General features: G+C 65.1%; 43 protein-coding genes and 14 pseudogenes (2 of these 57 cut by a window edge). 38 read left to right on the top strand and 19 right to left on the bottom strand.

Annotated elements, in window-relative coordinates:
- The 3 genes from sorA to MNOD_RS38090 form a co-directional block, all read left to right on the top strand.
- Positions 1-457, top strand: the final stretch of a protein-coding gene (sorA, locus tag MNOD_RS38100; RefSeq protein WP_015934264.1) for a SorA family sulfite dehydrogenase catalytic subunit. It extends 749 nt beyond the left edge of the window; 457 of the gene's 1,206 nt are visible here — the last part of the coding sequence; its start codon lies off the left edge, out of view; the stop codon is at positions 455-457.
- A gap of 10 nt (positions 458-467) precedes the next feature.
- The gene (gene sorB, locus MNOD_RS38095) at positions 468-800 is read left to right on the top strand and encodes a SorB family sulfite dehydrogenase c-type cytochrome subunit (protein WP_015934263.1); all 333 of its coding nucleotides are present in this window, start codon (positions 468-470) and stop codon (positions 798-800) included.
- Between the two features lie 183 nt (positions 801-983).
- Positions 984-1,727, top strand: coding sequence for a sulfite exporter TauE/SafE family protein (locus tag MNOD_RS38090; RefSeq protein WP_043753827.1), 744 nt, complete (start codon positions 984-986; stop codon positions 1,725-1,727).
- A 394-nt stretch (positions 1,728-2,121) separates the two neighbouring features.
- Here MNOD_RS38090 and MNOD_RS38085 read toward each other — a convergent pair whose 3' ends face one another.
- The 3 genes and pseudogenes from MNOD_RS38085 to MNOD_RS38075 all read right to left on the bottom strand — a co-directional run bounded on the left by MNOD_RS38085 (position 2,122) and on the right by MNOD_RS38075 (position 5,475).
- A complete protein-coding gene (locus MNOD_RS38085) occupies positions 2,122-3,282 on the bottom strand; it encodes an AI-2E family transporter (protein ID WP_015934261.1) in 1,161 nt (386 codons plus the stop codon).
- 142 nt (positions 3,283-3,424) lie between these two features.
- Positions 3,425-4,126: pseudogene (locus MNOD_RS38080) on the bottom strand (IS6 family transposase).
- A 386-nt stretch (positions 4,127-4,512) separates the two neighbouring features.
- A complete protein-coding gene (locus MNOD_RS38075) occupies positions 4,513-5,475 on the bottom strand; it encodes a LysR family transcriptional regulator (RefSeq protein ID WP_198157688.1) in 963 nt (320 codons plus the stop codon).
- 234 nt (positions 5,476-5,709) lie between these two features.
- On the opposite strand from MNOD_RS38075, the gene MNOD_RS38070 reads away from it, so the two are divergent.
- The 9 genes and pseudogenes from MNOD_RS38070 (at position 5,710) to MNOD_RS38035 (ending at position 13,096) form a co-directional block, all read left to right on the top strand.
- Positions 5,710-7,014: an MFS transporter gene (locus MNOD_RS38070; protein ID WP_015934259.1), complete on the top strand. Its 1,305-nt coding sequence runs from the start codon at positions 5,710-5,712 to the stop codon at positions 7,012-7,014.
- Positions 7,014-7,955 (top strand): amidohydrolase family protein, encoded by a 942-nt coding sequence (locus MNOD_RS38065; RefSeq protein ID WP_015934258.1) that lies wholly within the window; start codon positions 7,014-7,016, stop codon positions 7,953-7,955. Before MNOD_RS38070 ends, MNOD_RS38065 begins: the two co-directional genes overlap by 1 nt.
- Positions 7,956-8,028: 73 nt before the next feature.
- The gene (locus MNOD_RS38060) at positions 8,029-9,069 is read left to right on the top strand and encodes a 4-hydroxythreonine-4-phosphate dehydrogenase PdxA (protein ID WP_015934257.1); all 1,041 of its coding nucleotides are present in this window, start codon (positions 8,029-8,031) and stop codon (positions 9,067-9,069) included.
- Between the two features lie 33 nt (positions 9,070-9,102).
- Positions 9,103-9,396, top strand: a pseudogene (locus tag MNOD_RS38055) (hypothetical protein); the annotation flags it as partial.
- Entirely contained in the window at positions 9,393-10,280 is an 888-nt protein-coding gene (locus MNOD_RS38050) for an NAD(P)-dependent oxidoreductase (RefSeq protein ID WP_015934256.1), read from the top strand. The pseudogene MNOD_RS38055 and the gene MNOD_RS38050, both read left to right, overlap by 4 nt.
- A 19-nt stretch (positions 10,281-10,299) precedes the next feature.
- Positions 10,300-11,313 (top strand): annotated as a pseudogene (locus MNOD_RS38045) (dihydroxy-acid dehydratase); the annotation flags it as partial.
- A 277-nt stretch (positions 11,314-11,590) separates the two neighbouring features.
- Positions 11,591-12,247 (top strand): annotated as a pseudogene (locus MNOD_RS38040) (shikimate dehydrogenase); the annotation flags it as partial.
- Positions 12,130-12,384, top strand: a pseudogene (locus tag MNOD_RS49700) (aldehyde dehydrogenase (NADP(+))); the annotation flags it as partial. The pseudogenes MNOD_RS38040 and MNOD_RS49700, both read left to right, overlap by 118 nt.
- A 499-nt stretch (positions 12,385-12,883) precedes the next feature.
- Entirely contained in the window at positions 12,884-13,096 is a 213-nt protein-coding gene (locus MNOD_RS38035) for a hypothetical protein (RefSeq protein ID WP_015934254.1), read from the top strand.
- Positions 13,097-13,854: 758 nt separating this feature from the next.
- Here the strand turns inward: MNOD_RS38035 and MNOD_RS38025 are convergent.
- A pseudogene (locus MNOD_RS38025) lies at positions 13,855-14,797 on the bottom strand (transposase); the annotation flags it as partial.
- 512 nt (positions 14,798-15,309) lie between these two features.
- On the opposite strand from MNOD_RS38025, the gene MNOD_RS38020 reads away from it, so the two are divergent.
- Both MNOD_RS38020 and MNOD_RS38015 read left to right on the top strand, forming a co-directional pair.
- On the top strand, positions 15,310-16,227 hold the full coding sequence (locus tag MNOD_RS38020) for an antibiotic biosynthesis monooxygenase (RefSeq protein ID WP_157091808.1): 918 nt from the start codon (positions 15,310-15,312) through the stop codon (positions 16,225-16,227).
- Positions 16,228-16,245: 18 nt separating this feature from the next.
- The gene (locus MNOD_RS38015) at positions 16,246-16,728 is read left to right on the top strand and encodes a nucleoside deaminase (protein ID WP_015934251.1); all 483 of its coding nucleotides are present in this window, start codon (positions 16,246-16,248) and stop codon (positions 16,726-16,728) included.
- Positions 16,729-16,897: 169 nt separating this feature from the next.
- Here MNOD_RS38015 and aroQ read toward each other — a convergent pair.
- The 5 genes and pseudogenes from aroQ to MNOD_RS37990 form a co-directional block, all read right to left on the bottom strand.
- Positions 16,898-17,342: pseudogene (gene aroQ, locus MNOD_RS44965) on the bottom strand (type II 3-dehydroquinate dehydratase).
- A gap of 20 nt (positions 17,343-17,362) precedes the next feature.
- On the bottom strand, positions 17,363-18,196 hold the full coding sequence (locus MNOD_RS38005) for a shikimate dehydrogenase family protein (RefSeq protein WP_015934250.1): 834 nt from the start codon (positions 18,194-18,196) through the stop codon (positions 17,363-17,365).
- Positions 18,197-18,256: 60 nt separating this feature from the next.
- Complete coding sequence (locus MNOD_RS38000) at positions 18,257-19,618, bottom strand: MFS transporter (protein WP_015934249.1); 1,362 nt, start codon at positions 19,616-19,618, stop codon at positions 18,257-18,259.
- A 151-nt stretch (positions 19,619-19,769) separates the two neighbouring features.
- On the bottom strand, positions 19,770-20,579 hold the full coding sequence (locus tag MNOD_RS37995; protein ID WP_015934248.1) for a sugar phosphate isomerase/epimerase family protein: 810 nt from the start codon (positions 20,577-20,579) through the stop codon (positions 19,770-19,772).
- Positions 20,580-20,596: 17 nt separating this feature from the next.
- Positions 20,597-21,289 (bottom strand): GntR family transcriptional regulator, encoded by a 693-nt coding sequence (locus tag MNOD_RS37990; protein WP_015934247.1) that lies wholly within the window; start codon positions 21,287-21,289, stop codon positions 20,597-20,599.
- Between the two features lie 474 nt (positions 21,290-21,763).
- Here MNOD_RS37990 and MNOD_RS37985 point away from each other — a divergent pair, with 474 nt between their 5' ends.
- From MNOD_RS37985 to MNOD_RS44955, 7 genes and pseudogenes are all read left to right on the top strand, one after another.
- The gene (locus MNOD_RS37985) at positions 21,764-22,657 is read left to right on the top strand and encodes a dioxygenase family protein (protein WP_015934246.1); all 894 of its coding nucleotides are present in this window, start codon (positions 21,764-21,766) and stop codon (positions 22,655-22,657) included.
- Between the two features lie 28 nt (positions 22,658-22,685).
- Complete coding sequence (hpaH, locus tag MNOD_RS37980) at positions 22,686-23,465, top strand: 2-oxo-hept-4-ene-1,7-dioate hydratase (RefSeq protein WP_015934245.1); 780 nt, start codon at positions 22,686-22,688, stop codon at positions 23,463-23,465.
- A 337-nt stretch (positions 23,466-23,802) separates the two neighbouring features.
- Positions 23,803-24,570, top strand: a complete 768-nt coding sequence (hpaI, locus tag MNOD_RS37975) for a 4-hydroxy-2-oxoheptanedioate aldolase (protein ID WP_015934244.1) — start codon at positions 23,803-23,805, stop codon at positions 24,568-24,570.
- A 38-nt stretch (positions 24,571-24,608) separates the two neighbouring features.
- A pseudogene (locus tag MNOD_RS37970) lies at positions 24,609-26,018 on the top strand (CoA-acylating methylmalonate-semialdehyde dehydrogenase).
- Positions 26,019-26,055: 37 nt separating this feature from the next.
- Entirely contained in the window at positions 26,056-27,432 is a 1,377-nt protein-coding gene (locus MNOD_RS37965) for an aromatic acid/H+ symport family MFS transporter (protein WP_015934243.1), read from the top strand.
- A 47-nt stretch (positions 27,433-27,479) separates the two neighbouring features.
- A complete protein-coding gene (locus MNOD_RS44960; RefSeq protein WP_015934242.1) occupies positions 27,480-28,193 on the top strand; it encodes an ABC transporter substrate-binding protein in 714 nt (237 codons plus the stop codon).
- 190 nt (positions 28,194-28,383) lie between these two features.
- Positions 28,384-28,518: pseudogene (locus MNOD_RS44955) on the top strand (recombinase family protein); the annotation flags it as partial.
- A gap of 59 nt (positions 28,519-28,577) precedes the next feature.
- Here the strand turns inward: MNOD_RS44955 and MNOD_RS37955 are convergent.
- The gene (locus tag MNOD_RS37955) at positions 28,578-29,138 is read right to left on the bottom strand and encodes a recombinase family protein (protein WP_043753596.1); all 561 of its coding nucleotides are present in this window, start codon (positions 29,136-29,138) and stop codon (positions 28,578-28,580) included.
- 271 nt (positions 29,139-29,409) lie between these two features.
- Here MNOD_RS37955 and MNOD_RS37950 point away from each other — a divergent pair, with 271 nt between their 5' ends.
- Positions 29,410-29,649 (top strand): AbrB/MazE/SpoVT family DNA-binding domain-containing protein, encoded by a 240-nt coding sequence (locus tag MNOD_RS37950; protein ID WP_157091806.1) that lies wholly within the window; start codon positions 29,410-29,412, stop codon positions 29,647-29,649.
- Positions 29,650-29,718: 69 nt separating this feature from the next.
- Here MNOD_RS37950 and MNOD_RS37945 read toward each other — a convergent pair.
- The 3 genes and pseudogenes from MNOD_RS37945 to MNOD_RS47585 all read right to left on the bottom strand — a co-directional run bounded on the left by MNOD_RS37945 (position 29,719) and on the right by MNOD_RS47585 (position 32,156).
- A pseudogene (locus MNOD_RS37945) lies at positions 29,719-30,470 on the bottom strand (IS6-like element ISMno28 family transposase).
- Positions 30,471-30,983: 513 nt separating this feature from the next.
- The gene (locus MNOD_RS44950; RefSeq protein WP_015934238.1) at positions 30,984-31,655 is read right to left on the bottom strand and encodes a GntR family transcriptional regulator; all 672 of its coding nucleotides are present in this window, start codon (positions 31,653-31,655) and stop codon (positions 30,984-30,986) included.
- 234 nt (positions 31,656-31,889) lie between these two features.
- Entirely contained in the window at positions 31,890-32,156 is a 267-nt protein-coding gene (locus MNOD_RS47585; RefSeq protein WP_157091805.1) for a hypothetical protein, read from the bottom strand.
- Positions 32,157-32,214: 58 nt separating this feature from the next.
- Between MNOD_RS47585 and MNOD_RS37935 the strand changes: the two genes are divergently transcribed.
- The 11 genes and pseudogenes from MNOD_RS37935 to MNOD_RS37880 all read left to right on the top strand — a co-directional run bounded on the left by MNOD_RS37935 (position 32,215) and on the right by MNOD_RS37880 (position 46,125).
- On the top strand, positions 32,215-33,201 hold the full coding sequence (locus tag MNOD_RS37935; RefSeq protein ID WP_015934237.1) for a TRAP transporter substrate-binding protein: 987 nt from the start codon (positions 32,215-32,217) through the stop codon (positions 33,199-33,201).
- 17 nt (positions 33,202-33,218) lie between these two features.
- Positions 33,219-35,150, top strand: coding sequence for a TRAP transporter large permease (locus MNOD_RS37930; RefSeq protein ID WP_015934236.1), 1,932 nt, complete (start codon positions 33,219-33,221; stop codon positions 35,148-35,150).
- Between the two features lie 32 nt (positions 35,151-35,182).
- Entirely contained in the window at positions 35,183-36,025 is an 843-nt protein-coding gene (locus tag MNOD_RS37925; RefSeq protein WP_015934235.1) for an amidohydrolase family protein, read from the top strand.
- 69 nt (positions 36,026-36,094) lie between these two features.
- Entirely contained in the window at positions 36,095-36,805 is a 711-nt protein-coding gene (locus tag MNOD_RS37920; RefSeq protein WP_015934234.1) for an RraA family protein, read from the top strand.
- Positions 36,806-36,912: 107 nt separating this feature from the next.
- A complete protein-coding gene (locus tag MNOD_RS37915; protein WP_015934233.1) occupies positions 36,913-38,298 on the top strand; it encodes an MFS transporter in 1,386 nt (461 codons plus the stop codon).
- Positions 38,299-38,407: 109 nt separating this feature from the next.
- Entirely contained in the window at positions 38,408-41,587 is a 3,180-nt protein-coding gene (locus tag MNOD_RS44945; protein WP_043753808.1) for an FAD-binding and (Fe-S)-binding domain-containing protein, read from the top strand.
- A gap of 30 nt (positions 41,588-41,617) precedes the next feature.
- A complete protein-coding gene (locus tag MNOD_RS37905; protein WP_341874502.1) occupies positions 41,618-42,550 on the top strand; it encodes an NAD(P)-dependent oxidoreductase in 933 nt (310 codons plus the stop codon).
- A gap of 275 nt (positions 42,551-42,825) precedes the next feature.
- A pseudogene (locus MNOD_RS42185) lies at positions 42,826-43,089 on the top strand (helix-turn-helix domain-containing protein); the annotation flags it as partial.
- Between the two features lie 74 nt (positions 43,090-43,163).
- Positions 43,164-44,216 (top strand): annotated as a pseudogene (locus tag MNOD_RS44940) (IS630 family transposase).
- A 15-nt stretch (positions 44,217-44,231) separates the two neighbouring features.
- Positions 44,232-44,365, top strand: a pseudogene (locus MNOD_RS47580) (IS3-like element ISMtsp5 family transposase); the annotation flags it as partial.
- A 122-nt stretch (positions 44,366-44,487) separates the two neighbouring features.
- Positions 44,488-46,125: an ISL3-like element ISMno5 family transposase gene (locus MNOD_RS37880; protein ID WP_012631076.1), complete on the top strand. Its 1,638-nt coding sequence runs from the start codon at positions 44,488-44,490 to the stop codon at positions 46,123-46,125.
- On the opposite strand, the gene MNOD_RS50415 is transcribed toward MNOD_RS37880, so the two are convergent.
- Both MNOD_RS50415 and MNOD_RS37875 read right to left on the bottom strand, forming a co-directional pair.
- Positions 46,112-46,270: a DUF2958 domain-containing protein gene (locus MNOD_RS50415; RefSeq protein WP_083786730.1), complete on the bottom strand. Its 159-nt coding sequence runs from the start codon at positions 46,268-46,270 to the stop codon at positions 46,112-46,114. The genes MNOD_RS37880 and MNOD_RS50415 overlap by 14 nt on opposite strands.
- Before the next feature lie 772 nt (positions 46,271-47,042).
- A complete protein-coding gene (locus MNOD_RS37875) occupies positions 47,043-47,744 on the bottom strand; it encodes an IS6 family transposase (protein WP_015934228.1) in 702 nt (233 codons plus the stop codon).
- A gap of 197 nt (positions 47,745-47,941) precedes the next feature.
- Here MNOD_RS37875 and MNOD_RS37870 point away from each other — a divergent pair, with 197 nt between their 5' ends.
- Both MNOD_RS37870 and MNOD_RS37865 read left to right on the top strand, forming a co-directional pair.
- Positions 47,942-48,706, top strand: a complete 765-nt coding sequence (locus MNOD_RS37870) for a hypothetical protein (protein ID WP_015934227.1) — start codon at positions 47,942-47,944, stop codon at positions 48,704-48,706.
- 1 nt (position 48,707) lies between these two features.
- Positions 48,708-49,385, top strand: coding sequence for an RES family NAD+ phosphorylase (locus tag MNOD_RS37865; RefSeq protein WP_015934226.1), 678 nt, complete (start codon positions 48,708-48,710; stop codon positions 49,383-49,385).
- Positions 49,386-49,397: 12 nt separating this feature from the next.
- Here MNOD_RS37865 and MNOD_RS37860 read toward each other — a convergent pair whose 3' ends face one another.
- Together MNOD_RS37860 and MNOD_RS37855 are read right to left on the bottom strand one after the other, a co-directional pair.
- The gene (locus MNOD_RS37860; protein ID WP_244424846.1) at positions 49,398-50,090 is read right to left on the bottom strand and encodes a site-specific integrase; all 693 of its coding nucleotides are present in this window, start codon (positions 50,088-50,090) and stop codon (positions 49,398-49,400) included.
- A gap of 966 nt (positions 50,091-51,056) precedes the next feature.
- Entirely contained in the window at positions 51,057-51,320 is a 264-nt protein-coding gene (locus MNOD_RS37855; RefSeq protein ID WP_015934224.1) for a hypothetical protein, read from the bottom strand.
- A 381-nt stretch (positions 51,321-51,701) separates the two neighbouring features.
- Here MNOD_RS37855 and MNOD_RS37850 point away from each other — a divergent pair, with 381 nt between their 5' ends.
- The 3 genes from MNOD_RS37850 to MNOD_RS37840 all read left to right on the top strand — a co-directional run bounded on the left by MNOD_RS37850 (position 51,702) and on the right by MNOD_RS37840 (position 55,313).
- Positions 51,702-53,141, top strand: a complete 1,440-nt coding sequence (locus MNOD_RS37850) for an IS1182-like element ISMno15 family transposase (protein WP_015934223.1) — start codon at positions 51,702-51,704, stop codon at positions 53,139-53,141.
- 207 nt (positions 53,142-53,348) lie between these two features.
- Entirely contained in the window at positions 53,349-54,371 is a 1,023-nt protein-coding gene (locus MNOD_RS37845; RefSeq protein ID WP_015926997.1) for an IS110-like element ISMno14 family transposase, read from the top strand.
- Between the two features lie 594 nt (positions 54,372-54,965).
- Positions 54,966-55,313: a phage holin family protein gene (locus MNOD_RS37840; RefSeq protein WP_043753584.1), complete on the top strand. Its 348-nt coding sequence runs from the start codon at positions 54,966-54,968 to the stop codon at positions 55,311-55,313.
- 865 nt (positions 55,314-56,178) lie between these two features.
- Here MNOD_RS37840 and MNOD_RS44920 read toward each other — a convergent pair.
- A pseudogene (locus tag MNOD_RS44920) lies at positions 56,179-57,241 on the bottom strand (IS630 family transposase).
- A 309-nt stretch (positions 57,242-57,550) separates the two neighbouring features.
- Positions 57,551-57,671, bottom strand: the 3' portion of a protein-coding gene (locus tag MNOD_RS37825) for a hypothetical protein (protein ID WP_015934220.1). It continues 95 nt past the right edge of the window; the window shows 121 of its 216 coding nt (coding positions 96-216); its start codon lies off the right edge, out of view; its stop codon occupies positions 57,551-57,553.

Raw genomic sequence — 57,671 nt, 5'->3', positions numbered from 1 at the left:
CGATACAAGGCTACAGAATTTCTGGATGAAGGCGGCTTACCGGATCCCCGACAATACCTGCGCCTGCACCAAGCCAGGGGAAAGTCCAGCCGGGACAGTACCGATCAACCGCTTCACCGTGCGCTCCTTTATCACAAATCTACTTGACGGCGATCGCGTGAGGGCGGATGCTGAGACTACGCTGCGCGGCATTGCCTTCGACGGCGGCTACGGTATCTCCGACGTGCTGGTTTCAGGCGACGACGGGCGGAGTTGGACTGCGGCGAAGCTCGGCGAGGATCACGGCCGCTACGCGTTTCGTGGCTGGCAGGCGAGCCTGAGGCTGCCGACCGGCGAGCACAAGCTTCGCGTGCGGGCGATGAACCGGATCGGTCAGTCGCAGCCGCTCGATCCGCTCTGGAATCCGGCCGGTTACATGCGCAATGTCGTCGAGACGACGCGTGTCACGGCGCGCTGAGGGTGCACCGATGACATCACTAATTTCGCGTTTGGCACTTGTGAGCCTCGCTATTCTTGGGCTCTCGTGCGCTGCGGCCTGGATCGAATCGGCCCGCGCCAAGCCCATGACCTATGACCTTCCGGAGGAAACTTCGAAGCTCCGGCCCGGTGCCGGAGTGGAGGTCGCCGAGGCGCATTGCCTCACCTGCCACTCGCCAGACTACATCGCGATGCAGCCGGGTGGGAAAGGTCGTGCCTTCTGGGCAGCCGAAATCAGCAAGATGCTTAAGGCTTACGGCGCACCTATCTCGGATGACGATGCAAAGACAATCACAGATTATCTCGCCACTACGTACCCATGAACGATGCCGACCTTGCTCGCCGGATGCGTAGAAGGATCGGCGGTCCTGTGTCCAGCGGGTTCACGCCGAGCACAGCGTTGCGTGTAGGGCTGCAGCGATGATGCCGGTCGGTATCAGCGAATGCTCAAAGACGAGCGTGCCGAAATCCTGATGTGAATGGTAGCAATCAATAAAGGTCCGGCGGTGAGCGACATCGTTATTTTTCCTCTGTGCATCTGCTTCGCAGGGTTCGTCTCGGGCCTCACAGGCTTCGCATTCGCGCTCATTGCCTCAGGAACTCTTCTATCGATCAAGCCCCCGCTCGAGACGGCAGCGCTCGTTCTGATCTGCAGCATCATCTCGCAGTCCATCTCCCTCGTGCGCCTGAGGACCATACCACCCTGGTCGACGACGGCCTCGATGATCGTCCCGGGTCTGTTTGGGGCGCCTATTGGGATTTATCTCCTGCACGATCTCAGCCCGAATGTCATTAAATGTTTCATCGGTATCTTTTTAATCGGTTACGCATGTGTTGTGATGTGTTTGAGTGCCAACTACAAGATCCGCTTTGGAAACAGCTGGACAGATGGCGTGGTGGGATTCATGGGCGGCATTCTCGGGGGTATTGCCGGCTTGTCCGGCGCACTTCCAACTGCCTGGAGTCTCGTGCGGGGCTGGGAACCCCGGACCCAGCGGGCGATCTACCAGAGCTTCTCGGTCGTTATGCAAGTGTGGGCGCTCGGTATTTTGGCAACTTACGATACACTTCCATCCGCCCTCGCCGCGGATCTCACGATTGCCGTACCAATCCTGCTGGTGAGCGTTTTCAGCGGGCTGATGATGTTCGCGAGAATCGATCAGCGAATGTTTCGGTCGATCGTTCTCCTCTTGCTGGCTGCCATTGGAGCGACAACGTCAGCTGGAGCTCTGCTGGCCTTGTTTCGTTAGGGTCTGCCAGGCGCTGATCAATTGGATGCTGCCATGTTTTTCGCCTCAATATAGGCTTTTTGCGTCAATCACTATGAAATGACCCTTTCCCAACGGACTCTAAGGCCGGCTCTTCTGAAGGTCCGCTATGCCGTCGTGAGCGGCACTTCGCCGAAGACATGTTAAATGACCGCTCAGGGTCAGACTCACCCGTTCAGCGCGGGTGCTGATCGGAATGAAGGGGCAGAGGCAAGCTGAGCCTCAGGGGCGGCAGGGGAGGGACTCTGGTAGTCAGCAGGTGCTGCCGGCGAAGAGGATCGTCCTGCTTGTTAGCATTGACCTAACCGATCAGCTTTTGGGCTGGGCTGATCGAGAAGGGCAGCCAAGACCAAACCAGACGGTTAGGTCATAGATGTTAGGAGCCAATGATGTGACCGACAGGCTTGAGCGGCTCGACGCGGTCGGCCACGATCTTCAGCATAGCCAAAAGCGGCACAGCAAGCAGAGCGCCGGGCACGCCCCAGAGCATGTGCCAGAAGAAAAGTGAGACGATCACCAAAACAGGGTTGAGTGTGAAGCGCTTGGCCAGGAGCATGGGGGTGATCGTCTCACCCTCGGCGATATGGATCAACAAATATAGACCCACCGGCATGAGCGCGTACCAGGGCCAATCGAGGCTGAGCACTCCTGCGACGAAGAAGATGACGAGACCTGCCAGAGGCCCAAGGATCGGGATGTAGTTCAGGAGGAAGGCAGTTGCTCCCCATAGAAGCGGTGTGCCGAGGCCGCAGGCCCACATGGCAAGCCCCGTAGCCACGCCCACCAGGGTATTCATCATCGTGATGGTGAGCAGGTAGCCCGAGATGTTGGTCCCAATTTCATGGGCAATCTCGACGGCCTGACGCTTGTTGGAGAAGCTCGGGAGGACCTCAATAAAGCCGCGCAACAGGCGATCGCCTGAGGCAAGAAGGAAGAAGAGCAAGATCATGGTTGTGAAGAAGCGCACCAGGATCGTAGCAGTGCCTGTCGCCAGATAGCCAGCCAGACCGGAAGCCGGCCGTGTAGTGATGGTTTGGTTCTGCCCCTCCTGCCCTATGGTCCCGGTAAGATTCTCAATGGCATGCAGGCCCTGCTGCAGCAGATCGAGAGGATGGTGCAGGACGGCCAGCTTCTCCTTCAGAAGCGACAGGCTTTCAGGGGCTCGTTGGATCCACACCGATGCCGGGATAGAGATGGTGAAGCCGACACCTGCAATCGCGCCGAACACCACTAGGATCAGCAACGCCGCAGCGAGTGAGTTGGGCAGACGAAGCCGTTCATGCAGGATCCGCATGACGGGCCCGAGTAAAAGCTTCAGGACGAGCGCGAGGACAGTGGGGAGGATAAGCTCTCGACCAAGGTAGAGCGTGTAGACGACCGCCAGCAGACTGAGCACCAGGATTCCAACCGAGCGGACCCCGTGAGGGACTGCCTCGCCGGCTGCGACGGCTTCACGGGCTTCGCGCTCGTCGCGCTCATCGGCACACGCGTTGGCCGGCGAGGGCGAAACCGCACCTTGTTCTCGCGTGACCGCCACTGCCTCCTCCCGGACACCTTGCGCAGACATCAACCGGCTGTACTGACGGAACGATCCACGGCTGACCTGAGCTGCATTCCTTCTCGCCTGGGGCTTGTCACGTTGTTGGACGCGGTCGCGAGGAAACCTGCGCTGGCGCCTTTCAGGCCGCCACGCCAGCCGCGGTGCGCCAGGTCGCGAATGCCTCGGCTCGGAAGAGCCGGTGCGTGGGAGCTGAGACGAGATGGCGAGGAACTGTGAAGACGTTGTAGGTGGCCGCGTGCATCGACAAGAACCGTTGGGCTGAGCAGGGTGACTTGAAGCCCTGCCGCTTTCGCTCTCGTCGTCGCACCGGCACGTGCGAGCTCTCCGCCCGGTTGTTAGCTCGTTTTCGCTGGACGTGCTCCACTCGGCTCAGCTTCATCTCACGAAGCGCGGCTCCGTAGGACGGGCACTTGTCCGTGACCCACGCGTCGGGCGCCATGCCTTGCTTCTTCAGCAGCTTACGCATCAGCTTCTGAGCCGCGCGCCTGTCCCGTTTGGGCTGGACCAGCACGTCCAGCACCTCGCCTTCCGCGTCCACGGCTCGCCACAGGTACATCTGTCGGCCGGCGATCCGCACGAACATTTCATCCAGGTGCCAGCGGCCGTGTGGCTTCGGGCGAGAGGCGCGCAGCCGCCGCGCGATAGCGGGACCGAAGCTGAGCACCCAACGCCGGATACTCTCGTAGGCGACGGTGATGCCGCGCTCGGCGAGGAGTTCCTCGACATCGCGCTAGCTGAGCGTGAATCGGAGATACAGCCAGACCGCACGCTGAATGATATCGGGTGGGAAGCGGTAGCCAGCGTAGGAGGATGTGCTCATTCCCACCGACTACGGCGTAGGATCGGCTGCCGCAAGCCAGGGCACCGCCCAACGTGACAAGCCCGGAGGTGGCGCTCTATCCAGCTGAGCTACGGGTGCATCGACGTTCAGATAGTGTCCGAGATCGAGCAGGATCAATCCCGAAACCAGACAATCGAATCCGCTAACTCGGAGTGGGCCAAAGCCTTGCCGACTGCCGCCGTTCGTTCTCTAGAACCTCTTTTCGCTTTGCTTCCGTGATGCTTACGCGATCTCGAAAGCGATTTTCGTGTTTCTGTCGAGTTTCGCCAAAAACTTGGTTTCACTCGCTTTTTCCAAAACCCTCACTCAGCAAAAAGAGCTTGCCTTTGCCTTCGGAGTGCCGCGCGGGTCGGATTCATTTCGGATCAATCAAATCTCTGCATCGTTGCTTTGAGGTGCTGCAGAAATGTCGTTGTGCTGGGAGAGAGCGGGCGGTCGCGTCGAGTAACTATTCCGTAAGAGCCCATGATGGGCGGCAAGCTGATAGGCAATCTACACAGAAGACCGTGCCGGGTATTGAAGTTTGTGACGTCGGCCGGCATCACCGCGAGCATCTCGCTCTCCTGCAGGAGAGCTATCATTGTCATGATAGATGACGTCTCAACTACGTTGCGCGGTTCGCCTGGTCCAATTTGTGCGAAGATGGGCTCAAGCACCTTCCGCATCGGCGTGCCCGGCGGCAGCAGTGTCCAGGCGGATCCGGCGAGATCGCCCAACCTCAATCGTTCAGAGGCTGCGAGGGCATGGCCGGCACGCGCGACGATCTGAATCGGTTCCTCAGTCAGCTCCTCGTAGTTGAATTCCGGCCGGTCGGCGAGCACCAGCGGACGCGCGAGCAGAACGTCGAGTTCGCCTTTCGCGAGCGCCGGCACCAGCGCATCGCTGGTGCCGACGTCAATGGTGACCGAGAGTCCGGAATGTTGTTGCTTGAGCCGGGCCACCGCCCGCGCCAGCAGCACCGGGATCGCGCTGATGACGGCGCCTATCCGGATCCGACCGGTCCCGCCCGAGGACAGCGACTGCAATTCGAGCCGCGTTCGATTTAGATCCGCCAGCACCAGACGGGCGTGGCGGATGATGACCTCGCCATAGATGGTCGGCTGCATGCCGCGCCGGCCGCGCTCGAACAGCGCCAACCCGACATTGTTCTCCAGATTCTGCAGCAGCTTGGTCGCGGTCGGCTGCGTCATGTTCAGCGCCGCCGCAGCCTTGCGCAGGCTTCTCGCTTCGCTCAGCGCGATCAGCAGCAGCAATTGACGGCTCTTCAGGCGTCGGAGCATGGCAACGCCCTCGCCGAAGTCGCGATCGATGTCATCGAGAGCAGCCAACGTCATCGCCCCACGCATGTGATGCCAAAAACGAGATCACCATATCATATATTGCGATTATTCAGGAATACAACACTTCCTTATGGTGCTCCCCAAACACCGGTTGGCGGCATGCATCGCCAGCCGCGGGGACGACACGTCTCTCCGTCGTCGGATCCGGCGACCTGAACGGCGGCGCTCCCGATGCCGGAATCCGGTCCGCTCGGACCGCGACAGGACAAAAGGGGAAACGCCATGACGGGATTGGACCAAACCCATTCCGACCTCGCCAGCGACGGCATCGCGACACCCGTGGCCAGCACGGTGCGCTGGCGTATCTTCGGCATCATCTTCGTGCTCGTCGTGATTAACTTGATTGACCGGGTGACGCTCTCGATCGCTATGCCGACCATCGCCAAGGAATTCGCGATCGAGCCGGCGATGCAAGGGCTTGTGCTCAGCGCCTTCTTCTGGAGCTATGCGCTGCTACAGATTCCGGGCGGCTGGCTGATCGACCGCTTCGGTCCGCGCGCTCTGATCGCCGGTGCCACCGTCGGCTGGGGCTTTTTCCAGGCCGTTGCCGGCCTCGCCACCGGCGGAGTTTCGCTGCTCGCCAGCCGCATCGGGCTTGGCGCCGCCGAAGCACCGCTGTTCCCGGCGGGCGCCAAGCTCAACTCGATCTGGCTATCGCCAAAGGAGCGCGCCCGCGGCGCGGTGCTCGTCGACAGTGGCGCGCCGCTCGGCGCGGCCTTCGGTGGCGTGATCATCGCCTGGCTCATTCTTTCGCTCGGCTCCTGGCGCACGGCTTTCGTCGTCGCCGGCCTCGTCACCATGCTGCTTGGCGTACTGGCCTGGTGGTATCTGCGCGACGACCCGACCGATCATCCCGGCGTAAATGCTGGCGAACTTGCGGCGATCCAGGCAACCGCCGGGCCGGCGACGGGTGTGGTCACGGCAGGGCCGCGCGGCATCGCCGCGGGTTCCTTCGCTGCGATCCTCGTCGGCCGGATGAGCTGGGCCATGATTAATTTCGGCCTCTTGACCTGGGGGCCGAGCTATCTCGCCCAGGCTCGCGGCTTCGACCTGAAGCAGATGGGCGGAGCGACCTTCGTGATCTTCCTCGCCGGCATGGTCGGCTCGCTGACCAGCGGCTTCCTGGTGGACCGGCTGCTGGCGCGCGGCTTATCCCGCGGCGTGGTGTACAAATGGGCGCTGGGGCTGACCGGCCTTGGTGTGATGCTGGCCTTCCTCGTCCTGCCGCAGGTCGCAGATCCAGTCGCCGCGGTGGCGCTGTTGTCGGCGACGCTGTTCCTACTCTACTTCGGCAGCCTGTATTGGAGCCTGCCGGCGATCCTGGCGCCGAAGGACAGGGTCGGCGTCGTCGGCGGCGCAATGAATTTCGCCGGCAGCGCCAGCGGCATCGCCATTCCCATCATCACGGGGCTGATCCTGCAGGCGACCGGCGCCTACCTGATGGTGCTGTATTTCTTCGCCGCCTGCGCCGCGCTCTATGTGGCGGGCTCGCTGCTGATCGACTTCAAGCCGGCCGAGGCGCGCTGATGGAACGGGACACGCTCTGGACCGGTCCGGTCGTCGACGCCCACCAGCATTTCTGGGATCCGCTGATCAATCCGCATCCCTGGCTGCGGCCCGAGGCGAGGATCCCGTTCCGCTACGGCGACTATTCCGCGATCAAGCGGCGCTATCTGCCGAACGACTATCTCGCCGACGCCGCGGGGCACGACATCCGCGAGACGGTCTATGTCGAGACCGAGTGGGATCCGTCGGGGCCGATCGACGAGACGCGCTATGCGAGCTCGCTTGCCGAGCGCTACGGTCTGCCCAATGCCATCGTCGCCCAGGCTTGGCTCGACCGCTCCGACGTGCAGCCGGTGCTCGCGGCGCAGGCGGCGTTCCCGCTGGTACGCAGCGTGCGCCACAAGCCGGGCGGTCCGGCGAGTCCCGATCGGGTTGGCCAACAGCGCACGCTGATGTCCGATGACGCCTGGCGGCGTGGCTATGCTCTGCTGGAAGGTCACAGCCTGCATTTTGATCTGCAGACGCCATGGTGGAATCTGCACGAAGCAGTGCGACTTGCGCGCGATTTTCCGCGCACGACGATCGTTCTCAACCATGCAGGCCTGCCATCGGACCGTAGCGCCGACGGACTGAAGGGCTGGCATCGGGCGATGGCGGCCTTCGCCGAAGAACCCAATGTGCGGGTTAAGATCTCCGGCATCGGCCAGCCCGGCCGCCCGTGGACCGTGGCGGACAACGGCTGGATCGTCGAGGAGATCATCGCCCTGTTCGGGCCGGCGCGCACGATGTTCGCCAGCAATTTCCCGGTCGACAGCCTCTGCGGCACGTTCGACACCATCTGGTCCGGTTTCAAGCAGATCGTGTCGCGCTATTCGATCGAGCACCAGCGACGTCTGTTCTGCGATACCGCCCGCGAAATTTATCGGACCGGCGCCCAACCTCGCGCCGTGGCGGCCCAATGATGCGCCACGGTTCGCCTCGAAGCGATCGGGCCAAGAGCTGAAACAAGAGTTGAAAGAAAGGAAGTATCTCGCCATGACCACGACTGACACAGCCGCATCGCATAGGCCACTGATCGCGTTTGCGGTCGGCTGTCCGGCGGGAATCGCGCCGGAGCTGACGGCGCGTATGTTGGTGGATTCCACGGTGACGTCGGCGGCGCAGATCGTGACGATTGGGGACCGCTGCGTGATCGAGCGCGGCGCCGCCGTCGCGGGCGTCGAACTCGATCTGCGCTATGTCGCGCCGGGCGAGCCGATTCCGCAGAACTCGGCGCGCCCGATCTTCGTCGACCTGTGCAATCTCGATCCGGCGGACATCTCAGTCGGCACCCTGTCCGAGCCGGCTGGGCGCAGTGTGCTGGCGAATTTCAAGCATGCCATCGCGCTCGGCGCGCGCGGCGAGGCCGATGCCGTCGCCTTCAGTCCGTTCAACAAGGCGTCCATGCGCCTCGCCCACCCGGCCTACGAGGACGAGATCGTGTTCGTGTCCAAAATGCTCGGCTTTCAGGGGACCGCCAGCGAGTTCAACATCCTCCCGGAACTGTGGAACGCTCGGGTGACCTCGCATGTGCCGATCTCCGCGGTGGCGTCGCTGATCACGTTCGACAACGTGCTGCGCGCGCTGCGGCTGACCGACCAGGCGATGCGCGAGGGCGGCTATAAGGCGCCGCGCATCGCCGTGGCCGGCCTCAATCCCCATGCGGGAGACAGCGGCAACTTTGGCCGCGAGGAGATCGACGTGATCGGCCCTGCCATCGCGGCGGGACAGGCGGGAGGCATCCTCTGCCATGGACCGCTGCCGCCGGACACCGTCTTCGTGCGTGCGCGCAAGGGCGAATTCGACGCAGTGCTGACGATGTATCACGACCAGGGACAGGTCGCGATGAAGCTGATCGGCTTCGATCGGGGCATAACCTTACTCGCTGGTTTTCCGTTTCCCCTGCTCACTGCGGCGCACGGCTCCGCCTACGACATCGCCGGCAAGGGGATTGCCGATCCCGGCGCGCTGCGCGCTGCGCTGCTTCTGGCCGCAAGGATGGGCGCCCGGCGCCAGGCTGCTGCGGCGGTCGCCTGACACCGGGCGTGGAGGTATGACGAGGGAAATACGGTGGCCGATGCAACGTTCGGCTATCTGCTCAAGAAGCTCGACTACCCGATCGCGCCACTGGTGCTCGCCATGGTGCTGGGCGACAAGGCCGAGGATGCGCTCCGGCAGTCGCTGATCATGTGGCACGGTTCGGTCTCGATCTTCTGGTCGAACGGTCTCGTGGCGACGCTGATGGCGCTGGCCGTACTGATGGCGCTCTGGCCCGCGCTGGCGGCGCTGCGCCGTAAATTCGCCGCACCGGCGAAGATCCGCCGGTGCTGCGTCCATGATCCAAATTTGCGAGATCCATCATGACAACGACGAGCCCGTCCGTCGCTTTCCTCGGCATCGGCCTGATGGGAGGGCCCCAGGCCCGCAACCTGCTGAAGGCCGGCTTTGCCGTCACCGCCTGGAACAGGTCGCCGGCCAAGGCCGAGGCGCTCGCGCCGCTCGGCGCGCAAGTGGCTTCGACTCCGGCGGAGGCAGTGCGCGGCGCTGAAGTCACCGTCATCATGCTGGAGAACGGTCCAATCGTCGCCGACGTGCTGTTTGCGAAGGGAGCCGCCGAGGCATTGGCGCCGGGGTCCGTCGTCGTCGATATGAGTTCGATCAAACCAGCCGAGGCGATCGACCATGCGCACCGGCTGGCCGCACGCGGCGTCGCGTATGTCGACGCCCCGGTCTCCGGCGGCACGGTTGGCGCCGAGCAGGGCACGCTCGCAATCATGGCCGGCGGCGATGCCGCGGTCTTTGCGCTCGTCGAGCCGGTGCTGCGCGCTATGGGCCGACCGGTGCATGTTGGGCCGGCGGGCGCCGGCCAGTTTGCCAAGCTCGCCAACCAGATCATCGTCGGCGTCACCATTGGGGCGGTGGCCGAGGCGTTGCTGCTGGCACGGCAGGGCGGCGCCGATCCGATCAAGGTGCGCGAGGCTCTGCGCGGGGGCTTTGCCGAGAGCCGGATCCTCGACTTGCACGCCCAGCGCATGATCGAGCGGGATTTCGCCACCCGCGGACGCTCGGTGACTCATCTGAAGGACCTCGACAACGCTCTCGACGCGGCGGGCGCGCTGGACGTCGCCGCGGTGCCATACACGGCGCTGACCGCCGATCTGTTTCGCGGCCTGCTTACCAACGCGGGGGATCTCGATCACAGCGGCCTGATCCTCGAACTCGAACGCCGCAACGGCATCGCCACTTGAAGCTCATGGAAATCTCAAGATGACATCGAAGCGCACTCTTCGCAGCCAGGCCTGGTTCGGCCGGCAGGACAAGATGGGTTTCTATTATCGCTCGTTCCTGAAGAACAGCGGGGCGCCACAGGATCAGTTCGACGGCCGACCGGTGATCGGCATCTGCAATACCTGGTCCGAGCTCAGTCCCTGCAACGCACATTTCCGCACCATCGCCGAGCACGTCCGGCTCGGCGTGCTCGATGCCGGCGGCTTTCCTCTCGAGTTTCCCGTCTCCTCACTGGGGGAAGTCACGATGCGGCCGACCGCGATGCTGTTCCGCAACCTCGCGTCTATGGACGTCGAGGAGGGCATCCGAGCCCATCCGCTCGACGGGGTCGTGCTGTTGATGGGCTGCGACAAGACCACGCCGTCTTTGTTGATGGGGGCTGCCAGCGCCGATCTTCCGACCATCGGCGTCTCGGGCGGTCCGCAATTGCGCGGCGTGTACCAAGGCCGCGCCATCGGCTCGGGCACCAACATCATCTCCATGAGCGAGCAATTGCGCGCCGGCGAGATCACGCTCGAGGAATTCCACGAAGCCGAAAGCGCCATGAACCGCTCCAGCGGCCGCTGCATGACCATGGGCACCGCGTCCAGCATGGCGTCGATGGTCGAGGCGCTCGGTGTCGGGCTGCCGGGCAATGCCGCGATCCCCGCGGTCGATGCGCGACGCAACAACCTCGCCCGCATGGCCGGACGGCGCATCGTCGCCATGGTCGAGGAGGATCTGGTGTTGTCGAAAATCCTGACGCGGTCTGCGTTCGAGAACGCCATCCGCACGTTGGCTGCGATCGGCGGATCGACCAACGCGGTGGTGCATCTGCTCGCCATTGCGGGCCGTGTGGGTGTCGAACTCACCCTGGACGATTTCGACTGCCTTGGACGAGATGTGCACTGCCTCGTCGACCTGATGCCGTCCGGACGCTTTCTGATGGAAGACTTCTACTATGCCGGCGGCTTGCCGGCGGTGCTGCGCACGCTCGGCGAGAAGGGGCTGCTTGCACAGCCAGTCTGTGGTGGACGCTCGACAAGTCGCCCCACAGCGGCCTTCTCCGGCACGACGGTCCTGCACGATCCGGACGTGACGAGAGGGCGGGCGGCTCCGGCGTTCCGGGACGGGATTGACGTGAACGTACCAGTTCGTTAATTTCGAGGACAAGCAACGAGAACAAGCAAGGGGCGAGCCGCCCGATTCGAGGAAACGCCGAGGTCACCATGACGCATCAAGGGTCGAGAACCGTCCGGCCGTGCCGGGCCACGCTGACGGGAGGGCGGCCGTGAGCGCTCCGTCCCGCATCCTCCTCGGCCTCATTGGCACCGGCATCCAGGCCTCCCGCACTCCCCCGATGCACGAGCACGAGGGCGACGCCCAGGGCCTGCGCGTCCTCTATCAGACGATCGATCTGGAGCGGCTCGGCCTCGGCCCGGAGGCGCTGTCGGAGCTGCTCACCGCCGCCGAGCGCATGGGCTTTGCCGGCCTCAACATCACGCATCCCTGCAAGCAGGCGGTGATCCCCCATCTCGACGCGCTCTCGCCCGACGCGGCGGCCCTCGGGGCTGTCAACACGGTGGTGCTGCGGGAGGGCAGGCGGGTCGGCCACAACACCGACTGGTGGGGCTTCGCCGAGAGCTTCCGGCGCAACCTGCCGGGCGCCGCGCTCGGCCGCGTCGTCCAGCTCGGAGCGGGCGGGGCCGGGGCCGCGGTCGCGCACGCGCTGCTGACGCTCGGCGTTCAGGATCTCGCCATCGCGGACGTGGATCCCACCCGGGCGGAGCAGGTCGCCGAGGGGCTGTGCGGACGCTTCGGCGCGGGACGCGCCCGGGCCTCGACCGACCTCGCCGCCGACATGGCGCAGGCCGACGGCCTCGCCCATTGCACGCCGACCGGCATGGCGGCCCATTCCCGGCGACCTCGGACGGGCGTTCGACTTCGGTCGGCAGTCTCGCCATCACGCGCTTCCTGCGGCCGGTGAGCTATCAGGATCTGCCCGACGCACTCCTGCCGGACACCCTCAAGGCCACTGACCCGCTCAAGGTACCCCGCCGGATCGACGGGAAACTGGAGACATGACAGTTGGAAGGTTATTCCGGCATAAGCTCGCCCTACCGTCCAGCCAGGGGCAGTCTGCGCGCGGAAACCCTGTCAGGAATTCAAATGTCCGGAAAACGCTCGCAACCGGACGTTCGCGACACACGCTGCGAATGTCTGGAACGGGTCAGCCCCGGTCATTGCAGGCGAAGGCGTAGAGGGGCTTCTCACCCCTAGTGGCCCCTTCATAGCCAAGCTGATTGGGTTCTGACGCTATTGCGCCCCGCGCACGCCGCCAGCGCCCAAGCCCTTCGATTAGGCCCTCTGCTTCCAGGTCCTCGTCGCAGTTGCGATGCGCTCGATCTCGGAGTGGGTGTGGCCCGCGCAGAGGTCGGCGGAGGCGAGACGGTGCGCGGCTTCGGCCTCGACGTGTCCGGCGACCTCGACCTATCGGGGGCAGCCGGAGCTCTTCCCTGACGGCGACCTACCTCAGATGTGGGCGTGTATCAAGCCAAGAAGAAGGCAAAATGGGGAGAATGTCATGTGCATTCGCCGATTCACCGTGCGCAAGGCGCGTAAAGGCTGGGGCGTCTATTGCGCACACACGGGCGAGCCGGCCCGCGTCAACGGGCGGGAGCAGACAGGGCTGTCGCGCGAGGCCGCCACTGAGCTTGCCTCGTCGCTGAAGATACTCGCCTACATTCAGGCTGAGCTCGATGAGCGACGGGCGGGCAATCCTCACACGCTTCATTGAGGCGACAGGAGAGCGAGCGACAGGAGCACCATCCCGCGGCTCCATACGAGAGCGGTGGGGGAGGGGGTATTGAGGGTGCCTGAGTCGGACATGGCGGGACGCTACCCGCGGTCCGGGCGGTCGGCTATCCCTTGCTCTACGGGGCGAGAGTTGACCATCTCATTGGTCCTTCTTCTCGGCTCATAGAGACTCTGGCGGCGTTGGGCTTTCATTCGGTGCCTGAGTGTAATCCGCAGGGCGAAAGCCGCGGGCAGTGAGCTGCTGTGCCAGCGCGCTCGCGGCTTTGTTGAGGGACCTCTGTCGTCCCGGATGGTTGCCATTGTACCAGTAGGCGTGATGGTAGACGAATTGGTGCTGCCTATCAGTTCTTCGTCCGTCATACTCTCATCCGTGGTCAGGTCGTTGAACTCGGCGAGGGTGCGCCGGCTGCGGGCGAGCAGCCGGTCGATGTCGGCAAAGGCCGGATCGCTGGCCTCGTCCGCTGTCCAGAGCTCGTCCTCGTCATGCGATCTAACGGTCTCGTCGTCCTCGTCGGCCTCGACCGGATCAGGCCCAAAGCGCGGCCTAGCCCAGGGTTGCGCATCGGTGGCGTCACCGCGGCGCGGCGTCTCCGTCGATGGGCTCCCGAGCGGTGCTCCCGTTTCATCGGGATCGCCGCCTGAGGCTCCGAACAGGGCCGACCAGCCCTCGCGCGCGAAGGGCCAGTCCGGGCGGGCCGCGGCGATCCGGCGGCGGGTCGCGAGGACGTGCATGGCCCGGCCGAACGACCAGCCGGGGCAGGTCGGGATCGCAGGTCTCGGTCAGGTGGACCGTGGAGCCGGTCCAGTCCGTTCCGGACTTGGCCCGGAACCGGGCGTCGCTGTCGTAGGGCGTCTCGACCCGATCACCGGGGCCCGGCCCCTGTACGGGGACCAGCCGCACGCCGGCGCCGATGTCCGGGTCGTCCCCCGCGCGCATGAAGTGCCGCGCCCACACCCGGCGCAGCACGGCGACGGCGGGCAAGGTGGCGGCGAGCGGCGGCGCGCTCGCGCCATCCGGCGCGTCGAGCAGATGGTAGCCGTCCGCCCCGACCTGGAGCACGTACGCCTCGCGCTTGGGGCCGGTCTCTGGCAGGCGCGCATCCTCGATCCGGTGATCGTAGCGCTCGTGCCAATCGGGCGGAGCGACACCTCGCAGCCAGTCGGGGGCGACGGTCGCGATGGCATTGAGGGCCGCCCGCAGCGTCTCGGCCAGCAATTCGATCCGGTTGAGGTCGCGCACCGCCGCGAGCACATGAGTGCTGTCGGTGCGCTGGCGCCCGTGCGCCTTGAGCACGCCTTGGTCGCGCGCGGCGTCGAGGATGCGGGCCAGCAGCCGGCCGCGGAACTCGCACAGGACGCTGGAGTCGAAGCCGGGATCGGTCAGATCGAGGCCCAGCAGGTACTTCCTGTACCAGTCGATCCGGGCCCAGACCGCCTCGGCGGCCTGGCGGTCGCTCAGTCCTTCCCGGAACTGCAGGAGGGTGACGAGCGCGAGGCGCCAGGGTGCGTAGGCGGGCTGACCGCGCGTGGGATAGAGGTCGGCGAACGCGGCATCGGCGAAGATGGGGCCGAGGCAGGTGCGCAGCAGCAGGTAGGGGTTGCCGCGCCGGAATGCGGTTTGAGCGACGCGGGCGGTGTCCTCGGGCACTGGTGGGAGGGGCGGTTGCGGCCGGAGCGACATGGGCGGCCTCTGAGCGGAATGGCCAGCCTACACCCAGCACCCCCCGGAATTCGCCAACAGATGGGCCGCGCGCGGGCGCGCACCATCATGGGGAGGAAATGGGACGGCTGAGTCTGGCCCGGGACCGAGCGGCCAACCCTATTTCCGCAGCAGTATCCGACGATTTCTAAGACACTTAAACCTGTCAGGATTGCGTGTCAGGAAATCAAACGCGGATGCCAGCGGTGTCCTGCCCGCCTATGAGACCGGCCGCGGCAGAGCTGGGCGGGCCAGTGGAGTTCCATTGACAGGGGTCCCCAACCACGGCCCGCGGGACAGCGCATTCACCCGCCTATCGGCCAGCCACGTTCCATCCTTCCCGCCTTGATTGCCTGAAGGCGTCCTCGGGACGTGCGGCGGTGCGGCGGTAATTTTGCCAGACGCCCTTAAGGCGTCGGTAGTCTCCGTCGCATAGCCTGGCGGCCGCCTCCTCGCACCCGCCACCCCTCATGAATGTGCCCAGCACTACCCGCGTGACCGCGATCGTGACCCGGGTCAGCCTGCGGGCGGGTGCGGAGGACGACTTCGCGCGCTGGCAGGCCGCACTGACCCGAGTGGCCGGCGAGGCGCCGGGCTTCGTCAGCATCGAGGTCGTCCCGGTCGCCCCGCAGGCGCTGGACTGGCACGTCGTCCAGCGCTTCCGCACGGCGGCGGAGCTCGACGCGTGGCGCGGCGGCGAGGCCCGGGCGGCGTGCCTCGCGACGCTCAGGCCTCTGCTCCACCCCGAACAACCCGTCGCGCCGGACGAAGCCGCGCCCGACTTCCACGCGCTGGCCTGTGTGACCGAGGTGATCACGACCCGGGTGGAGCCCGGCCGGGAGCACGCCTTCCGCGCCTGGGCCGAGGCCGCGCAGGCCGCGCAGGCGCGCTTCCCCGGCTACGCGGGCACGCTCGTCCAGGCGCCTCTGCCGCCGCAAATCCCGTACTGGACGGCGCTCGTGCGCTTCGCGACGCCGGGCCAGCTCGACGCCTGGCTCGGCTCGCCCGAGCGGCAGGCGCTGCTCCGGCAAGCCGACCCGGCGGTCGCGACCTGGACCAGCCGGCGGCTCGACGGCCCGTTCGCGGGCTGGTTCTCGGAGGAGCCGGGCGCCGCACCGCCGGCCTGGAAGCAGACCACCCTGGTCCTGCTGGTGCTGTTTCCGGTGGTGATGCTGGAGATCCGCTTCCTCAGCCCGCTCACTGCCGGGCTGCCGCCGGCGGTGGCCACGTTTGTCGGCAACGCGATCAGCGTGGCGCTGGTGTCCTGGCCCCTGATGCGGGTCGCGGCCACCGGCCTCGGCTGGTGGCTGCGCCCGGCCCCGGGCCGCCGCCGGCGGAATGAGATCCTTGGCGCCTTCGTCCTGCTGGGGCTCTACGCGGCCGAGCTCGCCACCTTCACCCTCCTGCCCTGAGACGAAAGGATCCCTTCGATGACAGATGATGACAAGAAGTTCATGGCGCGCGCCATTGAGCTGTCGGAGAAGACCTCGCTCGTCGAGAGCGCCGGCGGGGTGTTCGGCTGCGTGATCGTCCAGGACGGCGAGATCCTGGCGGAGGGCGCCAATCGCGTGGTGGCCGAGAACGACCCGACCTGGCACGGCGAGATAGAGGCGATCCGCAAGGCCTGCAAGGCGCAGGGCAGCTTCAAGCTGCGCGACGCCACCCTCTACACCAGCGCCGAGCCCTGCCCGATGTGCATGGCGGCGGCCTACTGGGCCGGCATCAAGGCCATCTACTACGCCGCCACCAACGAGGACGCTCTCCGTTACGGCGACTTCGACGACAGCATGATCTACGGGGAGCTGAAGAAGCCGGTGAGCGCGCGCGCGATCCCGACCCGCCAGATCATGCGGGCTGAGGCGGTCGAGGTCTGGAAGAAGTACCACGAGAAGACCGACCGGGTGCCGTACTAGAGCGTCTCACTGCGAGGCGGACACCGCTTCGTCGCGGATAATGCGGCGAAGCGGTGCTGTTCTACTCAGAAGCAAGCAGCACGGGATGCCTAAGCCATTCGCGTAAGCGCGGCGTATGGAACCTGCGTAGCGTCACGAATATGTGGCGATTTAAGCCAGAACGAGATCTTTATTCTTGTGTGTTGATCAAAGAAGCAAGGCGGCGAAGCGCCAGGGTATAGCCTTGTGTGCCGAGACCTGCGACGACCCCATCGGCTCGGAGCGAAACGTAAGAGTGGTGGCGGAACGCCTCGCGCTTGTGGACATTGGAGATGTGCACCTCGATCACCGGCGCGTCGAAGGTGTTGAGCGCGTCGAAGATCGCCACCGAGGTATGGGTGAAAGCCGCCGGGTTGATGACGATGCCGCTGGCTGTATCCCGTGCCTCGGATCCAGTCGATGATCTCGTACTCACGGTTCGACTGGTGGAAGCGCAGGTCCAGGCCGAGTTCGCCGGCGAGCGCGCGGCACGCCGCCTCCACGTCGGCGAGGGTCTCGCTGCCGTAGATGTGCGGCTGGCGCTTGCCGAGCAGGTTCAGGTTCGGGCCGTTCAGGATGTAGATCAGACGACTCACGGCAGGGCCTCCGGAAACGCTCAGTAGGATACTCGGGCAACCGCCCGCAGCTCCTCGGCGGTGGTGGTGCCGAAGCCGAAGAACTCCAGATAGGCCGGGATCTGCTCGAACAGCATGTCGGTGCCGACCTGGATCGGGCAACCCTTCTCCTGGGCTGCCTCCAGGAACGGCGTGTGCTCCTGCTTCATCACCACCTCGCCGACGAAGGTGCCTGGGTCGAGGCGCGCCACGTCGACAGGCAGCGGATCGCCCTCCTTCATGCCGAGCGGGGTGGCGTTGACGACGACGTCGAAGCCCGTCGGGTCGTCGCTGCCGGTGCGTATCCCGAGGGCGGGATAGTGCTCGCGCAGCCGCCCGGCTAGGGCCTCAGCGGCAGTCGGGTTGTAGTCGTAGACCCCGATTTCCCCGATGCCGGCTGCCGCCAGCGACGCTGCAATGGCCGAGCCGACGCCGCCGCTGCCGACGACCAGCACCCGGGCGCCAGTCAGGTCGCGGCCTTTGCGCTGGATGCCGCGCACGAAGCCGGCCCCGTCGAACATGTCGCCGAGAAGGCTCCCGTCCGGGCGCAGCAGCACCGCGTTGCACGAGCCGGCGATCTTCGCCGTGGTGCTCACCTCGTCGAGGAGCGACACGGTCGTGATCTTGTGCGGCATGGTGACGAGCGCGCCGCGGATGTTGGTGAGGCGGAAGATCGACCGGAAGACGTCGGGATAATTCTCCGCCCTGACGCCCATCGGCATCACCACGGCGTCGATCCCGGTCTTCTCGAACCAGGGATTGTAGATCATTGGCGCCTTGAACGACTCGGTCGGGAAGCCGAGATGCGCGATCAGGGTCGTGGTACCTCGGATCATGGGCGTTAGCCTCATCATGGGTCTGTGCAGGGGCGGCTGCGACGCCGCCCCCTGTTGGCCCTAGGCGGTCTGGACGCGGGCGGGAGCGGAAGGGACCCGCTTACCGAGCGCGTGCATCGGCGTCCGATAAGTCTCGCGCGCGGTCATGATCGAGGCTGCCGCGATGGCACAGGTGATCATCACGAAGATTGCCACAGGCACCCAACCATCCTGCCCCTGACCCTGCACCACCGCCGCAATGCCGGGCGCGAAGCCGCCGATCGCAAAACCGATCTGGGTGCTGATCGCCATTCCGGACAGCCGGATACGAGTCTCGAACATCTCGGCGTAGAGGCACGGCCAGATGCCGTTCGCCGCGCTGTAGACGACGCCGGAGAGAAGCAGGCCGAGCACGTAGATCCACGTCACGTCCGCCCGGCTGATCGCCCACAGGTAGGGGTAGATCAGCACGGCGCAGCCGATCGCCCCGAAGATGAAGACCGGCCGGCGTCCGATGCGGTCGGCCAGCATGGCCCAGAGAGGGATCGCCGCCAGCGCGACCACATTGGCGAGGATCAACAGCGTCAGCATCGTCGGCCGCGGGATCTTCACCACGTTGACGGCATAGGAGAGCGTGTAGACCGCGAAGATCGTGCTGACCACCGAGATGATCGCGGCGAAAATCACACGCAACACGTCCGGCCACTGATCACGAAAGAGTGCCAGCACCGGGACGCGGGCATCGTGATGCTGTTCCTTCTCCTCCTCGAAGGCGGGAGTCTCCGGCAGGGTACGGCGAACCCAGAAACCTACCGCGACCACGATCAGGCTGAGGAAAAAGGGGATGCGCCAGCCCCAGGACAGCATCTGCTCCTCGGGCATGGCGGAGATTGGCAGGAAGGCGAGCGTCGCCAGGATCAGGCCGGCCTGAGTCCCGCTCAGGGTGAAGCTGGTGAAGAAGGCACGGCGGTCGGGCGGTGCATGCTCCAAAGTCATGGAACTGGCGCCAGCCTGCTCGCCGGCTGCGGAGACGCCCTGCAGCAAGCGTGCGATCACCAGGAGGATCGGTGCGAGAATGCCGGCTTGGCCGTAAGTCGGCAGGCACCCGATCATGAAGGTCGAGAAACCCATTAACAGCAGCGTGAAGGTCAGCACCTTCTTGCGGCCGAACTTGTCGCCGATATGCCCGAGGGCTACGGCGCCGAGAGGGCGGGTAATGTAAGCGACGCCGAAGGTGGCGAATGAGGCGATCGCTGCTGCCTGCGGGTTGTCAGGCGCGAAGAACAGTTTTGGAAAGATCAGCGCTGCAGCAGTGCCGTAGATGAAGAAGTCGTAATATTCTACTGCGCTGCCGATCCAGCTCGCCAGAGCCGCCTTCTTCGGCGCGTGAAGGCCTGGTGGCTCAAGCCCTGCGGAAGCAGAGTGATGATCGTATGGTGCCATGGTCGTGCGTCTCCTCCATCGAGGCGCCCGGTTCATGCCAGAATTGGCAGAAGACGAGGCGCGTAGTTCTGCGCAGACAGCCTGCCCGGGAGTCTGGCGCTCCCTCGACGGGTATGGATCAGGACGTCCTCGCGCTACTCGGGCGCAGCGGTTAGCCCACGAGCAGCCGTCGGGCCGCTGCCAAATTTGCCCGCACGTGCTCCTCGGGCGAGGACGTGCCGGCCATCGGCACCTCGACCGAGAGGGAAGCGGTCAGGGGCAGCGCTGCCAGCAGCGCTCCCAGGGGCAGCGCCCCTTCTCCCGGGATCAGGCGCCCGGCCCGGGCCTCCCGGATGATCCCGTCCGTCGACTGCGGCGCCTCCGCGGGCGCGTCGCAGAGCTGCGCGCTGCGGATCAGGTCGGCCGGTACTGCGCTTACGTCCTCGGGCGATCCTCCGGTCCGGGAGAGGTGGAGCGCATCGACCAGAACGCCGCCGTTCGGCCGCCCGGCGTTTTCGACCACCCTGACTGCATCGGGCAGGCTCGCGACCTGCCGCCACGCCATGCATTCCAGGTCCACGCCCATGCCGAACTCGGCCGCGAGGTCGCAGAGTTCAGCGAAGCGCGCGACCAAGCGGTCACGATCCGGATCGTCCCCGCACACGCTCAGCCGCTGCGCACCGAGCCCCGCGGCCGCCTCAAGGATGCCGGTGAGCGAGGCCGACGCGAAGTCCTCCCCGATGGTGACGAACTCGATGTCGTGAAGGTGCACCCCTTCGTCGGACAGAGCCTGTCGCACCTCGCGGAACGCGGCGCTCCGGGGCGGCAGCTCGTAGACCGGGGCACCCGGGAAGGCCGGATGGAGCCGCAGGCCGACCGATGCGTAGCCGGTCCGGGCCGCGAGCCGGACGAGGTCGAGCGGCGGCACCGCGATGCAGGTGAAGTGGGCCAGACCCAGCGGCTGGTCGAGAGAGGCATGCATGGCAGAGGCTTGAAGGGTCAGGGGGCGAGTTTGTCGGCGAGGTGCCGCTGCAGGTTGGTGCCCGTGCGGTGGATGTGCTCGCGCAGGCGAGCGCAGGCGAACTCGGCATCACGCGCGACCGCGCCCTGTGCGATCTCGCTGTGCTCCTGGGCGACGTTCCGGTCGCCGCCGGGCGTCCGGCGCAGGAAGGAGCGGCGGTAGCGATCGTTGAGGCTCAGGAGCACGCTGCAGAAGTTCAGCAGCAGCGGCATGCGGCAGCCGGCGATCAATGTGAGGTGGAACTCCCGGTGATAGGCTTCCCACTGCTTCAGCGTGTCCGGCTTGTCAGGGTCGCGCTCGATCCGGTTCATGCGATGGAGCGCGCGCATCACGTCGCCCTCCCAATCCACGGTGCCGACCGCGATCGCCTGCCGGAGCGCCAGGATCTCGAACTCCTCGCGCAACCGCGTGATCTCCTCCAGGTTCGACAGCGAGACCGGCGCGACGCGGTAGCCGCGATTGTCCTCGAACACGACGAGCCCGTCGGAGATCAGTCGGGCCAGCGCCTCCCGCAATGGGCTCAAGGAAACCCCAAAACTCTCTCGCGCGCGCTCCAGGTTGATCTTGCTGCCGGCTTCGAGCTGGCCGGAGACGATCGCCTCGCGCAGCCGGTCGACGAGCTGGCTCGCCATCGTGTTCTTGCCGTCGTCGACCAGGGCGAGGCCCGGCATGGTCGGCCCGAGGCCGGACCGCCTCTCGTCCTGATCACGCGTGGTGCGGCGGCTCCTCGCCTCGGTCAATGCGTCTCTCCCCCTGGGAAGCGCGGTCTCGTTGTTTCATCGACGTTCGTTACTAAAAACGATTTTTTCAGTCAAGTGCGATGTCGCTGCGGGTGTGGCCGCGGCATAGGGATAAGCCCCCGAGCCGATCAGGCGATCCCGATCCTCATGGTTGGCATCACGCCTCGCGAGCAGGCACCATCTGTAAAAACTTATATAACTCAGTATTTTATAGTTTCAATCTCCGGTCCGTTAGCGATCCTGTGCAGCGCGGGTGAGCCCAGGCGCATGAGATCCGTGAGGTAATCGCAGCGATATGGCGCACACCCGGTGCCGCACTGCCGGCCTGCACCGTCACCAAAAAATCGCTTCTTGACGAATAATCGATAATATGGGAGCAGGAGTCAGCGATAGGGAGGCCAAGTCATGCGCATCGAGCGCCAGCAGGACGTGACACCCGCCGTATTGGAGGTGATGGCGCGGACACGCGATCCGCGTCTGCGCGAGATCATGATCTCGCTCGTCACCCACCTGCACGGGTTCATTCGTGACGTTCGGCTCACCGAAGCGGAGTTCCGCGAGGCGACCGCGATCCTCAACGAGATCGGTGCCCTGGCCTCCGACACGCACAACGAGTTCGTGCTGATGGCCGGCTCGCTCGGCGTGTCCTCGCTCGTCTGCCTGCTGAACAATGGTGACCACGGCAACACCGAGACCTCGCAGTCGCTGCTCGGGCCGTTCTGGCGCCTCAACGCGCCGCGGGTCGAGAACGGTGGCACGATCGTCCGATCCGACACGCCCGGCGATCCGCTGTTCGTGAATGCGCGGGTGATCGACGGCCAGGGCCGGCCGATCGCGGGGGCGGAGGTCGATGTCTGGCATGCCTCGCCCGTCGGTCTCTACGAGAACCAGGATCCCGAGCAGGCCGAGATGAACCTGCGCGGCAAGTTCACGACCGATGCCGAGGGCCGCTTCTGGTTCCGCTCGGTGATGATGGTCGGCTACCCGATCCCGACCGACGGGGTCGTCGGGCGTCTCCTCAAGGCGCAGGACCGTCACCCGATGCGGCCGGCGCATCTGCACGCCCTGATCTTCAAGCCCGGCTTCAAGGTCCTGATCTCGCAGGTCTACGATCCGAACGATCCACACATCGACTCCGACGTGCAGTTCGGCGTGACCAAGGCCTTGCTCGGCGACTTCGTCCGTCACGACGCGCCGCATCCGAGCGTCACGGACGTGCCGGCGCCCTGGTACTCCCTCGACTACGCTTACGTCATGGAGGCGGGCGAGGCCGTGCTGCCGCGCCCCCCGATCAAGTGAATTCCAAAGGTTAGCGGAGCGAAGCACCGTGCTTGAACACGACCACCGGAAGGCCGCCGAAGCCATCCTCAAGGCCGAGCGCGAGCGGATCCCCTGCCCGCAACTGTCGAAGACCTTTCCGGCTATGGAACTCGCGGACGCCTACCGCGTCCAGGATCTCTGGGCCGAGGCGCGGATCGCCAACGGCGCGCGGCTCATCGGTCACAAGATCGGTCTGACCTCGCGCGCCATGCAGATGGCCTCGAAGATGACCGAGCCGGATTACGGCCGCATCCTCGACGATGCGCTCTACAATGACGGGGCGCGGATCCAGACCGAGCTGTTCATCAAGCCGCGCCTGGAGGTCGAGCTCGCCTTCATCATGGGCGAGGACCTGGAGGGGCCCGGCTGCCGCATCTACGACGTGATGCGGGCCACCGAGTTCGTCGTCCCGGCCCTGGAGATCATCGATTACAGGACCGAAGTCCCGCGGGCGATCGTCGACACCATCGCCGACAATGCGGCCTTCGGTGCCATCGTGGTCGGCGGCCGTCCGATCCGGCCCTTCGACGTCGACGTGCGGTGGATCGGGGCCACGCTGTCGCAGAATGGCATCATCGAGGAGTCCGGCGTCTCGGCTGCCATCATGGGCCACCCGGCCGCGGGCATCGCCTGGCTCGTCAACAAGCTTGCCGCTGTCGAGGCGAAGCTGAAGAAGGGACAGATCGTGCTCGGCGGTTCCTTCACGCGCCCCGTCGACATCAGGAAGGGCGACGTGATCCAGGCGGATTACGGTCCGCTCGGCGCCATCGGCGTCTCGTTCATGTAGGCAGTTCCGCTTGGGCTGGCTCTCGGGATCCGCCTGTCTGGATTTGCGTTGTGACACAAGTTCGAGCCCTAAAGCCGCTCGGCGATGACTCGCTGTTCGTCCAATAGTAGTTCCTGCGGACGTGCATCGGCCCGCCCGCAAAGTAAAACTATAAATATCTCAGGTCTGACTAGTGATTTTGTGCCAAAGGCACTGATCAATCTCAGGCCATTATCTTGATAAGATTTTGAGGCGACAGCTGTCCTGCCGCAACGCCGGCTGCACGCGACGCGATCAAGCGCGCGGCCGACCTGCAGGCGCGTCTCGTCTTCGCGCGCCAACTGGAACTGAGGTGACCATGAACCTGCCGGAGAACCGCTTCAAGCGCGCCCTGCGCGAAGGCCGCCAGCAGATCGGCCTGTGGTGCAGCCTGCCCGGTTCGTACGCCGCCGAGTGCGTGGCTGGCTCGGGCTACGACTGGCTGCTGTTCGACACCGAGCATTCGCCGGGCGACCCGCTGACCGTCCTCGCCCAGCTTCAGGCCGTGGCTCCCTACGACGTCGCCCCGGTGGTGCGGCCGGCAAGCAACGACACAGTGCTGATCAAGCGCTTCCTCGATCTCGGCGCACAGACCTTGCTGATCCCCTACGTGCAGGACGCGCACGAGGCACAGGCCGCCGTCGCGGCAACGCGCTACCCGCCCGAGGGCGTACGCGGCGTGTCCGGCCTGACTCGAGCCACCCGCTTCGGCCGGGTCGCGGCTTACGCCAAGCGGGCCTCCGAGGAGATCTGCGTGCTCGTGCAGGTCGAGACGCGCGAAGCGCTCGACCGTCTCGAGGAGATCGCCGCCGTCGAGGGCGTCGACGGCATCTTCGTCGGACCAGCGGATCTGGCAGCGAGCCTCGGCCATGTCGGCGAGCCCGGACACCCGGAGGTGGTGTCCGCCGTCGAGGACGCCGTGCGCCGTATCCGCGCGTCCGGCAAGCCGGCCGGCATCCTAACGCCGGATCCCGACTTTGCCCGGCGCTGCATCGCGCTCGGGACCACCTTCACCGCGGTCGCCATCGATGTCGGCGTGCTCGCACGGGGTACGGAGGCGGTGATGCGTCAGTTCACGGCGGGCTGAGCCCATCAATCCCTCCCCCTGTACAGCAAGGACGATCCATGCCGACCGATATCGCTCACTTCATCGACGGTGCACGAGCGCCCGGCCGCTCGGGCCGCACCGTGCCGTCGTACAACCCGGCTACCGGTGAGGAGACGGGCCGTGTCCATCTCGCGAGCACGGCCGAGGTCGATGCGACTGCGGCCTGTGCCAAGCACGCTTTCCCGAAGTGGGCCGCGACTCCCCCTTTGCGGCGCGCCCGCATCCTCAATCGCTTCCTGCGTATCGTCGAGGAGCGCATCGACGAGCTCGCGGCGGTGATCACGGCCGAGCACGGCAAGGTGCTCTCCGACGCCAAGGGCGAGATCCAGCGCGGCATGGAGGTGGTCGAGTTCGCCACCGGTGCGTCGCAGCTCCTGAAGGGCGAGATCACCGAGAACGTCGGCACCCGGGTCGACAGCCACGCGCTGCGCCAGCCGCTCGGGGTGGTCGCCGGCATCACGCCGTTCAACTTCCCCGTCATGGTGCCGATGTAGATGTTCCCGGTCGCGCTCGCCTGCGGCAACTGCTTCGTGCTCAAGCCATCCGAGCGTGATCCCTCCGCTTCCCTGTTGATGGCGGAGTGGCTGAAGGAGGCAGGGCTGCCGGACGGCGTGTTCTCGGTGGTCCAGGGCGACAAGGAAGCGGTCGATGCCCTCCTGCACAACCCGGACATCGCCGCCGTGAGCTTCGTCGGCTCGACGCCGATCGCCCGCTACATCTATCGGACCGCCGCTCTCAACGACAAGTGCGCCCAGGCGTTGGGCGGGGCCAAGAACCACATGATCATCATGCCGGATGCCGACCTCGATCAGGCGGTCGACGCCCTGATGGGCACGGCCTACGGCTCGGCCGGCGAGCGCTGCATGGCGATCTCGGTGGCGGTGCCGATCGGCGAGGACACCGCCGACCGGCTGATCGAGAAGCTGGTGCCGAAGGTGCGTGCCCTGAAGGTCGGGCCCGGCACCGACCCCGAATCCGAGATGGGGCCGCTGGTCACCGCGCAGCACCGCGACAAGGTGAAGGGCTACATCGACCGCGGCGTCGCCGAGGGCGCCGAGCTGGTGGTCGACGGTCGCGGCCTGACGCTGCAGGGCTACGAGAACGGCTACTTCGTCGGCGGCACGCTGTTCGACCGCGTCATGCCCGAGATGATGATCTACCGGGAGGAGATCTTCGGGCCGGTGCTGGCCGTCGCCTGGGCGCCGGACTACGCGACGGCCGCGCGGATGATCAACGAGCACGAGTTCGGCAACGGCACCGCGATCTTCACCCGGGACGGCGACGCGGCGCGGGAATTCGCCCACCCGCCGATTGCGGCAGGCGGTGTCATGGCACGACGCCGTCCTCTGTCGATGACCTGCCCGCGCTGTCCCACGGCCGGGCGCAAGGCACAGCCGTTCCGAGGAAGGGACGGAGTGTGCGGTTGAGAGCGGGCGTGCAGAGAACACGCCTCGCCGAGGGGAGATGAACGTGACCACAGAGCGCATCGACGTGCAGAACGTCATCGACGGCAATCCGATCTCGCGCCTGCAGATGCGCGTCATCCTGCTGTGTTTCCTAGTCGTCTTCCTCGACGGCTACGATACGGCCGTGATCGGCTTCGTGGCCCCCGCCCTGGCCAAGGCCTGGAGCGTCCCGCCCCCGGCCCTCAAGCCTCTGCTCAGTGCGGCCCTGTTCGGCCTCGCTGCTGGCGCGCTCGCGGCCGGCCCTCTCGCGGATCGCATCGGCCGGAAAGTCGTGCTCGTGATCTCGGTCGCGCTGTTCGGCGGGCTGACGCTTCTGTCCGCCTTCGCCACCGACCTGACCCAGCTGACGATACTGCGCTTCCTCACGGGCCTGGGTCTCGGTGCCGCCATGCCGAACGCGACGACGCTCACCGCGGAGTACTGCCCCGCGCGGCATCGCTCCTTCCTCGTCACGGTGATGTTCTGCGGGTTCACGCTGGGGTCGGCCGGCGGCGGGTTCCTCGGGGGCTTTCTGATCCCGGCTTATGGTTGGCAGAGCGCCTTCTGGGTCGGGGGCCTCGCTCCTCTCGCACTTGCCGCAGCGCTGATCACCCTGCTTCCGGAGTCCGTGCAGTTCCTGGTCGTCCGGCGCGGCGGAGGCATGCGTGTCGCGGGCATCCTGCGCCGGCTCGCACCCGGACGCGCCGTCACCGGCGACGCGGTGTTCGTGACGCCGGATCTCGGAGCAGCCCAGGCGAGATCCTCTCTGGGCTCCCTCTTCCAGAATGGACTCGCCGCCGGCACTGCCTGCCTCTGGTTGACCTACTTCATGGGGCTCCTGGTCATCTTCCTGCTCCGCAGCTGGCTCCCGACGCTCGTGACCGGCGCCGGGCTCAGCCTGGAACGCGCCGCCATGCTCGGTGGCGCGTTCGAACTCGGCGGGACGGTGGGCGCACTCCTGGTCGCCTGGTGCATGGACCGCTTCGGTGCGCATCGTGCCATCGCGCTCTCGTACCTTCTGGGTGCCGTGACGGTCTGCGTGGTCGCGTACCTCGTCGCCGCTCCTCTTCTGCTCGCTCCGGCGATCTTCATGGCGGGCTTCTTTCTCAGCGGCTCGCAAACGTCGCTCTCTCCGCTCGCAGCCGCCTTCTATCCGACCCACGCTCGCGCGACGGGCGTGGCCTGGATGCTCGGCATGGGCCGCTTCGGCGGCATCCTCGGCGCTCTGTCGGGTGGCGTGCTCCTGGGTCTCGGCTGGGATTTCCAGGCGATCCTGACTGCCCTCGCAGTACCAGCCCTCGGGGCTGCGGCAGCCATCTGGTTCAAGGGACGATGGCGGGGGCGCGAGATCGGAGGCGGCCAGCAAACGGCAGGCCTGCAACTCGGTCACGGCTGAGCAGCAGGCCTGGACGGGCATCTTTCGTGGGCATGGAGACAGGAACGATGGGCGGGCACGACGTGAAAACTCTCGGTTGGCCAACAGACAACCCCTTACGCGTCGCCATCAATCTCGGAAACTCGGCGCTCGCGCGTGAGGATTGTGACGGACAATTGCGAGGAATTGCAGTCGATCTTGCTTTCGCCCTCGGGGATTGGCTTGGCTCATCGATCCGTCTCGTAATCTTTCCATCAGCTGGCGCCGTCATGAAGGCCGTTGACGAGGATGAATCGGATGTTGCGTTCCTCGCCATTGATCCGGCGCGTGCCGACCGCGTCGCGTACACGCGCCCCTACCTGCTCATCGAAGGGGTCTTTGCGGTGCGCGAGGCGAGCCCAATGCGAGATGTGGGCGATGTCGACCGACCTCGTGTACGGATCGCGTCGGCTGCCGGTGCTGCCTACCATAGCCATCTGACCCTGGCTCTGCAGCACGCCGAGTTGGTGACAGTGCCCACGCCAGGCGATGCTCTCCGGCGTCTTGGCGAGGGCGCCTGTGATGTGGCGGCGGGAGTGAGACAGGCGGTCGAGGACTTTGCAAATCAATGTGAAGGCATACGTGTTTTGCCTAGTCGCTTCATGGCTATTGAACAGGCAGTGGCGACGCCTCTAAGAATGAAATTTGATGTGAATTTGTTCGATAAATTCATAAGAGAAATAATAAATATAGGAAAACTTGATGATTTTTTGATAAAAAATGAACACGACACATCTATTTGAACTGGTCAGATATATATGCTCCAGTGGACCGGTCCAAACGGTATGTAAGAAAAACGACCGTTTTCCTGACAGCGCTGAGAACCGCCTCCACTGACGCATTTGACGCGAGAGCGCCACGCGCCGGCGGATGTCAGGAAACCGTGTAGGGAAAACAACTGTCAGGAATACGCTCATGTGGCATTGTCCTGACATGCTCGTCGGATACGCCCGCGTCTCCACCCAGGACCGGAACCTCGACCTCCAGCGCGACGCGCTGACCAAGGCTGGCTGCGAACGCATCTTTGAGGAGAAGAAGTCCGGCAAGACGGGCACCAAGCGCCCGGCATGCCGCCCGTCCCAACGGGAAACAGCCAGCGCGAGCCTCAATCACAGCCCAACCCGAGATCATGCGGGAACCCTGGCTCGGAGCGCACGGTAGACGCTCGTGCGCGAGATCCCGAGCTGGCGAGCAATGGCCGTCGGGCCCGTCCCGGCCGCATGGCGCCGGCGGATCTCCGCGTCGGGCACGGTCTTCGCCCTCCCCTTCCCCGCATAGACGCCAGCCGCCTTCGCCGCCTCGATCCCAGCCCGCTGCCGCTCCAGGATGAACTTGCGCTCCATCTCCGCCACCATGCCCAGCACGGTCACCACGATCCGGCCGACCTCGCCGCCCGTCGTCAGCTCCGGATCGAGGATGCGCAGCGAGGCGCCCTTCTGATCGAGCTCATGGACGAGGTTGAGGACGTCGCGCGTCGAGCGGCCGAGCCGGTCGAGGCGCACCACCACCAGCTCGTCGCCCTCGCGCAGGAACTGCATCACCGTCGCCAGCTCCGGCCGGTCGTCGGCCGACTTGCCCGACATCGTCTCCGAGCGGATCACCGAGCAGCCCGCCGCCTTCAGCTTCGCGAGCTGGATGGTGAGGTCCTGATCGGTCGAGGAGACCCGGGCGTAGCCGAAACGGGGCATGCGGGGCTCGAAACCGTACCAAAAGAGTGGCTTGCGCCGGCAGGGCGTACCATAAACCGAAACCGGCCCTTTTGGCACGGCCTGGCTGCGTACCAGCCGTCTGGACCGGAACGGTATACCCTTTTATGCCGTGTCTGCCGTGACAGAGCCGCCGCTTGGTGCCAGTGTCGCCGATGAGGAGTGAAGCTGATTCGCTCCCTTTTGTTGAAATGGGCCCACATCGATGCCAGAGCCTCTGCGCCGCACAGTGCAAGTTGCGGGAAATGGGAGGATGAACCTTCCTGCCGACATGCGCCGCGTTCTGGGCTTGACCGGCCCGGGCCGCGTTATCCTCACTCAGGATGAGGACGGTATCCGCATCACAACGGCCGATCAGGCCCTCAAGCGGGTGCGTGCACTCGCCGCCCCTTTCCTCCAGGGGCGCGGATCTGTGGTCGACGAGTTCATCGCGGAGCGGCACGCTGAGGCGGCCCGTGAGGCGGCCGAGGGACAGGACGAACCGCATGCCTGATCCCGTGCTCGATGCGGGCTTGTCGCAAACTCGGGTTCAGGCCGCAGGAGGGCCTGCTCGGCCCCGCTTTCACGCTTTGTTCGCGACGGGAAGTCCGAAGCAGTACGCCAGCAGCTGGTTCTGCTCCCGCACGGTCCAGGCCCCCGCAAACCCGAAGCCCTTGCGCAGCCACAGCATGGCCTCGAAGCCCTGGATCGTCCGCCGGGCCGTGGTGAAGGAGGGAACCCGCCCACCCGCGGCATCGGCCTCTTCACCCGGAAGTGGTCGCTCTCGATCCCCTGCTGCAGGTGCTTGGTGACGTGGTGGGTGGGCGTGCGCGGCAGCAGACCGTCCTGCCGGCTCTCGGCGAGGGCCGGCGGATAAGGACCAGCGCCGTCCGTGCCGATCCGGTCCGGGGCGAGCAGCGGTTCCTCCCGCAGCATCTTGCGGAAGAAGCGCTTGGCGGCGTCAAGATCGCGGTTCGCGGTGAGGAGGAAGTCGACCGCTTCGCCGTGCTTGTCGATGGCCCGGTACAGATAGCGCCACTGGCCGCGGATCTTGATGTACGTTTCGTCGACGCGCACCGAGCCGCAGTGCGGCTTGCGAAACATGCGCAGCCGGCGCTCGATGGCGGGGGCATAGGCGAGCACCCAGCGATTGATGGTGGAGTGGTCGACCTCCAGGCCGCGTTCCAGCAGCATCTCCTCGATATCGCGATAGCTGAGCGCGTAGCGCAAGTACCAGGAGACGACCTGGACGATCAGCGTGGCTTCGAAGTGCCGGCCCCTGAAGTCACCGCGGGCCTGTCGCTTCAGCTTGAGGACGAGGGCGTGGAGGATCATGGGCCGGCTCCGGAGGGAGGCGGCAAGCTGGGCGGCTGTGGCTAACGACCGGTGAACGTGGGCCCATCCGCGTTTGCGACAGGCCCGGATACGGCGCGCAGATTCCTCGAAGTCGTCGAGGCAAAGAATCCCACGAAGTCTACGCGGCAGGCCCTTCATCTCGGCCGGGAAGATGCCGCGAGCCGGCTGTGCATCCGGTTCACCCGTCACCGAGCGCCCGCCAGCGCTGAATATAGGTGCCATGTCTGTCACTTCCTCAGCAGAGGCCTGGACTCAATTGACCCGCTCCAGCCGCGCGAGAGACTCGACGATAGTCGTCACCACCGTGACGTTCATCAGCAAGCGAGACCCGTGAGCAGGAACGTCGAGCCCCAGCTGCTGTCGAGCAGCAGGCCGACGATCGCCCGCATGTCACCCCAGCGATGCTCATATGAGGGCTATGTATGGTTCTGACTTCTGTGCCGTATATCATAACTATAAGCATTCTCAATGGACTCTTAAATTTAAGAGCATCTATAAACTGTCCAATACGGGCAACCGATCTCGCGATCCGCGGTGCTGCAGTACGCGAGCGTAAGACATGCGCAGGTGAAGTTGCATAGCCCGCCGCCCGAGCTCACCGTCACGAATACGGGCCGCGAAGGCGATATCTCGGTGATGATGAAGGCTTTGATTCAATTCTTCATAGGAGTATAGAAAGAAAGACCGCACGACAACCGGCATGTCGATCATAGTCTCAAGAATAGATCGAAGACGGGGCGATCCAGCAAAAATTATCAGCGTGTGGTGAAATTTTCGATTTACTTCTTGTATGATCCCAATGGCATCATCGTCATTTTTGGCAATAGCGTCTGCCATGATACAATTGCACGACTCAAGATGCTCAACCAGCGCACCTCCCCCTCGCTGAACGGCGAGCTCTGTTGCATGCGGTTCGAGCAGCATGCGAAGCCGAAACGTCTCCTCGATGTCCGCCTCGCTCCACTCTGCCACGTGGATGCCATGACCGGCATCTGTCGCGAGCCCGTCCTCCACGAGCCTTTTCAGTGCAGCCCGGATCGGCGTGCGACTGAGACCAAACTCTTGGGCGAGCGGTTCCTCACGGAGATGGAAACCCGGCCGATAATGGCCACCCACGAGTCTCTGCCGCAGGACGCCATACGCTCTGTCTTGTCCCCGTCCCATTCGGGCGACCCCCGTGCCCTCGAAGCTGCTGAACTCTAACGCCCTGCAGGCGCCGCGGGCAACCAGCTCCGACCCTACGTTTGTACATATTTTGTATAAACGTAGCGGACATTTGCGCGCTTTGGCGTCGCCTGTTGACAGTTTGTATTTTTCCTGTATGGCGTATCGCACCAAACGGAGGAACGCGCGTCGGGGAGGCGGTAGCGGCGGGTAGGCCGTCCCGCGATGCTTAGATCAACGGCGACGGTTATCATCGGCGATGATCTTGAACGCATGCCTCGCGGGCGACGAGTTTTTGCGTTTCGCCGCGCCCCATCGCCTTGCGCGTTCGCCGGACGCATAAGTCACAGCACCTTTCCACGCCGCAAGGAGCTGCGCTGCGAAGGAAGATGCGGCGTAGTCAATCACGGCCCGTTCTGATGTTTTCAGAACGGGAAAAACTTTGAATGGCAAAAAACGCTCAAGACGCCGATTGTTGGTTGTATATGGGCGAATGCTCATTCGGCGGATGGCAGAGCGGACTATCGATCAAAAACCAACGCTTCTAAGGGAGGAAGTTATGGTACTGTCTCGTCGTGGCTTGATCGCCGCTGGCCTGTCTGCGCCTTTCATTGCTCAGTCAAATTTCGCCCAAGCGGCGCAGCACACACTGAAATTCGTCTACCCAGATACACCCTCGCACCCGTTCATGCAGGTCGCCCGACGCTTCGCCGACAGCGTCAAATCAAGGACTGAGGGCGCAGTTGAGGTGCAGGTCTTCACGACAGGGCAGCTCGGTTCCCAAGGTAACATGCTCACCGGCATGCAGACCGGCATCATTGACCTCTGCTGTCATACGTCGGGCTTCGTCCAAACGCTCTACCCGAAATTCATGGTCGTCGACCTGCCCTTCCTCTTCAAGGACGCGGAGACTGCCGAACGCATGCTGGATGGCCCCATCGGGCCGAAACTGCTGCAAGATCTGCCGAGCAAGGGTATCTATGGTTTATCCTATGGCCATTTCGGCTGGCGGGTGGTCTCAACGATAGGCCGCTCGGTCAAGGTGCCAAGCGAAGCCAAGGGGATGAAAATCCGTGTTCAACCCGGCGCAATTTACGCCGCGATGTTCAACACGCTCGGCGCCAACCCTATCCAAATTGACCTGTCTGAGATTTATCTCGCCTTGTCTCAGAGCGCGATCGAAGCCATCGAGACCCCGATGATTTCGATGGCAGCGTCGAAACACGACGAGGTGATCAAGGTTATTACAAAGACTAATCACGTCTACAATCCAGGAATTATGATGGCAAGCAAGCGCAAGCTTGATAGCCTTGCATCCAAATACCAGCAAGTAATTCGAGAAGCGTCGTTCGAGATGACTAAGGACGCGCGCTCCACAATTTCCAAGGCAAGCCAAGAGGTCGAAGGCCGTTTTGCGTCGCAAGGAATCACGATCCAGCCTGCTGATCGTGCCGCCTACAGGACCGCAATGCAGCCCGTCTACGATCAGTTCCGGCCCATCATCGGTGCCGATCTGATGGACGAAGTCCTGAGCCAAGTGGCCTGACCCTTGGGAGGTGTGACGTGGTGAACATTCTGGCCAACGGTGCGCCGGAGGCAGTCCATCTCGGATCGGCTCCGGCCCCAGAAGCTCTGCCCGAGCGCGGAGCCCTCGCACGCGCCTACCAGCGTGTCATGGAGATGATCGGCTGGCTTGCCCGGGCTGTCTTGTTCGTCGTGCTCGTCGGAGAGCTTTGCCTTATCCTTGTCGAGGTTAGCCAGCGCATTTTCTTCGGCCACTCCTTCCTCTGGGCCGAGGAGATCTCGCGCCTGGCGCTTCTCACGATCGCCTTCATCGGCGGGGCGCTCGCCTATAGGAGTCACCAGCACACCACGGTCGCGCTCGTCACCGACGCACTCTCCGCGCCACTCCGCCGGATGGTGATGGCGATGATAGACGTCACCATCCTCATGATTGCCGCCGTGGCATTCCTGGCTGCGACCGATCTGCTTCAGATCAACGCTCAGTCGATCATGCCGATGCTGCAATGGAATCTCGGCCTCACGGTTGTGCCATTCATTGCCGGCATGCTGCTAATTGGGCTCTTTGCAATTGAGCGTCTGCTCATCGTGCATCGGTTGGTTCCGGTTGTGCAAGCCGCGATTGCCGCCGGGATCATCGGTGGAATCGTTTACACGATGAGCCTTATTCCCGAGATCCGCCTGGAAACGGGTTCGGCACTCGTCGCGATGTTGGTCGTATTTTTCGCCATCATCTTGCTTGGTCTGCCGGTTGCATTCGCGATGCTGCTCGGGTCAATCCTCTTTTTGCTGGCGACTGACCTCGCACCGACTGTCGCGGTCGCTCAGAATACAATCGACGGCTCAGGGCATTTTATTCTCCTCACACTGCCGTTCTTCATCTGGGCCGGCATGATCATGGAAAAGGGCGGCATCAGTCGCCGGCTGGTCGGATTGGCAATGGCGCTGGTCGGCCATTTCCGTGGCGGCTTGCTGCAAGTTGTCATCATGACAACGTACTTGGTTTCAGGGGTCTCGGGATCAAAAATCGCCGATGTCGTCGCAGTCGGCTCAGTCATGCGCGACGAGCTGGAGCGCAAGGGATACCACCCGAAGGATGGTGCCGCCGTCCTGTCGGCCTCTGCAGCCATGTCGGAGACGATCCCGCCCAGTATCGCCATGCTGGTCTTGGGCTCGGTTGTTCCGGTCTCGATCGGGGCCATGTTCATCGCGGGCCTGTTACCGGCCGCAGTGCTGGCTCTGATCCTCATGGCGTTGGTGTACGTCATGGCGGTCCGCAACCCGACCATCCATGTCGAGAAGGCGAGCAGGGCCGTCGTTGTCGAGGCCACTCTCGGTGCGATCCTCCCGTTGCTGATGCCAGCGATCCTTGTCGTGGGGATCAAATTTGGCCTTGCGACGCCGACCGAGGTGTCCTCCGTTGCCGTTCTCTACGGTATTTTGCTGTGCGCCCTCGTCTACCGATCGATCGGGTGGGGTAGTTTCATCAAGATCGCTGTCGAGTGCGCGATAACCTCGGGCATGGTGCTGTTCATCATCGCTGCCGCGGGCTCCTTCGCCTGGATCATGGCGGCCGGCAACCTTCCTCAGCACCTCGTGACGCTCCTCCACGCCGCCGGCGACAACCGCTATCTGTTCCTGGCCGGCTCGATCCTGATCCTCATCGTAGTCGGCTCGCTTCTTGAGGGGCTGCCGGCCCTGATCATTCTCGGGCCCATCCTCTATCCGATGGCGACGCAACTCGGCATCGATGGTGTGCACTACGCCATGGTGCTGCTGCTCTCGATGGGTGTTGGCATCTTCATGCCACCCTTGGGCATCGGCTTCTACGTGGCCTGCTCAGTCATGGGTACGAGCGTCGAACAGACGTCGAAGGCGATCCTTCCATATCTGCTCGCGCTTCTGTTTGGTATTCTCGCAGTATCGGCGGTTCCATTCTTCTCATTGGCACTGTTGCATGTATTTGGACGCTGAATGACATCTCGATTTCTGCCAAAAAATGCGGCATGCGTGAAATTCTCTCGACGGCGGAGCAGGTGATGACGTTCGCAGACTTTCATGGAGCGGCGGACTGCCATTTTCACATCATGGATGAGGCGTTTCCCACCGTGCCAAATCCGGCAGTTCGAAACCGTACGGCTGACGTTGCTCAGTATCGCGCCTTTGCGGCTGAAGTCGGCACGACGCGGGGCGTAGTCGTGCAACCCTCGCTTTATGGAACGAACAACAGTCACACACTCGAGGCCCTGCGAGCTCTCGGCGCCGGCTATCGGGCCGTCGTGGTGATTGATGAGAGCGTGCCGATGGCGACGCTCCGTGCATGGGACCGGGTCGGCGTTCGAGGCGTCCGCTTCAACCAGGTCCAGGCGGGCGCGACCACGATGGCCATGATGCCTGCCGTCGCGCAGCGGATTGCCGATCTTGGCTGGCACATTCAGCTCCACATCAAAGCAAGCGCACTCGCCGAGCACGAGGCAATGTTGCGCGCGCTCCCCGTTCCGCTGGTCCTCGACCACGTTGGGCGTGTCGAGCACGCCGACATGGCCCGTCCGGGCTTCGATACCATCCTACGGCTGCTCGCTGGCGGGCGGACTTGGGTGAAGCTCTCGGCGCCTTACCAGGACAGCCGGAGAGGCCCGCCAGGCTACGAGGATGCCGTCGAGGTCGGACGTCGGCTGGCCAGCGAGAACGAGGATCGCCTCGTCTGGGGATCGGACTGGCCCCACGTCACCGAGCCAGAGAAGCCGGAGGCAGGTCCTCTTAGCACATTTCTGGCCGCGAGCCTCAAGGACGAGGGGCGTATTCGCAAAGCGCTCATTCAGAATCCCGCATTGCTCTATGGCTTCTGACGACGAGCCAAGGGTTTGCCGATCAGGCGTGCTCCGAACAATGATCCTTTTTAAAGAGGAGATTGTAACATGGCAGTGCAAATCGTGACCGCAGGGCCCGTGCCCTCTACGCTTCCCGCAGCCGAAGAGCAAGAGCTTCGCGCTTTGGTCACACCCCTCATCAGCGATAATCTGGACCGTCTTGCTGGAATAGTCGGGCTTAATCGATATAACGGCAAGGGTAAAATCGTCGGTACAGCCATCACAATTAAGACCCGCCCCGGTGACAATCTCGGCATGTACCAGGCTATGACCATGATGCAGCCTGGCCACGTCCTCGTCGTCGATGGTGGAGGTGACCTCAACAATGCCCTGTGTGGTGACCTGATGCGGGCCTACGCGGTCGCGCGCGGCTGCGCCGGCTTCGTGATCGATGGAGCGATCCGCGATGTCACCACCTTCGCCGCCGGCGATTTTCCCTGCTACGCCCGCGGAGTCGTGCACCGCGGACCCTACAAGTCGGGTCCGGCCCACATCAACGTGCCCGTTTGCATCGGCGGCCAGGTTGTCAACCCGGGAGACGTCGTCGTGGGCGACGAGGATGGGCTGGTCGTCTTCGCGCCTGAGCAAGTCCGCTACGTCGTGGAGAAAGCCAACGCCAAGCTGCGTCAAGAGCAGGCCATTATGGCCGAAATTGAGGCCGGAGCACCGCGTCAGGAATGGCTACACGGGATGATCGAAAGCTTCGGCATTAAGCCGCATGTCACCGAGCTCTCTGCTCCTCAACAACATCGCAGTTAATTCACGCGAGAAGCCAGCCTGCATCTGACAATACGTCCCGCGTACGGGATCTAAGGAGCGGTTATACACGCTCTAAGACATGCAGGCCATTCGCCGGAGGAAGCAGCATGTATAATGCCACTGCTAACGCGGACCCGATTCTATCACCGAAAGCCGCGACCCGGTTTCGTTGGGTCGTGATGAACTTAATCTTTGTTGTTTATACGTTGGCGGCCGCTGATCGGGCCAATATCGGCATCGTGCTTCCCTTCGTGAAGAAGGAATTCGCGATGTCAAACACCGAAGCCGGTGCGGTCGTCAGCCTGTTCTTCATCGGCTACTCCGTCATGCAGATTCCCGCGGGCTTTCTCGTCCGGAAGCTCGGCACGCGGACTGTGTTTCCGATCTTCATGCTGCTGACCTCGTTGTTCACTGGGCTTCTGGGCACCGCCGGCTCTGCTCTGGCGATGAAGCTGAACCGACTGGCCCTCGGGTTCGCTGAGGCACCGCTCCCCGTCTCCATGCTCTCGACGATGAACCGTTGGTTCCCCGCGCGGGAGAAGGGCACGGCGGTCGGCCTGTTCCTCGCTGCTGCGAAGTTCGGTCCCGTGATCGTACCTCCGCTCGGCGCGCTGATTATCGCTACGCTCGGCTGGCAATACGTGTTCTTCGTCTGTGCCATGCCAGGGTTGATCTTCGCCGTGCTGTGGTACTTCCTCGTGGTCGACGATCCGGCTCGCAGCCGCTTTGTGTCCGCGGCAGAGGTCGCCCACATCCGTGACGAGGCGCCGATACAGTCGGCCGCCGCAGCGAACTCTATGCCGGTAACGATTGCCGCTGAACCGTCCAAGGGCCGGTTTTCGCGCCTGGATCGGGTGATCCGCGGCCGCCGCGTCCGTCTGATCGCGACGGCCAAGGAGACCTTCCGATCCGGCAACATTTGGGGGCTGGCTCTCGGCTACCTGATGATGACCGGTATCATCAACGTTATCCTGGCCTGGTTGCCGACCTACCTGACCAACGTCAAACATTTCTCGTTGATGAATGTCGGGTTCGTGGCCTCCGCGCCATTCGTCGGTGGCGTCCTCGGCAACATCATCGGTGGCTGGTTCTCGGATAGGATCGTGGGCAAGCGGCGCAAGCCGACCATCCTCATCAGCGCGATCTCGACCGTGTTCATGATGGTCGCGTTGATCCAGGCGCCCAACGAGCCGGTGACGCTCGCGACCCTGCTGTTTCTCACAGGCTTCCTGCTGAACGTCGGCTACTCGTCCTTCACCGTGTATCCAGCCGGGCTGACCACCAAGGACGCCTATCCGCTCGCCGTCTCGGTGGTGAATACCGGCGGCCAAGCCGGTGGCGCACTGTTCCCGTTCCTCACGGGGCTGCTGCTCGACGCCTATAGCTGGGATGCCGTGTTCCTGTTCCTGGGCGCCTCGTCCCTGGTGGCGCTGGCCGTCATGCTGCTGGTCGTCGAGCCGATCGAGACCGAACCCGGAGCTGCGATCCAGTAAGCCGGCTCCTGCCGGTCGCTCGTCTCAGCCGCCGTCATAGTCACGGCGGCCTGAAGCTCCTCAGGGAACCGCGTCGTCCGGAAGAATGGCCGACGCCGAAGCGAGTGCCATGATCCCCGCCCTGACCAGTCTCCCAATTCCCACGTCGCTTTATGCGGCCTTCCTCGCCGAGCTCCGGGTGCGGGGCTTCGTGGGCGAACTGTCGGATGGGATCGCAGATCGAACGGTGCTGGCCACCGACAATTCGATCTATCAGATCCGGCCCGAGGCCGTGGCCTTCCCGCGCGACCGGGACGATCTCGTCCGGATCGGGGCGCTACTCGGCGACCCGCGATTTGCCGAGGTCCGGGTCTCGCCGCGCGGGGGTGGAACCGGCACCAACGGCCAGTCCCTGACCGGCGGCCTCGTGGTCGATGTCTCCCGCCACATGAACCGCATCCTGGAGATCGACGTCGAGAACCGGGTGGTGCGCGTCGAGCCGGGCGTCGTGAAGGACCAGCTCAACCGGGAGTTGGCCCGGCATGGTCTGTTCTTCGCTCCCGAACTGTCTACGTCGAATCGGGCCACCATCGGCGGCATGATCTCCACCGACGCGTGCGGCCAGGGCTCGTGCCTGTACGGCAAGACCCGCGACCACGTGCGCGAACTGACGACCGTCCTGACCGACGGTTCGGTCTGGACGTCACGCCCGCTCGGGGACGAGGACCTGGCCGCCGTCTGCGCGCGCCCGGATCGCGTGGGCGAGATCCACCGTGTCGTGAACGAGATCGTCACGCGCGATGCCGCCCTTATCGAGGAGCGCTTTCCCAAGCTCAACCGTTGCCTCACCGGCTACGACCTCGCCCATGTCCGGGACAGACAGGGCCGCTTCGACCTGAACGCGGTGCTGTGCGGGTCAGAGGGCACCCTCGGGCTGATTGTGGAAGCCACGCTCTCCGTGCTGCCCATCCCGCAGCACGCCGCACTGATCAGCCTGCGCTACGACAGCTTCGACGCTGCCCTGCGCGATGCGCGGGCCCTCGTCGAGCTGGGCCCGGCTTCGATTGAGACCATCGACTCTCGCGTGCTCGCCTTGGCGCGGGGCGACATCGTCTGGCACGAGGTCAGCGCCTTCTTCCCGGACGATCCCGAGGGACCGGCCGAAGGTGTGAACCTGGTCGAGGTGCTGGCGGAGACGGCGGGAGATCTCGAAGCCCAGCTCACGCGCGTGACGCAGCGGCTGGAGCACGAGGGGCGGACCCGCGGCCGACGCGGCTTCACGGTCGCGCGCGAGACAGCGGGCGCGCCCAACGATGAGGCGGTCCGCACGATTGGAGCGGGTGTGCAAGGAAGCATGCGGCTCGCGGAGGACGGCGACGAGGCGGAGGGCGACGGCGTCCGGGTCGCGCCTCCCGAAGCCGTCGACGCGGTCACGCGGATCTGGAGCATGCGCAAGAAGGCGGTGGGCCTTCTGGGCAACATGAAGGGCGACGCCCGTCCGATTGCCTTCGTCGAGGATACGGCCGTCCCGCCCGAGAACCTCGCCGACTACATCGCCGAGTTCCGGGCCGCTCTCGACCGCCGCGGCCTCGTCTACGGCATGTTTGGGCACGTGGATGCTGGCGTGCTGCACGTGCGCCCCGCCATCGACACCAAGGACCCTGCGCAAGACCGGCTCATCCGGGAGATCACCGAGGAGGTCGTCGCCCTCACGGGCAAGTACGGCGGCGTCCTGTGGGGTGAGCACGGCAAGGGCGTCCGCTCGGAATTCTCTCCGCAAGTATTCGGACCGCTCTATCCCGCTCTCCAGCGCATCAAAGCCGCCTTCGATCCGCGCGACCAACTCAATCCCGGCAAGATCGCCGCGCCCGAGGGCGGGCGGCTCCTCACCGTGGACGGCGTGCCGACGAAGGGCGGCTTCGACCGCACGATCCCCGCTTCCGTGCGCGTGAACTTCGACGAGGCGCTCCACTGCAACGGCAACGGCGCCTGCTTCAACTACGACCCGGACGACGCGATGTGCCCGTCCTGGAAGGGCACTCGCGAGCGGCGGCACTCCCCGAAGGGGCGGGCTCAGCTGATGCGGGAATGGCTGCGCCTGCTTGTGGGCCAAGGTATCGACCCAATGGCGGAGAGCCGCCGTCTGCGTGGGCGAAGCGGCTGGCGCGCGTTTCCGGCGCGACTGTGGGCCAGTCTATCGCGCGACCGCGACTTCTCCCACGCGGTAAAGGAGGCGATGGATGGCTGCCTGGCATGTAAGTCCTGCGTCGGGCAATGTCCGATCAAGGTCGATGTGCCGACCTTCCGGGCGAAGTTCCTCGAACTCTATCATGGCCGCTACCTGCGGCGGCCGCGCGACCACGTCGTTGGCCTGATCGAGATCCTGCTGCCCCTGGCCGCCCGTGCACCGCGGCTCGCCAATGTTCTGTCCACCTCGAAACCTGGGGTTTGGTTGATGCGTGTCGTCGGACTGACCGCCACGCCTCGCCTGTCCGGGATCGATCTCGTCCGGGAGGCCGAGCGCCGGGGCGTCACGGTGGCGAGTGCCGGGGCGCTACGCGTCCTGTCGCCGACGGAGCGGGCGCGCAGCGTCTTGATCGTACAGGACGCCTTCACCAGTCACTACGAGACGTCGCTCGTCCTGGATCTCGTCGATCTCCTGATCGAACTCGGGTTCAAGCCCTGGCTGGCGCCCTACTTGCCGAACGGCAAGCCGCTGCACGTGCACGGTTTCCTGGGCGCCTTCGAGCGTCGGGCACGGCGCAACGCGGCGGCGCTGCGCGCGCTCGCCGAGACGGGGGTCGACCTCGTAGGCATCGACCCTTCCATGACACTGACCTACAGGTCGGAGTACGTGGGCGCGCTCGGGCCGGAGCAAGTGCCGCGGGTTCACCTGGTGCAGGAGTGGTTGGCCACGCGTCTCGGCGAGCGGTCGTCATCCGGAGCACAGGCCGAGTACCTGTTGCTGCCTCACTGCACCGAGCGGACGACTGCCGCCGCCGGACTTCGCGACTGGCAGACGGTGTTCGCCCGCCTCGGGCACCGCCTCACGATCCTGCCCGCGGGCTGCTGCGGCATGGCGGGCACCTACAGGCACGAGAGCGAGCACCGGGCGACGTCCGAGCGCATCTACGACCTGAGTTGGGCGGGGCATGTGGACCGCGCCGGCCGATCAGATCGCCTCTTGGCGGACGGCTACTCGTGCCGGTCGCAGGTCAAGTTGGTCGACAGCATCCAGCTGTCCCACCCGATCGAAGCTCTCCTCGCGGCCCTTCGTTCGGGCGGCCAAACAGCGCGGCTTGCCGCGTAAGTACCCCCTCAAGCGCCACGAAGAAATTGCTTGAGATCCGTTCAGTGGAGGAAAAGATCCATGTCAGCACAGAAGCAGCAATTCCGACTCGGCCTCGTCGGCTACGGTGAGATCGGGAGCACTCTGGGGCGCGGCCTGCGCGGCGCGGGCCTAGAGCACGTCACAGCCTACGACAAGTATGCCTTCGACGGTCCCTATGCCGGTCTGATCCAGAGCCGGGCCCAGGACGCGGGGGTCACCCTCGTGCGCTCGAACCAGGAACTTGCCGACGCCGCGGACCTGATCGTCAGCGTGACACCGGGTTCGGCCTCGCTGGATAGCGCCGCGGCCTTTGTAGGCTGCCTTAGCGAGCGGCATATCTTCATGGATTTCGCCTCTGCCACGCCGAAGATCAAGCTCGGGGTTGCCGAACGTTTGGCTGGCGGCGGGGCCCTCGTCGGCGACGGCTCGATCGAGGGCACGCCGAAGAACGGCTACGCCATGCCGATCCTCGTTAGCGGACCCTCAGGCGAGCGTGTACGCGATCTACTCAATCCCTGGGGGATGCAGATCAGCTACGTCGGCGATACGCTTGGCACGGCATCCGGGATCAAGATCCTGCGCTCGGTGCTGATCAAGGGCATTGAGGCATTGACCGACGAGATGCTGCTCGCTGCGCGTCACTACGGCATCGACGAAATCGTGCTCGCCTCGGCCTGCAAGACCTTAGCGCGGCCGTGGATGGACACGGTGGAGTCGCTCACCCCATCGGGCGTGATCCACGCCAAGCGCCGGGCGGAGGAGCTGGAAATGTCGGCCGAAGCGGTGGCTGATGCCGGCATCGAACCGGTGATGGCACGGGCCGTCGCGGCGCGCCTTCGTTGGAAGGAGAGCCTCGGACTCAAGGAACGACTGAACGGCGTCGAACCCGGCAACTACAAAGAGGCCATTAACCAGATTGTCGGCGCAATGACGGCGTCCTGACGCTGCCGGATCATCGCGTCGCCTTCAACGTATCCTTCTTCGTCGGTAGAGAATGCCGACCGATGGATCCCGGACGAGAACGCACGCAAGTACATCTTGGTCGACAATCCGGCTGATCTCTACGCTTGATCTGGCAGCCAAGGATGTATGTGGCCTTCCAGGCCGCATACATCACAGATGGTGCTCTTTCATTCTTCACTGGTTCCAAATCCTCCGCCTCCCGGTTGCCTGAGACACCCCGTTAGCGGACGGTCTCCGCGACAGGGGTGAGGACGATGAGCACGGACATGAGGGTGGATGCGGGCACGGTCGGTCCCGGCCGCGGCGGGCGCATGTCCCGGCAACGCAAGCGCGATGCGGTGCTGCGACTGCTGCGTGGCGAGGACCTGGAGAGCGTCTCGCGCAGCCTGGGCGTGACGGCCGCGACCCTGTCGGGCTGGCGCGACGCCTTCCTGGCGGCGGGCGAAGCCAGCCTGTCCACCCGGCCTACCGATGGCGAAGCCCTGGAGAGCGGGCGTCTGATACCAGCTCTCGGTGAGCGAGACTCAGGCGGGGTGGCGGCAAGGGCCGCGTCGTGATTCTATCCTCGGGTTGGGAGCCTGAGGAGGATGGTATGGCCGCTCCTGTGCCGTTGCGGTCGGACTTTGATGCCGAGACCCTGCGTACCCTAGCCAAGGGTTCGCGCGATCCGGCTCAGACCCGCCGTCTGCTGGCGCTGTCGGCGATCGACGCGGGCAGTTCGCGCTCGGAAGCAGCCGCGCTCGGTGGGGTCGGGCTGCAGACGGTGCGCGACTGGGTGCTGGCCTTCAACGCAGACGGCCCGGACGGGCTGATCGACGCCAAGGCCCCCGGTGCGCGCCCACGTCTGAACGCCGACCAGCGCGCGGCGCTGCGCGCCTTGGTCGAGCAGGGGCCGATGCCCGCCATCCACGGCGTGGTGCGCTGGCGGCTGGTCGATCTGGCCCAGATCCTGTGTGAGGACCACGGCGTCTCGGTCTCCCAACAGACGCTGAGCCGGGTTCTGCGCGGCATGGGCTATCGGAAGCTCTCGGCCCGTCCCCGCCAGCACGCCCAGGATCCGCAGGCCGCCGCCGCTTTTAAAAAGCCTTCCCCGCCCGCTGGGCGCAGATCGCGCAGGCCACAGGCGGCAAGCCGATAGAGATCTGGTTCGCCGACGAGGCCCGCGTCGGCCAGAAGAACACGATCACGCGGCGCTGGGCGCGCCGAGGCACGCGCCCCTCGGCTCCGAAGGACCAGCGCACGGCCTCCGCCTACCTCTTCGGGGCGATCTGCCCGGCCCGCGGCACGGGGGCGGGTCTGGTCCCGCTGCACCACCGAAGCGATGAACCTGCCCCTGGCCGAGATCGCCAAGGCCGTCGCGCCGGGCGCGCACGCCGTCCTGCTGCTCGATCAGGCCGGATGGCACACTACCAAGAAGCTCATCGTGCCCGCCACCATCACCCTGATGCCGCTGCCGGCCCGCTCACCCGAGCTCAACCCGGTCGAGAACCTCTGGCAGGTCATGCGCGACAATTGGCTCGGCAACCGGATCTTCGCCTCCTCCGATGCCATCCTCGATCACTGCTGCTACGCCTGGAACAGGCTCATCGACCAGCCCTGGCGCATCATCTCCATCGGCTTGCGCGCCTGGGCCAATGGGTTCTGATCAATGAGAGTTGGTATGAAGGCCAAGCTCGGCGAGATGCTGCTCGAGCGCGAGTTGCTGGAGGCCAAGATCGCCGCCCTGGAGGCGCGCGGCCCGGGCCCTTTGGCCCGCAAGAGGTCGCGGCCATGAGCCGGTCCGTCTCCAGGGTTCACGCATGAGCCTGGTTTGCGATGATCTGGAGCAGTGGGATTGCCCGGTTTTCGTGGTTCTTCCGCACTTTGCGTGGAACGGTCGCGGTGACGCGGGAAGCGCAGGCTGATTCACGAGGCGGATGATCCTGTCCTCATCCCTGCCGGGCTGCACGATCGAGCGGGTCTTTCGCCACACCGATCACCTTGTCGTCATCGCCCATGGCCGCCGTTGTCATGGTCGATGTCCGACCTGTGGCACGCCCAGTTCCGCCGTTCACAGCCGCTATGATCGCCGTCCGGCCGATCTGCCGAGCATGGGCCAGCCTGTGACGCTGCGCCTGCGTATCCGACGCTTCTACTGCCATCATCCCGCTTGCCGCCGCCGCACGTTCGCCGAGCCTCTTCCGCGGCTGATACCGCCGCGAGCGCGCCGGACCCGCCGCCTCGCTCAGGCCCAGACCCGGATCGGGCTTGCAGTCGGCGGCGAGGCCGGCGCGCGCCTGACCGGCCACCTGGGGATGCAAACCAGCCCCGACACGATCCTGCGCCTCGTGCACCGCCTCCCGTTGCCGAGAGCGAACGCGCCGCGCGCCGTGGGCATCGACGACTGGGCCATCCGCAAAGGTCGGAGCTACGGCACGCTTCTCGTCGACCTCGAACGGCGATGCCCGATCGACCTGCTGCCCGACCGCTCAGGGGCGACCGTTGCCGCATGGCTGCGTCGCCATCCCAGCATCCAGATCGTCGCCCGCGACCGCTCGACCGAGTACGCCCGAGCGGCCACCGCGGGCGCGCCGGCCGCCCTCCAGGTCGCCGACCGATGGCACCTGCTCCTCAACCTGCGCCAGGTTCTCGAACGCTGGCTTGGCCGCGTCCATGGCCGGCTGCGACAGCTCCCTCCTCTTGCGAGTGGTGACGGACGACAGCCAGGGGAGCGCCCGCGCGCCTATCGCCGCAGCGCAGCCGAGATTGCCGTCAGCCTCGACAGCCGCGCCCGCCGGCTGGCGGCCTATGAGGACGTGCGCCGACGCCATCTCGCTGGCGAGACCCTCCTGGCGATCGGCCGCGCCACGGGTCTGGCGCGAGCGACCGTGCGCAAGTACGCCCAGGCCGAGAGCTTCCCGGAGCGCGCGATCCGCAGACCCAATCCCTCTCGCCTCGATCCCTACCTCGCCCATCTGGAGCAGCGCATGGCCGAGGGCTGCGAGAACGCTATGGCGCTCTGGCGCGAGATCCGCCGCCAGGGCTTCGCGGGAACCCATCGGCAGGTGCACCGCTTCGTCGCCGAGCGGCGCACGGCTCGCAAATGGCTGTCGCAGCCCGCCTCGACGAGCACTGAGGCGATCAGACCCTCACCCATCGCCTCACCCAAGCAACTGGCCTGGATCCTGGTGCAGCCCCTCGCGACACTGCAGCCCCGCGCCGCGGCTGACCTCGCCCGCATCCGGCAGGATCCTGAAGCCGCACGGATCGCCGATCTGGCGCGGCGGTTCACGATGCTCGTGCGTGCCTGTGGCCTGGGCGGCGACCGGCCGGCGGACCCTGCCAGCGAGCTCGACAGATGGCTGCTCGAAACCCGGAACTGCGGTGTCGCTGCGCTGGAGACCTTCGCGGCCGGTTTGGCGCAGGATGGGGCGGCCGTTCGGGCGGCGCTGACGACGTCCTGGAGCAATGCTCAGGCGGAAGGGCAGATCAGTCGGCTGAAGATGCTCAAGCGCACCATGTACGGTCGCGCCAGCTTCGCACTCCTCCGTAGCCGCATCCTCATCGCTGCCTGATCCACGCAAAGTGCGGAAGAACCACCAATCCGGGGCAATCCCAGAAGAGCTTCACGACCGGTGGGGGATCGATGGTTTCGCCTTGGGCGGACCGCTGTCCGTTCTCCAGCATCTTGGCGCGCTGTTCGGTGGTGATGAGGTCCATGGTTCTGTCTTTCGTTGGTTGCTGCGCCCCGTGGGGCGCGGACAGACCGACAGGCCGGACAGAGCTGCCGATCCTGCCCAACACGGTTGCTGGTGCGGGCAGGGCATGGATGGGCGGCGACGGCCGGTCAGACCCGCGCAACCACACCCACGGGCAGCAGCACCCGAAAGCCCATGGACGGCACCGCCGAGGGCGTGGCGCTGGAGGATCCGGACACAGGTTGTCGAAAGAGGCGGCCTTCGGCGCCCTCTGGGGCGTCGAAGGCGATGGCAGCCCGGCGCCGGCTGGCCGGGACGGGGTCAAGGCCGGAGAGCGGAGCGTGCCTTGAGGCCGGCACGGACGGCTGGCCTCTCGCCTGAGCACAGAACCGGGACGGCAAACCGGCCGCCGCTGCAAAATTGTATTTCCGGATTTACGGAGTACAGGACCTGCGGGTGTCAGCGCTGCTGGTGCGTGCCGCCATAGAGCCGGGCATCAAGGACCGGCATCGCGCCGGCCGTGCAGACGCACCTGGATAGCCCTATGACCCGTTTTCCTGCGGCGACGGCTTGACCTCATCCTGAACCCGAACCCATCATCCCCAACGACCCAGGATCAGACCCAGAAAGTGGCCGGCTTCAAATTGGAACACCGGCCGGAATGAAATCGGAATCCATGGCCGGCTTCGTCAGAATCTGCACCTCGATGTCTGGCTGGCGCCGTTCCTGGCGGCCCTGGGCCGGGGCTTGTCACGTCGTTGGACGTAGCCGCAAGAAAACCTGCGCTGGCCCTTTCAGGCCGCCACGCCAGCCGCACTGCGCCACGTCTGAAACGCCTCGGCTCGGAAGAGCCGGTGCGTGCGAGCCGAGACGAGGTGACAGGGAACGGTGAAAACGTTGTCGGTGGCCGCGTGCAAGGACAAGAACTGTTGAGCTGAGCGGGGCAACTTGAAGCCCTGCAGCTTCCGCTGCCGTCGTCGCACCGGTACCTGCGAACTCTCGGCGCGGTTGTTCGCCCGCTGTCGCTGGGCGTGATCCACCCGGCTCAGCGTCATCTCACGAAGCGCAGCGCCGTAGGCCGGGCGTTTGCCGGTGACCCATGCGTCGGGTGCTATGCCCGGCTTCTTCAGCCGCTGGCGCATCAGCGTCTGGGCCGAGCGCCTGTCCCGTCTGGACTGGACCAGCCGGTCCAGCCCCTCGCCTTCGGCATCGACGGCTCGCCACAGGTCCATCTGCCGACCGGCGATCTGCACGAGCATCTCATCAAGGTGCCAGCGGCCGTGCGGCGTCGGGCGAGAGGCGCGCAGCCGGCGCGCGATGACCGGACCGAAGGTGAGCACCCCGCGTCGGATGCTCTCGGAGGCGACGATGATGCCGCGCTCAGCGAGGAGTTCCTCCACGTCGCGATAGCTGAGAGCGAACCGGAGATACATCCAGACGGCACGCTGGATGACGCTAGGCGGGAAGCAGTAGCCGGCGTAGGAGGGCGGGGTCATGCCGACCGGCTACGCCGCCCCATCAGCCGCCGCAAGCCGCGATGCTCGGCAACGTGACAAGCCCATCGCGCGAGCTAAGGGCTTACGGTTCGGCCCGAAGCGGCAACCTGCTTCCGAGAAGCCGGCCCCCTCGGGAGTAGCTTTACAAACTTGACGAACTTATCTATCCTCACTACATGCTGGTCCGGAGGTGAGCGATGACGAACGCCAAGGCACGATCAACCGGACGATCTGCCGGCGCCGGCGAGGGGCGTCGCGCAGGGCGTGCGACTTTGATGACGACCTTCTCGGTCGACGCTGGCGTGGTTCCGAAAGGTGCGGCTGGGTTCACCTTCAAGGCCCCGAATAAGGCGGCCCAGGTCCTCGCGGGCAACCCATTCAAGATCAAGCCGCTGCTCCAGAGTTATAGTGAAGCGTTTGCGAAAAGTCAGAAGGCTGGACGTCCCGTCAGCTTTCGCGTCGAGGTGGACCCGACCGGCGGCGCGACGGTAACACCTGTCGAGGAGAGAGCGCCGGACGCCGAAGCCATTTCAGTCGAAGAGGTGCACGAGCGCAGTCCCGAGCTTGAGCGAGCGCTGGCCACCGCGCGGGAGCGGGGCCGCATCAGGGCCGCGGAGGTCCTCGCTGGCGACGACATGTTGAGTGCCGAGGCCTTTGCGGAGCTGCTGGGCACGACCCGCGTTACGGTGAACGCGAAGCGGCAGAGTGGGCAGCTGCTTGGGCTTGATGGTGCGAAGCGAGGCTTCCGCTTTCCGGTTTGGCAGCTTGATCCGAACGGCAAACCCTATCCGGAGCTGGCGGCGCTCCGAGAGCGCCTTGGAGCACCATGGGCTGTCTACCGCTTTCTGATCCAGCGGCACGGGTCATTGGACGGACTTACCGGTCGCGAAGCCCTGGAGCACGGCAAGGGTGCCGAGGTGGTGGCGGCGGCTGAGGGAGTCGCGCGCGGGGACTTCACCTGAAGTGGCTGGCACCTATCCACCAGCCAACTTCGCGGACGCACGCCTGCGCCTTCATACAGTGGCGCCCGGCGAACGCTACGGCCGCATCTATATGGCCAAATACCCGGATCCGATCGGCTACGGGAAAGCGAAGAGCAGGTTCAGCGATCCGAGGCGGCGCAAGGAGCAGAGCCGCTTTGGTGTGCTCTATCTCGGTGAGACGTTGACAGTTTGCTTCCTCGAGGCCGCGCTTCGAGACAGGCGGGACGGGAAAGTCGGCGTCCTCGGCGTGGAAGAGACAGAACTTGAGGATCGACGATATGCCGAGATCGAGGCTGCAACCTCCCTCCGGCTGGTCGACCTGAGGGAGAACGCAGCGGTCGCGATGGGGGTGCCGACTGATGTGCTGCGCGGAACACGACACACGCTGGGACGGGTGTGGTCGTTGGCGTTTCACGAGCATCCGGCCACACCCGACGGGATCATCTATCCGTCCCGTTTGAATGGGCAGATCAACCTAGCCATCTATGGTCGAGCGGTCTCAAAGCTGAAAGCAGTCCGAGTGCGCCGGTTGATCGACGTTGCAGAGTTAGCGCCGCTCCTCGGGGAATTTCAGGTTGCGTTGCTACCCCCCCTAGATTTTGAGATTTTGCTCTCAGATCTGCATGATGCCTTGCACTCGACTATACGCCGGGGATGATCGGTAGAGCTGCTAGGCTCTATTCTGCAGGGTCGCCAGTTTCCGCGCCGCGCCGCGCTGGGCTCTCAGCCGCTCGCCGTAGCGGGCCGGCATGGCGGGCGTCTTCCACGAGCCCGCCTGCATGACCTCGAGCAGCTCGAACCCGGCCGCGAACATGTCCTGGGTCGCCCCGACCCGGGTCGAGTGCCCCGATGGGGGACGCGCGAGCTTCACGCCCGCGGCCAGCGCGATCTCGCGGTAGAGCCGGTACACCTCCGCGTCGCCCAGCGCCGCGGCCCCGACCCGACCACCCTTCGTCACCGGCCGGAACAGCGGCCCGCTCGTCAGCCCGGCTGCCTCCAGCCACGCGGACACATGCCCGACCGTGTCCGGCGCCAGGTACTTGACCGCGCCTTCGCCCTCCTGGTCGGTCTTGGTCCGCCGCACCAGGATCGTGCCCGAGCCGTCCTCCACGCGCTCGAGATCCTCGATGAGCAGCGAGACCAGTTCCGAGCGCCGCAGCAGCGTATCGTAGGCCACGGCCATCAGCGCGGCATTGCGCAGCGCGATCAATGGCACCTCCCGATCGCCCTCGGCCACGCGCCGGTGCAGCCGCTCGGGGGTCTTCACGGCGAGCATGCGGTCGATGCTGGGCCGGTTGAGCGGCTCGGCCTGCTTCTGGCGGCGGCCCTTGGCCCGGCTCATCCGCTTGACTGCCAGTCGCACGCGCTCGTCCGTGCACGGGTTGGGCAGACCGGCCGCGCGGTGGAGCATGGCGATCGAGGAGCGGTAGCGCTCGACGGTGGCGCGGGATTTCCGCGCGACGCGGCAAAGATGCGGCTGTCGGCGGCAAGCGCCCGCAGCGTGTTGGGGGCGAAGGCGCCCTGGGCGGCGCGGGCGTAGGCCTCGAGCCGCTCCAGCAGCGCGGGTCCGGGCGGCAGGGCCGCGGCGAGCGGGACGGGGAGGGCGAAGGATGAGCCGTGGGGCGGCGCGGGGGCGGGATCGGCGGGGTCGAACTCCATGGCCGCAGCGTAGCCGTACGATCCTTAACAATCCACCTATTCCCGGCGATAGATCGCGCCTATCGGCTCCAATGCGGCCCGATCCGTTATGGCATCACGCCGCATCGGAGCGGCTGTGTCCGCCTCCGACATGGGGGGCATGAGCGCACACGGGCGGCATCACTTCACGCTGGAAGTCCGGCCTAGCCGAGACGTGGCAGGCCACTACACCTGGGCCATCCGCGACCACGGCAAGCTGTACCGGCGATCGGACTGGCCGTACCCGTCCGAGGCGGAGGCCCGAGCGGTTGCCGAGGCCGAAATTGCACGGCTGGTAGCTCAACGGTGATCAAGCGCAGCGCTCGTGTCGCTCCACCTGCGGCAGGACGTTCGTGGGCGAGGTTGTCCGCCAACAGGCGCACCGGATCGAGGTTGGTCCGCAAGACCTCGACCTCCTCACGCACCTCAGCCGAGGTGCGCGGGTCGCCGACCGGCCCCAGGCCCGTCCCTCGCATGAGTATCAACAGACTGTCAGCGCCGACCGCAGGACGCGGCATCATCGTGCGCTCTATACGCGGCCCAGGGGCCGGAGACCGATCGCGCTCGCCTCAATGCGCTCAGGGGGCGTTGCGGTCGGTGACCCTATCTCTCGAAGCTGCCCGTTCCCGTAACTCCACTGGCGCGCACGAGGTTATGCGAATTCCGGCGCCTCGCGCTCGTCATCAAGCTCGGTGAGCGTGGTCTCCGTCCCAAAGAAACGAGCAAGCCTCTTGGCCTCGACGACCGCCAGCTTCCAATTGAGGCTCTCCTCGCCGGAGTCGGAGATCACCACACCATGCATGGTGAAGCCCTGCTGCGGACCGCCGAACTGCACCGTGATGTCGGCTGAAAGCTGATCCTGCCCTATGGGGGCAAATTCGATCGCTTCGACCGAGATGCGCGGCTTCTCATCCATTCCGGTTCTCCAGGTTGCGGATCGGCTCCGCCTGCGCCCCTTCTTTGAGCTTGTCGGGGCAGGGGGCATGACGCAGCAGCGTCCCGCGCCCCGCACGCGATCCGGAGTGGCAGTCACCGGCCGCACCCGTTTCCCTTTGATGTGGCGTCCCGGTCGCTGACCCCGCCGGCCGGCAGGATCAGCCGCCGATCTGCGGGGCTATCCGTCGGAGGCACCGTCGACCCGAAGAGTTAACGGATCGTTACCGGCTCCCCAAACCCACCGGGTGTCTCGTTTGGGTCTGGACCTCTCGCGAGAGATGTCTCGGAAATTCGTAAACCGACCGAGGCTGTGTGAGAACGCCTGATCTGCTAAGCTTGTCACCGCTCTGAGGAGGTCGGGATGACCCGCTTCATCGCAGGTGAGGATCGTCAGCAGGTCACGCTCCTTCCCGATTGCCTGGACGACTACGTCGCCGCGGACAATCCGGTCCGCCTCGCCGAGGCGTTCGTTGACGAACTCGACCTCGCCGCTCTCGGCTGTGCGGGAGCTGTGCCGGAGGCGACCGGCCGTCCGGCCTACGATCCGGCGACGCTGCTCAAGCTCTACCTGTACGGCTACCTCAACCGCATCCCGTCGAGCCGCCGCTTGGAACGCGAGAGCCCGCGCAACCTCGAGCTGATCTGGCTGACCGGCCGGCTGATGCCGGACTTCAAGACCCTGGCCGACTTCCGCAAGAACAATGGACCCGCGATCCAGGCCACCTGCGCGCAATTCGTCGTCCTGTGCCGTCGGCTGAACCTGTTCAGCAAGGCCATCGTCGCGGTCGATGGCAGCAAGTTCAAGGCCGTCAACAACCGCGACAAGAACTTCACGGTGGCCAAGCTCGAGGCCCGTGTGGCCCAGGTCGAGGCGAGCGTCGCCCGCTACCTCGCCGCCCTGGACCGGGCCGACCGCGAGCCAAGCGATGTGGCCGAGGCTCGGACCGCACGGCTCACCGAGAAGATCGCAGCCCTGCGCGAGCAGATGCAGGATCTGCAGGCGATGCGGCAGCGGGTCGAGGAGGCGCCCGACCAGCAGGTCGCGCTGACCGATCCCGACGCGCGCTCGCTGGCCACCCGCGGCAAGGGAACCGGTCTCGTCGGCTACAACGTTCAGGCGGCGGTCGATGTCGAGCACCACCTGATCGTGGCTCACGCCGTGACCAACGTCGGCAGCGATCGGGCCCAGCTCGCCCCGATGGGGGTCCTGGCGCAGGAGGCGACCGGCTGCGAGCCGATTACGGTGCTGGCCGACCGGGGCTACCTCAACGGCGATCAGGTGCTGGTCTGCGAGGGCACCGGAGTGCTGCCGTGCGTGCCCAAAACCTTGACTTCGGGCAACGTCAAACGCGGGCTCTTCACCGGGCAGGACTTCATCTACGACGCTCAGAAGGACCACTACACCTGTCCTGCCGGTCAGCATCTGACGAAGGCCCCCGCCCGATCCGATCGTCGGGACGAGATCGACCATTATCGCAACCGGACGGCGTGCCCGGCCTGCGCGCTCAAGCCTCGCTGCACGACGGAGGCGGCGCGGCGGATCAAGCGGTGGGTGCACGAGGGCGTGCTCGATGCGATGCAGGCGAGGCTTGATGGGATGCCGGACGCGATGAAGGTCCGCCGCCAGACCGTGGAGCACCCATTCGGCACGCTGAAGGCCTGGATGGGGGCTACGCACTTCCTGACCCGAACGCTAGCGAAGGTCAGAACCGAGATGAGCCTCCAGGTTCTCGCCTACAACATGAAGCGGATGATCCAGATCTTCGGGGTCGGAGCGCTGATCACGGCGATCCGGGCCTAAGCCCCGTACGCGCGAGCCCGCCGCCAAGGCTCACCCATGAGCCACGTCGACAAAACCCGCGTTCTCACACATGGGGTAATCGCGGGAGCGTTCCCCCTCGGGCCGGAGTGACGCGGCCTACAATGGAAGCGGTGGTTGTTCCCCGGCAGGATGAAGTTGCGGGCTCACGACTGGACGCCGGGCCCATGCATCGAGCGGAGAACAACCATGGGTGAGTATATCGGTCTCGACGTGTCCCTGAAAGAGACGGCGCTCAGCGTGCGGCGGGACGGCAAGCGTGTTTGGCGCGGCAGGTGCGCTTCCGATCCTGCCGTCATTGCCAGGGTGCTGCGCAAGCATGCGCCCGAAGCCCAACGGATCGTATTTGAGACGGGTCCTTTGTCAGTTTGGTTCTACCACGCGCTGCGCGCCGAAGGCTTGCCAGCGATCTGCATCGACGCGCGCCATGCCAAGGCCGCGCTCGACATGGCCGCCAACAAAACCGACGCCAACGATGCCGACGGGCTGGCCCATCTGGCCGAGGTCGGCTTCTTCCGCGAAGTGCGGGTGAAGGGATACGACAGCCTGCTCGTGCGAACGCTTGTCGCCGCGCGCAGCAAGCTCGTGCAGGTGACGACCGAGCTATCCAATCAGATCCGCGGCCTGATGAAGACGTTCGGCTTGATCGTGCCGGGCGCAAAGGGCGGATCGTTCGAGGCGGAGGTTCGACGTCTCCTGTCGGGCGATCACGGTCTGGCTCGCGTCATCCTTCCGCTGCTTGAGGCCTGGAACGCGGTTCGCCGTCGAGCAGCGGAGCTCGGACGCCAGCTTCTGGCCGGTGCACGGCAGAGCCAAGCCTGCCAGCGGCTGATGGCGATTCCCGGGATCGGGGCGATCACCGCGACCGCCTTCGTGACCGCGATCGAGGATCCCGCCAACTTCCGATCGTCCCGCTCCGTCGCCGCCTGGTTCGGGTTGACGACGCGGCGCTATCAGTCGGGCGAGGTCGACTATGACGGGCATATCTCCCGGAGAGGAGACGCCCATATGCGAGGGCTTCTCTACGAGGCGGCGACCGTTCTCCTGACGCGTAGCCAGGTGGACAGCGACCTGCGAGCCTGGGGACTGAAGCTGCGCGAGCGGCTCGGCTTCAAGCGCGCCGCCGTGGCGGTCGCGCGCAAGCTGGCCGTCGTCATGCACGCCATGCTGAAGTCCGGCCACTCCTACCGTGCGAAGGCTGCCATGGCCTGATCCCAGAACACCCCAGCTTGTCGCGTCCCGAAGGCGCGTCGAGGCGTCCCTGCCGGGACGTGGGCGAACCATTCCGCCTAGGCTGTTGCACCGTGAGATCCAGACCGGTCCATCGAGTGCGCTTCACACATCGGAAGGTTCATCCTGCGAAGCCCCATCATGCGGCGGCTCATGCCGACCGCGAAGACGACCGTGCTCCCGGCAAACGACGGCCCGACAATCCAAAAAGGACTTGCTTTATGCGAGGCGATTAGACGACAGCCTGGCACGCGAGGCGATCAGCCTCTTTCAGGTACGGCAATCTGGGGGCGAGGTCGGGATCCTGTTTGTACCGGGTCCGTGACCCGGCTCTCCGGAGGAGTAATGTCTGTGGTGGCCTGCCCCTGATCCAAGCGGGATGTCGACTGAGGTATACCCATACGGCACCGACGCAGGCGCACGGCAGCACGAAAAACGCCGGCTCGGGATAGGGGGCCCAGGCATGTCCGCGCAGCCCACGTGCGCCGGTAACTGAAAAGGAAGCCGCAGCACCGGAACAGCATGAACCCAAAATGATTGTCATGCCGGAACTCGGTAAGTTTTGGCGGCGGGGCGATGGAGCAGGCGGATCAAGCCGAGGCAGAACCCCGGAAAAGCAGCGGTAGGCTGATATTGGATGCTGCACAGCAAGCGTCTGATTTGGCGGTCAGGGAATTCGCACTGATGAAGGTTGAGCTCGACAAGATTAGCCGCACGGTCGCGATCTTATGCTCTTTCTTCGGAGGCGGTGTGGCGCTTCTGTGCTGTGGCGCCTTCCTGTTCCTCGTAGCCGCCGTCAAGTTCTTGGTGTGGCTTATAGGATCGGAGGTGCTCGGGGTCGTCATTGTCGCCATGCCCTTCATCATTATCGCCGCGGGCTTGGGTTACTGGGGTGCCAGCAAGATGCTGTCCATCGGCCATTGACGGGATGGTCCACGCTAGTGGTACAAATCAGACGAATGATGCCCACTGTCACTGATTGTTAAGATTGGATGATAGCGCAGTGAAATCCATTGCATACTGAAGCAGCTGTCAGACAACAAGCTTCAAGCTGAAGGACAAAGCACATGAAGTGGCGGCCGGGGGGATTTCGCTCCTCAATAAGCGATTGACAAGCTTGAGCACAGTGAGCCATAATGCTCCCGATAATGATGATGAGCAGAATTGCTATGAGAGGCTGAAAACAAGAAAAGCCCGCCACAGTAAACCGGGCGGACGAAGTCAGCTCGTAGACGATTGGCACTAGAAGTACACGCTTCAGGCGGCTAGACAATCCTGCCGTTTGGATTAGGCCAGTGCGGTTTGCATGTTGCACGGCCCCAGCTCATCCACCCAACTCACGGCACGCTGGACGTGAGCGCCCGTCGTCGCCGGAAGTGCGCCTGCACGCGTGAGGCCGGCCCCGTTCGCATAAGCCCGGTATGGTGTGTAGAAGGCCCGCCACGGCGAGAGTGGCCGGACGGGTGAGGTAAGCTCAGAATGACGTGGGCAGAAACAATCACGTCTGCCCTGTAGAGCGGATGGGACAGCGCTGCCCCGCCGCTGATCGGGGGATCCAATCGTCGCCTGCTTCACCCGCGTGGGTAGGACTGTACTTGGCCGAACACTGCAGACAAGGAACCATTCGGATTACCCCGATGGTCGGCAGGATAGCCGCATCAGCGGCGCGCGTAGGTAGTCGCCGCCTATCGTGAGGCTGGACGGCCCTCGCGCGCGTGAGGCCGGGCCATGCGCATCAGCGGGAGTATGAGACACTTATACCAACTCTCATTGATCAGAACCCATGGGCTCAGGCGCGCAGTCCGATGGAGATGATGCGCCAGGGCTGGTCGATCAGGTTGTTCCAGGCATGGCAGCAGTGGTCGAGAATGGTCTCGTAGGAGACGTAGATCCGGTTGCCGAGCCAGTTCTCGCGCATGAACTGCCAGAGGGTCTCGACCGGGTTCAGCTCGGGCGAGCGCGCCGGCAGCGGCCGCAGGGTGATGTTGCCTGGGACCGCGAGTTTTCTGGTCGTGTGCCAGCCGGCCTGATCGAGCACAAGCACGGCGTGCGCGCCGGGCGCGACGGCCGTGGCGATCTCGGCCAGGTGCCGGTTCATCGCCTCGGTGGTGCAGCGGGGCATGACGAGCCCGGCTCCCGTGCCGCGGGCCGGGCAGATCGCCCCGAAGAGGGAGGCGGACGCGGTGCGCTGGTCCTTCGGGGCCGCGGGGCGCGTGCCCCGGCGCGCCCCGCGGCGGGTGATCGTGTTCGTCTGGACAACCCGAGCCTCGTCGGCGAACCAGACCTCTATCGGCTTGCCGCCCGTGGCCTGTGCGATCTGCGCCAAGCGGGCGGGAAAGGCTTTTTCAACGCGTCGGCGGCGGCCGGATCCTGGGCGTGATGGCGGGGACGGGCCGAGAGTTTGCGATAGCCCATCGCCCGCAGCACGCAGCTCAGCGTCGGCGCGGAGACCGCGACGCCGTGGTCCTCGAACAGGATCTGGACCAGATCGACCAGCCGCCAGCGCATCACCCCGTGGGCGGCCGGCATCGGCCCCTGCTCGACCAAGGTGCGCAGCGCCTCCCGCTGCTGTGCGTTCAGGCGTGGGCGCGCACCGGGGGCCTTGCCGTCGATCAGCTGAAGGCCAGGCCCCAGTCCCGCACCGTCTGCAGCACGACGCCGCCCAGCGCAGCTGCCTCTGTGCGTGACCCGCCCGCGTAGATCGCCGACAGCACCAGCAGCCGGCGGGTCTGGGCCGGATCGCGCGACGCTTTGGCCAAACGCCGCAGGGCCTCGGCGTCAAAATCCGGCCGCAGCGGGACAGGAGCGGCCATGCCATCCTCCTTTGGCGTCAAGCCAGAGGACAGAATCACGACCCGTTGCCCGCCGCTACCCAGCGTGAGGCCTGCTCAACGAGGGTTGGTATTAGAAGAGGAACAAGAATACAGTAACACAAGAGTACGTTGGTGTCCTGCTCTTTCAGCGGAAATCACCAAATGATCATCTCCCTCAACCTGACGATCGACAGAAGCAGTCCAGCCGTGCCGCGATCATCTCCCTCAACCTGACGATCGACAGAAGCAGTCCAGCCGTGCCGCCGCAAAGGCTTGAGAAGATGCTCTTCTGCGTCTCAGTTGAGGATGGCGAGACGGGGGTTTTGATCTGCATTCATGTGGACCAAGCTATTCGGCCTCTCCTAAGGCCGCAAGCGTGAGTAGGATCGCCGTCCATACCAGGAGTCGTTGCGCCTCATCTTGAAGTCCTCTCGAGACGCCATTGGCGGTCTCGCGTGGCCCGAGCGCT

It is taken from the genome of Methylobacterium nodulans ORS 2060, assembly GCF_000022085.1.
GTDB classification, from domain to species: domain Bacteria; phylum Pseudomonadota; class Alphaproteobacteria; order Rhizobiales; family Beijerinckiaceae; genus Methylobacterium; species Methylobacterium nodulans.
Note: the sequence above shows the minus strand (reverse complement) of the source record. Positions and strands in the feature narration are given on the sequence as shown.

Bases quoted from the DNA above. Each gene is read 5' to 3' on its own strand.
- sorB (WP_015934263.1), top strand. From the start codon at position 468: ATGACATCACTAATTTCGCGTTTGGCACTTGTGAGCCTCGCTATTCTT.
- MNOD_RS38070 (WP_015934259.1), top strand. From the start codon at position 5,710: ATGACGGGATTGGACCAAACCCATTCCGACCTCGCCAGCGACGGCATC.
- MNOD_RS38065 (WP_015934258.1), top strand. From the start codon at position 7,014: ATGGAACGGGACACGCTCTGGACCGGTCCGGTCGTCGACGCCCACCAG.
- MNOD_RS38060 (WP_015934257.1), top strand. From the start codon at position 8,029: ATGACCACGACTGACACAGCCGCATCGCATAGGCCACTGATCGCGTTT.
- MNOD_RS38050 (WP_015934256.1), top strand. From the start codon at position 9,393: ATGACAACGACGAGCCCGTCCGTCGCTTTCCTCGGCATCGGCCTGATG.
- MNOD_RS38035 (WP_015934254.1), top strand. From the start codon at position 12,884: ATGTGCATTCGCCGATTCACCGTGCGCAAGGCGCGTAAAGGCTGGGGC.
- MNOD_RS38015 (WP_015934251.1), top strand. From the start codon at position 16,246: ATGACAGATGATGACAAGAAGTTCATGGCGCGCGCCATTGAGCTGTCG.
- MNOD_RS38005 (WP_015934250.1), bottom strand. From the start codon at position 18,196: ATGATCCGAGGTACCACGACCCTGATCGCGCATCTCGGCTTCCCGACC.
- MNOD_RS38000 (WP_015934249.1), bottom strand. From the start codon at position 19,618: ATGGCACCATACGATCATCACTCTGCTTCCGCAGGGCTTGAGCCACCA.
- MNOD_RS37995 (WP_015934248.1), bottom strand. From the start codon at position 20,579: ATGCATGCCTCTCTCGACCAGCCGCTGGGTCTGGCCCACTTCACCTGC.
- MNOD_RS37990 (WP_015934247.1), bottom strand. From the start codon at position 21,289: ATGCCGGGCCTCGCCCTGGTCGACGACGGCAAGAACACGATGGCGAGC.
- MNOD_RS37985 (WP_015934246.1), top strand. From the start codon at position 21,764: ATGCGCATCGAGCGCCAGCAGGACGTGACACCCGCCGTATTGGAGGTG.
- hpaI (WP_015934244.1), top strand. From the start codon at position 23,803: ATGAACCTGCCGGAGAACCGCTTCAAGCGCGCCCTGCGCGAAGGCCGC.
- MNOD_RS37965 (WP_015934243.1), top strand. From the start codon at position 26,056: ATGAACGTGACCACAGAGCGCATCGACGTGCAGAACGTCATCGACGGC.
- MNOD_RS44960 (WP_015934242.1), top strand. From the start codon at position 27,480: ATGGGCGGGCACGACGTGAAAACTCTCGGTTGGCCAACAGACAACCCC.
- MNOD_RS37955 (WP_043753596.1), bottom strand. From the start codon at position 29,138: ATGCCCCGTTTCGGCTACGCCCGGGTCTCCTCGACCGATCAGGACCTC.
- MNOD_RS37950 (WP_157091806.1), top strand. From the start codon at position 29,410: ATGAACCTTCCTGCCGACATGCGCCGCGTTCTGGGCTTGACCGGCCCG.
- MNOD_RS44950 (WP_015934238.1), bottom strand. From the start codon at position 31,655: ATGGGACGGGGACAAGACAGAGCGTATGGCGTCCTGCGGCAGAGACTC.
- MNOD_RS47585 (WP_157091805.1), bottom strand. From the start codon at position 32,156: ATGAGCATTCGCCCATATACAACCAACAATCGGCGTCTTGAGCGTTTT.
- MNOD_RS37935 (WP_015934237.1), top strand. From the start codon at position 32,215: ATGGTACTGTCTCGTCGTGGCTTGATCGCCGCTGGCCTGTCTGCGCCT.
- MNOD_RS37925 (WP_015934235.1), top strand. From the start codon at position 35,183: ATGCGTGAAATTCTCTCGACGGCGGAGCAGGTGATGACGTTCGCAGAC.
- MNOD_RS37920 (WP_015934234.1), top strand. From the start codon at position 36,095: ATGGCAGTGCAAATCGTGACCGCAGGGCCCGTGCCCTCTACGCTTCCC.
- MNOD_RS37915 (WP_015934233.1), top strand. From the start codon at position 36,913: ATGTATAATGCCACTGCTAACGCGGACCCGATTCTATCACCGAAAGCC.
- MNOD_RS44945 (WP_043753808.1), top strand. From the start codon at position 38,408: ATGATCCCCGCCCTGACCAGTCTCCCAATTCCCACGTCGCTTTATGCG.
- MNOD_RS37880 (WP_012631076.1), top strand. From the start codon at position 44,488: ATGATCCTGTCCTCATCCCTGCCGGGCTGCACGATCGAGCGGGTCTTT.
- MNOD_RS50415 (WP_083786730.1), bottom strand. From the start codon at position 46,270: ATGGACCTCATCACCACCGAACAGCGCGCCAAGATGCTGGAGAACGGA.
- MNOD_RS37875 (WP_015934228.1), bottom strand. From the start codon at position 47,744: ATGACCCCGCCCTCCTACGCCGGCTACTGCTTCCCGCCTAGCGTCATC.
- MNOD_RS37870 (WP_015934227.1), top strand. From the start codon at position 47,942: ATGACGAACGCCAAGGCACGATCAACCGGACGATCTGCCGGCGCCGGC.
- MNOD_RS37855 (WP_015934224.1), bottom strand. From the start codon at position 51,320: ATGGATGAGAAGCCGCGCATCTCGGTCGAAGCGATCGAATTTGCCCCC.
- MNOD_RS37850 (WP_015934223.1), top strand. From the start codon at position 51,702: ATGACCCGCTTCATCGCAGGTGAGGATCGTCAGCAGGTCACGCTCCTT.
- MNOD_RS37845 (WP_015926997.1), top strand. From the start codon at position 53,349: ATGGGTGAGTATATCGGTCTCGACGTGTCCCTGAAAGAGACGGCGCTC.
- MNOD_RS37840 (WP_043753584.1), top strand. From the start codon at position 54,966: ATGGAGCAGGCGGATCAAGCCGAGGCAGAACCCCGGAAAAGCAGCGGT.